We start from the raw sequence: 54,743 nt of genomic DNA on the forward strand, positions 1-54,743 counted from the left end.
GGGCGTGCCAGTTCGTGTGCTGCGCGACCAGGGCGGCGGCGGGCAGCGCGAGGCCGCCGCCCACGCCTATGGAGGAGCTCATCAGGGCCATGGCCGAGCCGAGCTTCTCGCGCGGCAGCATGTCCCGCATCAGGCCGATGCCGAGCGGGATCGCGCCCATGGCGAAGCCCTGGAGGATACGGCCCACGATCATGGTGAGCAACGCGCTGGTGAGCGCGCTGACCAGGGCGCCGGCCACCATCACGGCGAGGCTGAGGATCAGCATGCGCCGCTTGCCGTAGAGGTCGCCGAGCCGGCCCATGATCGGGGTGGCCACGGCTCCGGACAGGAGGGTCGAGGTGAGGACCCAGGTGGCATTGCTGGGGGCGGTGTCCAGTAGCTGAGGCAGGTCCTTGATGACCGGCACGAGCAGCGTCTGCATCACCGCGACGACGATGCCCGCGAAGGCGAGCACCGGGACCACTGCCGCGCCGGCCCTCCGGTCGGGCTGGTCGGTCGTCGTGTGGGTCATGGGGCAAAGGCCTTCCGCGCGAGATGAGTGCTGTCTCAACCTCGTATGCACAGGCAACTATTCCGTTGCTTCGGGCCTCTAATGAATTCTTGACCGGCCCATGGGTTTCTGAGCCACCGTCAGGGTCTGGTGTATTGATGGAACACGTTCTAATCTGCGCGCCATGAAGGCCTATGTCGCCGGGGTCGGGATGACCCGCTTCGAGAAGCCCGAGACCCGGGAATGGCATTACTGGGACATGGTGCGGGAGGCGGGTGGAGCGGCGCTCGCGGACGCCGGTCTCGCGTACACCGATGTGGAACAAGTTCCAGTCGGCTACTGCTTCCAGCCCTCGACCGCCGGCCAGCGAGCCGCCTACGAACTCGGCCTGACGGGCGTCCCCGTCTACAACGTCAACAACAACTGCGCGACCGGCGCGACCGCCCTGATGCTGGCCCGCCAGCTGGTCGAGGGCGGCGCCTGCGACTGCGTGCTGGCGCTCGGCTTCGAGAAGATGAAGAAGGGCGCGCTCGGCCCGGGCGCGGACGGGGGCGCCCGCGGCGGAGCCGCTGATGACTGGAGCTCGACCTCTCCGGTGGCGCGGCACTACGGGGTCATGGCCGCCCGGCACGGCTTCGAGATGACCCCGCCGACCGCGCAGATCTTCGGCGACGCGGCCCGCGAGCACATGGAGAGGTACGGCACCACCGAGGCCCAGCTCGCCGCCGTCGCCGCCAAGAACCACCGCCACTCGGCGCACAACCCCTACGCCCAGTTCCGGGACGTGTACGAGGTGGCCGACATCCTCGCCGCACGCACGGTGCACAGGCCGCTGACCAAGCTCCAGTGCTCGCCGACCTCGGACGGCGCCGCCGCGGCCGTGGTGGTCTCGCAGCGGTTCGCCGAGGAGCGCTCCCTGACCGGACTGGTCGAGATCGCCGGGCAGGCCATGACCACGGACACCGAGGAGTCCTTCGCGTCCGGCTCCTGCATCGACGTCGTCGGGCAGCCGATGTCCCGCGAGGCGGCCGGGCAGGCGTACGAGAGGTCCGGGCTCGGCATCGAGGACGTGGACGTCGTGGAGCTGCACGACTGCTTCTCCGTCAACGAACTGCTGACCTACGAGGCGCTCGGCATGTGCCCGGCCGGGGAGTCCGGCAAGCTCGTGGAGTCCGGGGCGACGACGTACGGCGGCCGCTGGGTGGTGAACCCGTCCGGCGGGCTGATCTCCAAGGGCCACCCGCTGGGTGCGACGGGCCTCGCCCAGGCCGCCGAACTGGTCTGGCAGCTGCGCGGCGAGGCGGGGGAGCGGCAGGTGGCCGGGGCCCGGGTGGGTCTCGCCCACAACATCGGTCTGGGCGGGGCCGCGGTGGTGACCCTGCTGAGGGCGGTGTAGTCCGGCCGTGGCGCTCGGTGCGGTCCAGGCGTAGCACGCGGTGCGGTCCAGGCGTAGCACGCGGTGCGGTCCAGGCGTAGCCCTCGGTGCCGTCCAGGCGTAGGACGTACGACCCAGGACCCGGTGGTCCGAAATGCCGATGCAAGGACCGTAACCGGGTTGAGAGCATGACACTCATGCTGGAAGCCGCCGACACCTCGCCCCTCATATCCCGCCGCGTCACCTCGCCCACCTGGCTCGTGGTGGCGCTGGCCTGCGCCGGACAGTTCCTGGTCGTGCTCGACGTGTCGGTGGTGAACGTCGCCCTGCCCTCGATGCGCACGGACCTCGGGCTGAGCGCATCGGGCCTGCAGTGGGTGGTGAACGCGTACGCCATCGCGTTCGCCGGGTTCATGCTGCTCGGCGGGCGGGCCGGGGACCTGTACGGGCGCAAGCGGATGTTCCTGGTCGGGCTCGGCCTGTTCACGCTGGCCTCGCTGGGCGGCGGGCTCGCCCAGGAGGGCTGGCAGCTGCTGCTCGCGCGGGCCGTTCAGGGGCTGGGCGCGGCGGTGCTGGCGCCCTCGACGCTGACGCTGCTGACGGCGGCTGTGCCCGAGGGCCCGGCCCGGGCGCGGGCGATCGCCACCTGGACGGCGGTGGGCGCGGGCGGCGGAGCCGCGGGCGGACTGGTCGGCGGGGCGCTGGTGGACACGCTGTCCTGGCGCTGGGTGCTGCTGATCAACGTGCCCGTGGGCGCGGTGGTGCTGGCCGGCTCGCTGAAGTGGCTGACGGAGAGCCGCGCGGGGGACGGGCGGCGGCTCGACCTGCCGGGCGCGCTGCTGGTGACGGCGGGTCTGGCGACGCTGGCCTACGGCATCTCGCAGACCGAGGCCGAGGGCTGGACCGCGGCGGCCACGCTGGTGCCGCTGGCCGCCGGACTCGCCCTGGTCGGTGCGTTCCTCGCCGTCGAGGCCCGCACCGCGGCCCCGCTGATGCCGCTCGGACTCTTCCGGCTGCGCTCGGTGGCGTCGGCGAACACGGCGATGTTCCTGAGCGGTTCGGCGATGTTCTGCATGTGGTTCTTCATGACGCTGTACGCGCAGAACGTGCTCGGCTACTCGCCGCTGGGCGCCGGACTCGCCCTGGTGCCCAGCTCCCTGGCGGTGGTCCTCGGCTCCAAGCTGGCGCCCCGCTACCTGCCGACGCTGGGCGCACGGAACGTGGCCGTGCTGGGGGCACTGGTGGCGGCCGCCGGGTTCGCGTGGCAGTCGACGATGAGCGCCCACGGCGCCTACCTGACCTCCATCATGGTCCCCGGGATCCTCATGATGCTGGGCGCCGGGCTCTCGGCGACGCCGCTGGCCGCGCTCGCCACCTCGGGGGCAACGCCCTCGGACGCCGGGCTGGTGTCCGGTCTGGTCAACACCTCGCGCACGATGGGCGGTTCGATCGGGCTCGCGGTCATGTCGACGATCGCCGCCGCGCGCACCGCCCGCACCGGCGACGGCGTCGGGGCCGAGGCCCTGACCGAGGGGTACGCGCTGGCGTTCCGGGCCGGGACCGGGGTGCTGCTGGGCGGGGCGGTGCTCATGCTGCTGTGGCTGCCGCGGAAGATTTCTCCGAGTTCCGCGCACTGAGGCAACGGTCCGGGCGGCCCGTGGACTCCTTTTGACATCAAGGAGGTGCCCATGGGGGATCGGAAGCAGGCTCGGGACGGGGAGTTCCAGAGCTTCATGATCGGCCGCTGGCCGCGGCTGATGCGCACGGCGTTTCTCCTCACGGGGGAGCAGCACGCCGCGGAGGACCTGGTCCAGTCGACGCTCGAACAGGTCTATGTGCACTGGCGCAAGGTCGGCTCCGCCGACGACCCGGAGGCGTACGTACGGCGCGTGATGATCAACGCGCATGCCCGCAGGCACAGAAGACGGCTCAAGGAGTTCCTGGCGCCGAAGGACGACTCGGGCCTGGTGCACGAGGTGCCCGAGACGGGCGACCGGATCGCGCAGGCCGACGACCGCAGCGCACTGCTCAAGGCGCTCGCCCAGCTGCCCGGGCGGCAGCGGGAGGCGGTGGTCCTGCGCTACTGGGAGGACCTGACGGAGACCCAGACCGCGGAGGCGATGGGCTGCTCGGTCGGCACGGTCAAGAGCAACGCGGCCAAGGGCATCGCGAAACTCCGTGCCCTGCCGGGGCTGGTGGAGATGGTGACGCAGGGAGGGCGGAAGTGATGGGCGCGGACCGGGAGATGCACGACATGACGCAGACGGACATCGCCTTCCTCCTCGCGGACGCCGCGGACGAGGTCGAGATCGGTACGGCCCCGGTGCAGGCGGTGCTGCGCGGCGGCCGGCGGCGCAGGGCCCGGCGGTGGGCGGTGGCGTCGGCCACGGCGCTGGTGGTGGCCGGGACGACGGGCGCCCTGGCGGTGACGGGGCTGCCGGGCGGCGGCCATGCGGACCGGCAGGCGAACGTGGCGAAGCCGCCCGCCTCGGCCGAGGAGCGGCATGTGTACGAGCCGCAGCGGACCGAGATTGCGAGGGGGACCTACCGGGGCAAAGGGTGGAACGTCACCGTCCAGGTGTGGGGAGCGCCGCGCAACAAGGCCGAGGCGGACCGGCAGTTCGACGCCATGGCCGAGCTGGGCATCAAGCCGGCGGAAGGCGACGAGCCCGCCGACCTGATCGGCATGACCTCCTTCTTCGCGGTCCGGGGCTGGGGCGAGATCGACCGGCCGCAGCAGGTGATGTTCAACTCGGTCGAGAAGTTCGAGCGGTTCTCCGGTACGGACATGGAGGCCGCCGCGACCCGGCTGGGAACCGGCGGTGAGAGCTCCGGCCGGCTGGTGATCGGCATCGTCGCCAAGACCGCCCGGCAGGTCACCTGCCGCTGGAAGGACGGCACGACGTCCGTGGCCGAGCCGGCCGAGGGCTTCTCCGCCCACGACACGGGATCGGCGATCCGCTCGGTGGACGGCTTCCGGGGGGCCAATTGGTTCACGTGCGTGGCACCGGAAGGGACGTCCTACGCGTCGGCGGAGGTGACGAAGTAGCACCTCGGGGAGGTGGCGAGGCAGCCCCCCGGGGAGGTGGCGAGGCAGCCCCCGGGGAGGTGGCGGGACAACTCCTCCGAGAGGTGACGAGGCAACCCTTCCGGGAGGTCACAGCCACCCCTGCTGCCGGGCCTCCCGCACTGCCTCCGCCCGGTTGCGCGTACCCGTCTTGCCGATGGCGGAGGACAGGTAGTTGCGGACCGTCGACTCGGACAGATGGAGCCGGGCGGCGACGTCCGCGACGGTCGCGCCGTCCGCCGACGCCTTCAGTACCTCGCACTCCCGGGCGGTCAGCGGATTCGGACCGGCGCTGAGCGCGGCCGCGGCCAGCGCCGGATCGACCACCGTCTCCCCGGTGAGCACCCGCCGGATCGCCGCGGCCAGCTCCTCCACCGGCCCGTCCTTGACGAGGAACCCGGCCGCTCCGGCCTCCATGGCCCGGCGCAGATAGCCGGGCCGCCCGAAGGTGGTCAGGATCAGCACCCGGCAGCCGGGCGCCTGTTCACGCAGTTCGGCCGCCGCGTCCAGGCCGCTGATGCCCGGGAGTTCGATGTCCAGCAGCGCCACGTCCGGCCGGTGCAGCAGCGCGGCCTGCAGGATCGCGTCGCCGGTCGAGACCTGGGCGACCACCTCGATGTCGTCCTCCATACCGAGCAGCAGGGCGAGGGCGCCGCGCATCATGCCCTGGTCCTCGGCGAGCAGGACTCGGATGTTCTTCACGGCCCAAGCGTAGCCAAGGACGGGCCCATTAAAGAGTCTTCATTGTTCGGGTCCGCGGGGTTGACGGCCGTCGGCGGTCCGCAAACAATCGCCTCTGAATTTCCCGTAATTGTTCGGTATTTCGACGTCGATTAGGTTCGGCATTTCGATCGAACGACGTTCGGTATATCGACCAATCCGGCCGACCCCCACACCCCCCTACGAGGAACCGAAGAGGTGCACGTGTCCCCCAGACTCCTGCGCTCCTGCCCGCGGCGGCTCAAGGACGCCGCCCTGTCCGTGCTCGCGGCCCTCGCCACCGTCGCCGCGCTCGTCGTCGGCGTCGGCGCCCCGCAGGCCGCCGCCGCGAGTTCGCTGCCCTGTGACGTCTACGCGGCCGCGGGCACGCCCTGCGTCGCCGCACACAGCCTCGTCCGGGCGCTCCACTCGTCGTACGGAGGCCCGCTCTACCGGGTGCAGCGGGCCTCCGACGGCGCCGCCGCGAACATAGGCCTGCAGGCACCCGGCGGATACGCGAACGCGGCCGCCCAGGACTCCTTCTGCTCCGGCACGACCTGCATCATCACCGAGATCTACGACCAGTCCCCGCGCCACAACGACCTCACCGTCGAGGGCGCGGGCGGGGCCGGCGCGGCCGACGTGGGAGCGCCCGCGGACGCCCTGCCGGTGACCGTCGGCGGGCACCAGGTCTACGGCCTGGAGATCTCCGCCGGCATGGGCTACCGGGACAACTCGACCTCGGGCGTGGCCGTGAACGGCCAGGCCGAGGGGATGTACATGGTGACTTCCGGCACCCACGTCAACAACCGCTGCTGCTTCGACTACGGCAACGCCGAGACCAACAACAAGGACACCGGCAACGGCCACATGGACGCCATCAACTTCGGCACCGAGTGCTGGTTCTCCCCGTGCTACGGGCAGGGTCCCTGGGTGCAGGCCGACCTCGAGAACGGGCTGTTCCAGTCGGACGCCGGGAACAGCAGGAACACGTCCGGCACCGGCACCGGACCGCTGCCGTTCGTGACCGCGCTGCTGAAGAACAACGGGCAGAATCATTTCGCGCTGAAATACGGAAATGCGCAATCCGGCGGACTGACGACGACCTATTCCGGCGGCGAGCCGACCGCCGGTGGCTACGCGCCGATGCACCAGGAGGGCGCGATCGTCCTCGGCACCGGCGGCGACAACAGCAACGGCTCCATCGGGTCCTTCTTCGAGGGCGTGATGACCTCCGGCATCCCGACGGACGCCGCCGACGACGCCGTGCAGAGCAACATCGTCTCCGTCGGCTACGGCGGCCCCACCGGCAGCACCGGCACGCTCGGCCCCGGCTCGGAGATCTCGCTGCGCGCGACGACGCCCTGCTGCACCACCGACTACCTCCGCCACCAGGACGGCGCGGGCGTCCTCTCCCCGGTGACGTCCGGCAGCTCCTCCCTCGACAGGAACGACGCGACCTGGATCGTGCGCCGGGGGCTCGCGGACAGCTCCTGTGTCTCCTTCGAGTCGAGGAACCATCCCGGTGACTTCCTGCGCCACTACGACTTCCGGATCCACAAACAACCCATGGACGGCACCGGCCAGTTCCGGGCCGACGCCACCTTCTGCCCGCAGACCGGCAGGAGTGGCACCGGTACCTCGTTCGCCTCGTACAACTACCCGTCGAAGTACCTGCGCCACTACGACTACGACGTCTACGTGGCGAGCAACGGCGGATCCAACGCGTGGGACAGCAGCACCTCGTGGAGCGACGACGTGAGCTGGGCGGTCAGCCCGCCCTGGGCGCCGTAGCCGCCACGGCCGCAGCCGGCTGCGTCGGCTCCACCGGGAGCCCGGCGGTGACCGCGAAGCCGCCGCGCGGCGACGGGCCGGCCGTGAGGGAGCCGCCCGCCGCCGCGAGGCGCTCGGTCAGCCCCTTCAGGCCGGTGCCGCCGATGCCCTCGCGCGGCCGGCTGACCGCCTTGCCGGTGCCGTTGTCCGTGACGGTGAGCCGTACCTGTTCGGTGGTGCTCTCGACGGTGATCTCGCAGCGGGTGGCGTCGCTGTGCCGGACGACGTTGGTGACCGCCTCGCGCACCACCCAGCCGAGCAGCGCCTCGGTCTGCGGGGCCAGCGGCGTCCCGGACTGGCGCACCACCGGCTCCACGCTCGCCGCGGACAGCGCCGAGCGGGCCCGGGTCAGCTCGGTGGCCATGCTGCCCTCGCGGTAGCCGGTCACCGCCTCGCGGATCTCGGTGAGGGCCTGCCGGCCCACCGACTCGATGTCGCCGATCTGCGCCAGCGCCGCGTCCATGTCGCGCGGCGCCAGCCGCCGGGCCGCCTCCGACTTCACCACGATCACCGACAGGGTGTGCCCGAGGAGGTCGTGCAGATCGCGGGAGAAACGCAGCCGCTCCTTCTCCACCGCCCGCCGGGCCAGCTCCTCCCGGGCGGCACGCAGCTCGCGCACGGCCTCGGACAGACCGAGGATCGCGGCGGTCACCATGCTCGACAGGAAGGTTGCGTAGCCGATGTTCGACGCGTCTCCCCATCCGTCACGGACCCCGGAGACGGCCCCCGCGTACGCCGCGAGCAGCACGCCGGTACGGCCCAGCCAGGGGCCGCGCAGGGTGGCGCCGGTCGCGAGGCCGAGCAGCGGGAAGTACATCAGCCAGTTGCCGCCGTACCCGACGGCCAGGCCCGTGGTCAGCAGGGCCATCAGCAGCAGCGCCACCCGGGTGGAGACCGCCTCGCGCTTCGCGCGGTCGAAGGCGCGGAAGGTGACGTAGACGTACAGGGAGTTGAAGGCCAGCAGGCCCAGGGCGCCGATCCACGGGTTGGGGGTCCTGCCCTGGAGCAGGTTGGAGAAGGCCCCCATGCCCATCAGCAGCCAGGGCAGCAGGGCGAAGCCGGTGGGCGGCGGGCCCGGGTGGTCGACGGTCGGAGCCTTCCCGCTCTTCCTGGCGGCCCGCTGCGCGACTTTGAAGGCCTCCATGTCCGCCTGCCAGCGGGCCCGCGCCTCGCGCATGCACTGGATGCGGCGTCTCGTCTCCGTCCACCACGACATGTTCCTGTTCCCCCGATCAGATGGTGCCCGCCCCGGGGCGGTGCGACAGCACAGCGTACGAACCGCACGCCGGCAGCCGGATGGTCGGCATGATGATCGCACCGGGGCGGGGCCGGCGCCCCTCGGCGACCGGGGTACCGGTCCGGGCCCGGCCTCGACCGCCCCCGTACGGGACACGGCGCGCTGCGTCTGTGCCATGCCTACGACGGTAGGAGCCCGGGCGCCGCCCCGGCAGATGCGGATGTCCGCACTCGGGCAGTACAAATGTCACAGCCCCACCATCTGACGCGACGTCAGGAGCCTTCACAACTGTGGAGTGCTGGGCTATACAGGGGGCGCCGGACTGGAACGCGTTCTAGATCCGCCCCGTGGACGACCTCGGTGCGGCCGACGGTGCGGACGTCCGCACCGAGGTCTTGAGACCCGTCAGGAGCCCCATGCCCATCGACGCAGCCAAGGCTCTCGCCGCCGAGCCCCGGACCGGCGAGATCACCTGGAGCACCAAGGACGTCCAGCTCTACCACCTCGGCATCGGCGCCGGAGCCAACCCGGACAAGGAAAGCCCCGCCACCGATCCCGACGAGCTGCGCTACACCCTGGAGTCCCGGCTGCAGGTCCTGCCGAGCTTCGCCACCGTCGCGGGCTCCGGCTCGCCGGGCGTGATCAGCGGGCTGTCCATGCCCGGTGTGGAGGTCGAACTCGCCAAGGTCCTGCACGGCGGGCAGACGGTGGAGATCCACCGCCCCATCCCGGCCGAGGGCACGGCGACCGCGACCCGTGGGCTCGCCGCCGTCTACGACAAGGGCAAGGCCGCCATCCTGGTCCTGCGCACCGAGGTCGCCGACGCCGACGGCCCGCTGTGGACCGACGACTCCCAGATCTTCGTACGCGGCGAGGGCGGCTGGGGCGGCGACCGCGGCCCGTCCAACCGCCTCGATCCGCCCACCGGCGAACCCGACCGGACCGTCGAACGCCCCGTGCGCGCGGACCAGGCCCTGCTCTACCGCCTCTCCGGCGACTGGAACCCGCTGCACGCCGACCCCGAGTTCGCCGGACGTGCCGGGTTCGACAAGCCCATCCTGCACGGGCTGTGCACCTACGGCATCACGCTGAAGGCGGTCGTGGACACGCTGCTCGGGGGCGATGTGACCCGGGTCCGCTCGTACACGACGCGCTTCGCCGGGGTGATGTTCCCGGGCGAGACCCTGCGTATCCGCATGTGGCGGCAGGAGGGGAGCGTCAGGGTGGCCGTGAGCGCCGTGGAGCGGGACGACGCGCCGGTCCTCGCCGACACCATCGTCCGACACTCCTGAGCCAACCCACCGTCGAGGGGAGAGCCGCACCATGCGCGCAGCCGTACTGCACGAGATCGGCCAGGACAAGCTGGAGGTCCTCGAGGACATCGAGGCGGTGGGCTTCGGGCCCGGCAAGGTCAGGGTCCGGGTGCGGGCCACCGGGCTGTGCCACTCGGACCTGTCCGCGATGAGCGGGGTGCTGCCGCAGCCGGCCCCCTTCGTGCCGGGCCACGAGGGTGCGGGCGAGATCCTCGAAGTCGGCGAGAACGTGAACCACCTGAAGCCGGGCGACCGGGTCGTCCTGTGCTGGCTGCCCGCCTGCGGCGCCTGTGCCGCCTGCAAGCGGGGCCAGACCCAGCTGTGCCTGGCCGGGTTCATGAACGCGGGCACCCCCAACTTCAAGCGCCCCGGCGGTGACGTCTTCGGCTTCGCCGGCACCGGCACCTTCGCCGAGGAGGTCGTCGTGGACGCCGGCTGTGCGGTGCCGATCCCCGCGGACGTGCCCTTCGACATCGCCGCCCTCATCGGCTGCGGGGTGACGACGGGCCTCGGTGCCGCCCTCAACACCGCGGACGTCCGGGCCGGTTCCTCGGTCGCCGTCATCGGTTGCGGGGGCGTCGGCATCTCGGCCGTGCAGGGAGCCCGGCTGAAGGGCGCCGCCGAGATCGTCGCCGTCGACCCGGTCGCCTCCCGGCGCGAGTCCGCGCTCAGGTTCGGCGCGACGAAGGCCGTCTCGCCGGAGGAGCTGGCCGACGCCAAGCAGCAGGTCACCGGCGGCGAGGGCTTCGACTACGTCTTCGAGGTCGTCGGCAGGTCCGCCACCGCCCGCACCGCGTACGAGAACACCCGGCGCGGCGGCACCCTGGTCGTGGTCGGCGCGGGCGCCCTGGACGACTTCCTGCAGCTCAACATGTTCGAGCTGTTCTTCGACGAGAAGCGGATCCTGCCGTCCATGTACGGCGGCGGGGACGTCCTCAGCTCCTACGAGCGCACCATCGCCCTGTGGCGGGCGGGCCGCGTCGACCTGGAGGGCCTGATCACCCACCGGGTGCCGCTGGCGGAGATCAACGAGGCACTGGACCAGATGCGTACCGGGACCGCCCTGCGTACGTGCATCGAGATCTGAGGACTCCACCGATGTCACTGCCACTTGAAGGGCTGTCCGCCGTCGTCACCGGCGCCGGGCGCGGCCTCGGCCGGGCCGAAGCCCTCGAACTCGCCCGGCTCGGCGCGGCCGTCGTCGTCAACGACTACGGACAGCCCGGCCGCGACGGCTCCGGCGGGGCCTGCGCAGGCCCCGCCGAGGAGGCCGCCGCCGAGATCCGCGCGAGCGGCGGCCGGGCGGTCGCGCACACCGGCGACGTCGCCGACCTCCGGCAGGCCCGCGACCTGGTCGACCTGGCGATCGCCGAGTTCGGCAAGCTGGACGTCCTCGTCAACAACGCGGGCATCCTGCGCGACCGCATGGTCTTCTCCATGACCGAGGACGAGTGGGACTCGGTGATCCGCGTCCACCTCAAGGGACACTTCAACACCACCCACTTCGCGGCCGCACACTGGCGCGAGCGGTCCAAGGCGGCCGGGGGGCCGGTGTACGGGAGGATCGTCAACACCTCCTCGGAGGCGTTCCTCGCCGGTTCCGCGGGACAGCCCAACTACGCGGCGGCCAAGGGCGGAATCGTCGGACTGACCACCTCCACGGCGCTCGCCCTCGCCAAGTACGGCGTCACGGCCAACGCGATCTGCCCGCGGGCCCGGACCCGGATGACGGAGGACGTCTTCGCGGGCCTGGCCCGGCCCGAGGACGGCCTCGACCCGCTTGCCCCCGAGCATGTCGCCCCGCTCGTCGGCTATCTGGCCTCGCCCGCCGCCGCCCGGATCAACGGCCAGCTGCTCGTCGTGCACGGCGGCATGGTCGCGGTCATGGAACGGCCTCGGGTGCAGGCGAAGTTCGACAGCAAGCAGGAGACGTTCACCTACGACGAACTCGACACGCTGCTCACCCCGCACTATGCGGACCGGCAGCCGGGGGAGACGTTCGCCGCGGCGGAGGTACTGGGCCTCAAGCGCGGGTGAAGGGAATCCTCAGGCGCGGGTGAGAAGAACCCTCGAGCGCCGACGCGAAGGAAGAGGGGCTCTCCGTCGTGCGACGGAGAGCCCCTCTTCCTTCTTCCCTACTTACGGTCAGGCAGCCGCCTCGGCGCTCTCCTCGACCGGCTTGCGGTGCCGGCCGTGCGGAGTCGCCTCACCCTCCTGGGCCGCGATCGGGCCCCGGTGCCGGCCATGGCCGACAGCCTCCTGAGAGTCGGCAGACAGCTGCTCCGTCGTGCTGGTGTCGCTCATCGGAAGTATTCACCCCGTCAACATGATCTCTTACAGCCGGGCGAGTGTAACCGGCACACCTCGGGCCGAATCCAGGCGGGCACGCCGACCGGTGCTACTTCGTTACAAGTCCGCCGAGCGGTGCCTGTTGCAGCGGTACCGGCCGGGCCGCCACCGGCTCCGGAGGTTCCGGTTCCGCCGCCGGCCGTGACACCCCGGGCGCCCCGGCAGCCGTACCGCCGCACACCGGGTCCGTCAGGCCCGCGCCTCCCGGTCCCGGCATCTGCGGCCCGGGCGCCGTCAGTTCCGCCACGCCGCACGGGACCTCCCCCGTGGCGTACGGCAGTCGCAGCGCCCCGTCCCGCGTCCACAGCCCGGACCCGGTCAACCACCCCTCGGGCGCGGCCAGATGACATACCTTCCGCTCGTTGGGCCGCCAGATCCCGACCCAGCTGCCGACCGGCCCGTCGATGCGCAGCGCCACCGCACAGTTCTCCGGCGTCAGCACCTGCCCCGGCTGGATCGCGAACGGCGTCAGCGCACAGTCCGGGATGCGCAGGCACTCCGGGAAGCGCACGGGCAGCGTGCTGCCCATGACCCCCCAGCCCAATCGTTCCTGCCCCGGGGAGGGCGCGTTCGAGGAGATCAGCAGCAGCCCGCTGTCCGGATCGGCGAGCAGCAGCCGGTCGTCGCTGCCGTCCGCGATCTGCAGCAGGGGCGAGGTCTCACCACCGCGGTCGAGGTCCACCACGACCGTCTTGGTGCGCCCGCCCAGCTCCCGGTCCAGCGCCAGCATCCGCCCGGTGCGGTCCAGCCAGACCCCGCCCGAGCACCGCCCCGGAACCTCGGCCAGCTGCTCGGGCCCGAAGGCGCCGCCCGTCACCAGCCACACCGACGTGGAGCGCGGACCGACGCCGAGGGCGTAGGCGCGCGCACCGCCCGGCGCCGGCGGCAGCAGCCGGAGCCGGGTGCCGGGCTCCGCGCACTCCACCGCGCCGAGCGGCAGCTCGCCGGTGCCGGGACCGGTCGGGTAGAGCAGAAAGAAGGCGTGCCGCCGTTCGACGAGCCGGTGGATCAGCACCCGCCCGTCCGCCATCGGCTGCACCTGGGTGCCGGGCTCCTCCGGCTGGTTGCCGGGCAGCGGGACCGCGTACGGCTCCGGGCCGTCCAGGGTCCAGCGCTCCGGGAACCAGGAGTCGCCGCCTCGCGCGAGGCGGGCCGCGTACGCGCCGTCCGCCGTGATGGCGCATCCCGCCCGGGGCACACCGTCGTCCGCACCGGACGCCCCGGTGGAAGGGGGTTCGATCGCACAGGCCGTCATCGTTCGGTCACCTCCGGCGACGAAGCTAGTTTTCGCACGCACAGACGTGGGACCGGCTGACCAGGGCTTCACACATACGGGTGTCGCAGAACCGATTCGCCTGAGGGAAGGGAGACGCATGTGCTGAGCCGGGCCGCGCGAGAGCGGAGCGGTACAGCCCCGCAGAACGGACAGGTAGCCTTTTCCCCGTGCCCCGTCTGTCTGAAGTCATCGCCGCGCTGGAGAACCTCTGGCCCGCCCAGCGGGCCGAGTCCTGGGACGCGGTCGGCACGGTCGTGGGCGACCCCGACCAGGAGGTCACCCGGGTCCTGTTCGCCGTGGACCCCCTCCAGGAGATCGTCGACGAGGCGGTGAAGCTCGGCGCCGACCTGCTGGTCACCCACCACCCGCTCTACCTGCGCGGTACGACCACGGTCGCGGCCACGCACTTCAAGGGCCGGGTCGTGCACACGCTCATCAAGAACGACATCGCGCTGCACGTCGCCCACACCAACGCCGACACGGCCGACCCGGGCGTCTCCGACGCACTCGCCGGAGCCCTGGACCTGCGGGTCGTACGCCCCCTGGTGCCGGACCCGTCCGACCCCGAGGGCCGCCGCGGCCAGGGCCGCATCTGCGAGCTGGACCATCCGCTGAGCCTGGCCGAGCTGGCCGCCCGGGCCGCCGAGCGGCTGCCCGCCACCGCGCAGGGCATCCGGGTGGCCGGCGACCCCGAGACCGTCATCCGGACGATCGCCGTCAGCGGCGGTTCCGGCGACAGCCTCTTCGACCAGGTCCGCGCGGCAGGCGTCGACGCCTTCCTCACCGCGGACCTGCGCCACCACCCGGCCTCCGAGGCCGTCGCGCACAGTCCCCTCGCGCTGCTCGACGCGGCGCACTGGGCCACCGAGTGGCCCTGGTGCGAGCTGGCCGCAGCCCAGCTCGACGAGATCTCCGACCGCCACGGCTGGGACCTCAGGGTCCATGTCTCCAAGACGGTCACCGACCCCTGGACCGCCCACGCGGCGTCCTCCGTCCCCGCCCACCCGTCGCCCACCACCGCCCTTCCCACGAGCGCTTCGCGCGCCCCTTCCGATGCAACGGGAGCCCCCAACTGAACGCCGCGCCCGCCGACCAGATCCGACTCCTCGACGTCCAGGCCCTCGACGTCCGCCTGCAGCAGCTGGCGTACAAGCGGAAGTCGCTGCCCGAGCACGCCGAGATCGAGTCGCTGACCAAGGACCTGACCCAGCTGCGCGACCTGCTGGTCGCCGCGCAGACCGAGGAGAGCGACTGCGCCCGCGAGCAGACCAAGGCCGAGCAGGACGTGGACCAGGTGCGCCAGCGCGCCGCCCGCGACCAGCAGCGCCTGGACTCCGGAGCCGTCACCTCGCCGAAGGACCTGTCCAACCTCCAGCACGAGATCGCCTCCCTCGCCAAGCGGCAGGGTGACCTGGAGGACGTCGTCCTGGAGGTCATGGAGCGCCGCGAGGGCGCCCAGGAGCGCGTCGGCGAGCTGACCGAGCGGGTCGCCTCCGTCCAGGCGAAGATCGACGACGCGGGCGGCCGCCGGGACGCCGCGTTCGAGGAGATCGACGGCGAGGTCGCCACGGTGACCAAGGAGCGCGAGGTCATCGCCGGTTCCGTCCCCGCGGACCTGCTCAAGCTGTACGACAAGCTGCGCGAGCAGCAGGGCGGCATCGGCGCGGCCAAGCTGTACGCCCGCACCTGCCAGGGCTGCCGCCAGGAGCTGGCGATCACCGAGCTGAACGAGATCCGCACGGCGGCGCCGGACACGGTGATCCGCTGCGAGAACTGCCGCCGCATCCTGGTGCGTACGGCCGAGTCGGGTCTGTAAGGAGCCTGCGCGGTGCGGGAGTTCATCGTCGAGGCCGACGGCGGGTCACGGGGCAACCCGGGGCCCGCGGGCTACGGGGCCGTGGTCGGCGACGCGGTCACGGGGGAGGTCCTGGCCGAGGCCGCCGAGTACATCGGCATCGCCACGAACAACGTGGCCGAGTACCGGGGCCTGCTGGCCGGCCTGCGCGCGGCGCACGCCCTCGACCCCACCGCCCGGGTCGCCGTCCGGATGGACTCCAAGCTCGCCGTCGAGCAGATGTCGGGCCGCTGGAAGATCAAGCACCCCGACCTGAAGCCGCTCGCGGCCGAGGCGAGCCGGGTCTTCCCGCCGGACCGTGTCACCTACGAGTGGATCCCCCGCGAACGCAACAAACACGCCGACCGCCTGGCCAACGAGGCGATGGACGCGGGAGCGAAGGGCGAACAGTGGTCTCCGTCCGAGTCCCGCGCCGCCCTGGACACTCCGCGCACCGTCCCGGAGCCGTCGGGCCCGCCCGGCGACGCGACGGCAGGCGCGGCAAAGGCCCGAGCAGCCCTGAGAACCCCCGCTGCGGCCGCAGCAGCCGACTCGCCCGAGGCGGCCGACGCAGCCACCGCAGCTCCGGGCAGTCGTGCCGCCGGGTCGATGGCGGTCCCCCCGCTCGAGCGAAGCCGAGAGCGGGGGCGGGCGGGCGCAGCGGCACCTTCCAGCGAGCAGCGCCCCACCACCCCCACCGAGCCGCACCCGACCACCACCCCCGACGAGCAACCCGGCACCAGCACCCCCGGCTGGAGCGCCACCCCCGACCTCGGCACCCCCGCCACCTTCGTCCTCCTCCGCCACGGCGAAACCCCCCTCACCCCCCAGAAGCGCTTCTCCGGCAGCGGCGGCACCAACCCCTCCCTCTCCGACGCCGGCCGCGAGCAGGCCCGGCGCGTCGCCGAGGCGCTCGCCAGGCGCGGCACGATCCAGGCGATCGTCGCCTCCCCGCTCGCCCGCACCCGGGAGACCGCCGGTGTCGTGGCCGCCCGCCTGGGCCTGGACGTGGCCATCGAAGACGGCCTGCGCGAAACGGATTTCGGCGCCTGGGAGGGCCTCACCTTCGGCGAGGTCCGCGACCGCTACCCGGACGACCTGAACACCTGGCTCGCCGACCCTGAGGCGCACCCCACCGGCGGCGGCGAGAGCTTTGCGGAGACGGGCACCCGGATGGAGGCCACCCGCCGGAAGCTGGTCGCGGCCCACGCCGGCCGCACGGTCCTGCTGGTCACGCACGTCACCCCGATCAAGACCCTGGTCCGGCTCGCCCTCGGCGCTCCGCCCGAGTCGATGTTCCGCATGGAACTCTCCGCCGCCTCCCTGTCGGCGGTGGCGTACTACGCGGACGGCAACGCGAGCGTGCGGCTGTTCAACGACACGTCCCACCTGCGTCCCTGAGCCCCGCGGCGCTCCGCGCCAGCGCCTCGATGCGGGCCCAGTCCCGGGCGGCCACCGCGTCCGCCGGGACCATCCAACTGCCGCCCACGCAGCCGACGTTGGGCAGGCGGAGATACTCCGGTGCGGTCGTCGGCCCGATGCCGCCGGTCGGGCAGAAGCGGGCCTGCGGCAGCGGGCCGGCCAGGGACTTCAGATAGGCCGTGCCGCCCGCCGCCTGCGCCGGGAAGAACTTCATCTCCCGCACCCCGCGCTCCAGCAGCGCGACGACCTCCGAGGTGGTCGACACCCCCGGCAGGAACGGCACCCCGGACCCGCGCATCGCGCCCAGCAGGGCGTCCGTCCACCCCGGACTGACCAGGAACCGTGCCCCGGCCGCCACGCACCGCGTCACCTGGTCCGAGGTGATGACCGTGCCCGCCCCTACCACGGCGTCCGGCACCTCCTCGGCGATCGCCCCGATCGCGTCCAGAGCGGCCGGGGTCCTGAGGGTCACCTCGATCGCGGGCAGCCCGCCGGCCACCAGCGCCCGCGCCAGCGGTACGGCGACGGCGGCGTCCGGCACGACCAGCACGGGGACGACGGGCGCGAGATCCAGCACGGAGGCAGCCGAAGAGGAGGGCAGCGGCGAGGTCACGCCCTTATCGTGCCCATGAACAGCAGCATGCGCAAAGATCGTTGCACATGCTGCAATGAGCGTGGGATCGCCTCGCCGCCCGGAGCCGGTCGCCCTCAGAAGGCCTTTCGGCGGGCTTCTAGTGGATCTCCTCCACCAGCACGTCCAGCGCCCACGGCTTCCCCGCCTTCCCCGGCACCTGCGTCTCCACCTCGTACCCGAGGTCCCGCAGTGCCTCCACCAGCGCGGCGGGGTCCTTCGGCGCGGCCCCGGCCGACAGCAGGCTCCGTACGATCCGGCCCTTCGTCGCCTTGTTGAAGTGGCTGACGACCTTCCGCGTCGGCGCGTGCAGCACCCGCACGGTCGCGGTCCGCCCGGCGACCTCGCCCTTCGGCTTCCAGGCCGCCGCATAGGCCGCCGAGCGCAGGTCCAGCACCAGTCCGTCGCCTGCCGCCTCGGGCAGCACCTCGGCCATCGGCGCACGCCAGTGCCCGGCCAGCGCGCCGAGCCCCGGCAGCTTCACCCCCATCGAGCAGCGGTAGGAGGGAATCCGGTCCGTCACCCGCACCGCACCCCACAGCCCGGAGAAGACGAGCAGCGAGCGCGTCGCCCGCTTCTTCGCGGCCGAGTCCAGCGAGGCCAGGCCCAGCGCGTCGTACAGGACACCGGTGTAGATCTCCCCGGCGGGGCGGGCCCCGGCCGTGCGCAGCCCGGCGTTCTTCGCGACCTCGCCGCGCAGCCCCTCGCTCAGACCGAGCACCTCGCGCGCCTTCTCGTTCTGCTCGGGGTCCCCGGCGCACAGCTCGACCAGCTCCCCGAGGACGGCCTCCCGCGCGCCGGTCAGCCCCGGCAGGGACAGCGACTCCAGCTTCAGCGGGGCGCCACGGCCCGAGGACGCCTTGCCTTCCGAGGGCGGCAGCAGGACAAGCACGGGTACTCCTTACGTAGACCTCCGCGCAAGGGTACGGCGTTGGCCGTGGCCGCCCGGGGGCGCCGTCCCGGACCCCCGTTCGGCCGGAACGGCCGCGTCCTCGAAGGCCGCACGGGCTGCTTTGTGCCTACGCTCGGTGGTATGCCCCGCCGTCCCATCCGCGTGACCGGCGCCCCCGAGGCTCCTCTCCGGGCCGCCCTCGCCGCGCTCCGCGCCGACCTCGGCATCCCGGAGAGCTTCCCGGCCGAGGCCCAGGAGGAGGCGGAGCGCGCGGCGAAGGCGCCCGCCCTGCCGTCGTACGACGTCACCGACCTCCCCTTCTTCACCGTCGACCCTCCCGCCTCCACCGACCTCGACCAGGCGATGCACCTGTCCCGGCGGGGCACCGGCTACCGGGTCCGGTACGCCATCGCCGACGTCGCCGCCTTCGTCGCTCCCGGCGGCCCCCTGGACGCGGAGACGCACCGGCGGGTGAACACGCTCTACTTCCCGGACCAGAAGGTCCCGCTGCACCCCGCCGTGCTCGGCGAGGGCGCCGCGAGCCTGCTGCCCGGACAGCCGCGGCCGTCCGTGCTGTGGATCCTCGACCTGGACGCGGAGGGCCGTACCGTCGCCGTCGACGTGCGCCGGGCCCTGGTCCGCAGCCGGGCGAAGCTCGACTACGCGGGTGTGCAGCGGCAGATCGACGACGGGACGGCCGAGGAGCCGGTCGCGCTGCTCGGCGAGATCGGCCGCGCCCGCGAGGCTCTCGAGGTGGAGCGCGGCGGCATCTCCCTCAACGTCCCCGAGCAGGAGATCACCGAGCGGGACCACACCTACGAGCCGACCTATCGCGCCCCGCTGCCCGCCGAAGGCTGGAACGCCCAGATCTCCCTGCTCACCGGGATGGCCGCCGCCGACCTGATGCTGGCCACCGGCACCGGCGTCCTGCGCACCCTTCCGGCCGCCCCCGATGATGGGGGTCCCCCCGCTCGAGCGAATCCGAGAGTGGGGGAGGTGGCCCGACTGCGCCGTACCGCGACGGCCCTCCACATCGAGTGGCCGCACCATGTCTCGTACGCGGCGCTGATCCGCACCCTCGACCCGCACCGGCCCCGGCACGCGGCCTTCCTCCAGGAGTGCACGACCCTGCTGCGCGGCGCGGGCTACACGGTCTTCCGGGACGGGCGGCTGCCGGCGATCACCACGCACGCCGCCGTCGCCGCCCCCTACGCCCACTGCACCGCCCCGCTGCGCCGCCTGGCCGACCGCTACGCCTGCGAACTGTGCCTCGCGGCCGCGGCCGGCCACGCCCCGCCCGACCGGGTGCTCGCCGCGCTCGACGCCCTGCCCCGGCAGATGGCCGAGGGCAGCCACCGCGCGGCCACGGTCGAGCGGGAGTGCGTCGACCTGGTCGAGGCCGCCCTCCTCATGGACCGGGTCGGAGACCTCTTCGAGGCCTGTGTGGTGGAGCTCTCGGACCACCAACCGGCCTCCGGCACCGTGCAGTTGGCGTCACCGGCCGTCATCGGCCGGATCGAGGGCGAGCACCTGACGCTCGGGCAGCGGCTGCGGGTCCGGCTCACCCGGGCGGCTCCGGGGACGGCGAAGGTCCTGTTCGTGCCCGCGTGAGGGCTCCTGCCAGCGCCTGCGCGTCGTCGGCGGGCAGCCGGACGACGCCGACCTCACGGGGACGGCAGAGAAGCGGCATGCGGGCGACGGGCGCGGAGCGTCCGAGCGTGGCGGAGGCCCGTGCGCCGACCGCCGGATCCGGGGAGCCGGTGTCGGGCAGCCCGGCGAGCAGGCGGGCCGGCCCGGGGGAGAACGGTCCCCCGGCGGACGGCGGCCCGGCCCCGAGCAGTGCCCGCGGCCGCTGCCGGCGCTCCCGGATCTCCGCCTCCTGCCGGGCGAGGTCCTCGCCCGGCTCGCGTTGCGGCAGGGTCAAGCGGCCGGCCGGGCGGTGGCCGCGGGCGTGCCCAGCCAGTGCTCCAGGGCCTCGGGCAGGGCCGCGCCGTCGTCCCCGGTGTCCGCGGCCCAGGCCACGAACCCGTCCGGCCGTACGAACAGCGCGGCCAGGCCCGGCCGGGCGGGGCAGGCGGTGGTGGAGACGTCGAGCCGGTCGCCGTACCCCTCGGCGCGGGCGCGCAGCCCGGGGTCGTCCCCGAGGTCGAGGAGGAGGGCCCGGCCGGTGTGCAGACGGTCGCCGAGCCGGGTGCCGTCGGCCAGCTCCAGGTCGGGGGCGCTGTGCCCGGTCAGCGGGTGGTCGCCGGGCAGGTCGTAGGTCTGCCAGACGCCGGAGATCCTGGTGACCAGGTAGGTGGTGCCGGTGGTGGTCAGCGCCATGTCCGTCACCACGCGGCGCAGGGCGCGGGCGTGCCGGTCGGGGCGCATCAGCGCGATCTGCGCGCGGGTCCAGTCGAGCACCCAGGCGCCGATCGGATGCCGTTCGGCGGTGTAGCTGTCGAGCAGGGACTCCGGTGCCCGGCCGGACACCACGGCGGCGAGCTTCCAGCCCAGGTTCATCGCGTCACCGATGCCGAGGTTGAGCCCCTGCCCGCCGAAGGGCGAGTGCACGTGCGCCGCGTCGCCCGCGAGCAGGACACGGCCCTTGCGGTAGTCGGTGGCCTGGCGGGCGTTGTCGGTGAACCGGGTCGCCGAGACCACCTTCGTGACGGTCACCTCCGGCACCTGCGACACCCGGCGCAGGCTCGCCTGGAGCTCCTCGGCGGTGATGGGCGCCGATCGGTCGGCGGGGGGCCCGTCGAACTCCACGCTGAGCATGCGGCCCGGGAAGGGCCCGTGGACGTATGTCCCGACCTCGGTGGTGTTCCAGCCCTCGCCCAGCCGCTCGGCGCCGGTCAGCTCCACGACGGCCTGGTAGCCCGTGATCTCCGGGGCCGTACCGGGGAAGTCGAACCCGGCGAGCTTGCGGACGGTACTGCGGCCACCGTCGCAGCCGACCAGCCAGCCGGCCCTGATCTCCTCGGCACCGCCGTCGCCGTCGAGGTGCACGGTCACCCCGTCCTCGTCCGCCGTGAAACCGGTCAGCTCCACGCCCCGGCGCAGCTCGACGCCCAGCTCCCGCGCCCGTTCGGCCAGGATCCGCTCCAGCTCGGCCTGCGGCACACCGAGTCCGGCCTCGGCGGCCGGGCCGACGTCCTGCCAGGCGGGGCCGGAGCCGTCGAACAGGTCGGGGTCCATCATGATCCCGGCGAAGTGCCCGGCGAACTTCGGCGGGATCCGGTGGCCCTTCCCGGCGGCGCGCATGCGCTCCCGGGCGGCGTCCCACACGGCCGCCATCGCGGGCAGCAGCCCCCGCCGGTAGAAGGCGACCGCGCTCGGGATGTTGACCGCGCCCGCCTTGATCGTGCGGTCGATCTCGGTCAGCCGTTCCACGACCAGCACCCGGGCCCCGCCGAGCCGCAGCTCGCAGCCGAGGAAGAGCCCCACCGGCCCCGCGCCGGCCACCACCACGTCATAATCCGTCGTCGTCATGAGACTTCACTATAGTCACTAAAATTTTCGAGCCGCTATAGTTTTCTTATGACGGACGACGGCATGACGCGCGGTGCGGGGGCGGAACTCCCTTTGAGGGAGCGCAAGAAGCGGCAGACGCGACAGCGGATCTCCGACGTGGCGACGGTGCTGTTCGTGGAGCGCGGCTTCGACAAGGTGACCGTCGCGGAGGTCGCCCGGGCGGCCGGCGTCTCCACCATGACGGTCTTCAACTACTTCCCCCGCAAGGAGGACCTGTTCCTCGACCGCATCCCGGAGGCCGTGGAGACCTTCGCCGGGGCGGTGCGCCGACGCGGCCCCGGCGAGACCCCGCTCGCCGCGCTGCGCCGCCTCGCGCTCGAACTCCTCGAGGAACGGCACCCGTTGAGCGGGGTCGCCGACCGCTTCCCGCCCTTCTGGCAGATCGTCCTCGACTCGCCGGGCCTGCGCGCCCGCGCCCGGGAAGGGGTCGAGGAGGTGGAGGCGGCGCTCGCCGGAGCCTTCGCGGAGGCGGGGGTCACGGAGCCGGGCCTCCTCGCGGCTCTCGCGGTCGCCGCCTATCGCTCGGTGTACGTCGCCACCGCGCGCCGCCTGCTCGCGGGGGAGCGGGCCGAGGGGATCGCCGAGGATCACCGGGCCCGTATCGAGGCGGCCTTCGGCGCGCTGGAGCGGGCGCTGCCGTAGGGGGTGGGGAGGGGGCCCTTGACGGCTAACGTCGTTAGCCGTACGGTCGTGGCTAACGGTGTTAGCCACCTTGGTTCGGCAACCGGTCCCCGCCGGCTCCCGCGCCGCACGACCCCATCCCCCTCGGAGGCAGTCATGACCAGCGCGACCACCGTCATCCCGTCCCGCCCCACCGGCTCCGCCCGCACCGTCGTCCGCCGCACGGCATGGCTGGCGAGCGCCCTGTTCTGGTCGGCCTTCGCGGTCCTCGAGGGCGTCAACCACGGCTGGCTCGCGGGCGGGGCGGCCCTCCTCTTCCTCGTCCTGCCGGACCTCACCTTCCTGGTCGCCCTGGACGAGGCGCCCCGCATGACCAAGGGGCAGCTGCCGCCGCGTGCGGTGCCGTACTACAACGCCATGCACCGCGCCCTGATCCCGCTCGCGCTTCTGCTCGTCTGCACGGCGGCCCCCTTCACCTGGGCCCCCGCCTTCGCGGCCCTGTGCGGCTGGCTCGCCCACATCTCGTACGATCGCGCCTTCGGATACGGACTGCGGACGAAGGAGGGCTTCCAGCGTGGCTGAGCGTCTGACACCGAGGGCACGGGAGATCGCCGCTGCCGCCCGCGCCCTCCTGGAGGAGTCCGGGGCCGCAGCCCTCACCATGCGCACCCTCGCCGACCGCCTCGGCATCAAGGCCCCCTCCCTCTACAAGCACTTCCCCGACAAGCACGCCGTCGAGGTCGAACTGACCGCACAGCTGCTCACCGAGACGGCCGAGACCCTGGAGGCCGCCGCGGCTCGCGCCCCCGGCTCCCTGGAGGCGCTCGCCCAGGCCTATCGCGCCTACGCCCTCGCCCACCCGCACCTGTACTGCCTGGTCACCGAACGCCCCCTGCCGCGCACCGAACTCCCCGCCGGCCTGGAGGACCGGGCCGCCCTGCCGCTGTTGCGGACGTCCGCCGGCGACCAGGACCTCGCCCGCGCCGTCTGGGCCTTCGCCCACGGCATGGTGATCCTGGAGATCCACGGCCGGTTTCCCGCAGACGCCGACCTGGACGCGGCATGGAAGCGGGGCCTGACGGCGTTGCACCGGTAGCGGACAGCACGGCAAGGGGGTGCCCGATGGCGGAAGAGGCGCTGTGGACGCGGGCCCGGCTCGGCCGCTGCGGCCCTCCGCTCGACCTGCTGACCGCGAGCTTCCGCAGGCACGTCTACGCCCCGCACGCGCACGAGGAGTACACCGTGGGCGTGTGCGTCGGCGGCTGTGAGGTCATCGACTACCGGGGCGGCCACATCCGCACCGGCCCCGGCACGATCGTCGTCCTCGAACCCGGCGAGATGCACACCGGCGGACCCGGCACCACCACCGACGGCTACGCCTACCGCGCCCTGTACGCCGAGCCGACCCTGCTGGCCGACGGCACCCTCGGCGGCCTCCCGCACTTCCGCGAACCCCTCCTGGACGACCCGGAACTGGCCACCGCCCTCCGCCTGACCCACGCCGAACTCAGCGCCTGCCCCGATCCGCTGGAGGCCGAATCCCGCCTCCCCTGGCTGCTGACCGCGCTGGCCCGCCGCCACTCCACGGCGCGACCGGTGTCCGACCATGTCCCGGGCGCGGCCGCGGTGGCCCTGACCGTCCGCGACCGCCTGGCCGACGAACTCACCGCCCCGCCCTCCCTCGCCCTGCTCGCTGCCGACCTGGGCCTGTCCCGCTACCAGCTGCTGCGGGCCTTCCGTACGACGATGGGGATCCCGCCGTACGCCTGGCTCGCCCAGTACCGGGTGACCCGGGCCCGCGGCCTCCTGGAAGCGGGCCTGCGCCCGGCCGAGGTGGCGGGCCTGGTGGGCTTCGCCGACCAGGCGCACCTGACCCGCTGGTTCCGGCGGGTGCTCGGGGTGACCCCGGCGGCCTATCGCAACAGCGTTCAAGACAGCTGAGCAGGCGAGGGCCGAAACTCGCCGTATGACTGCACGCGGCTGGTTCCTGTTCTCCCTGATGGGAGTGGTCTGGGGCATCCCTTATCTGATGATCAAGGTGGCGGTGGACGCGGTGTCCCCGCCGGTGGTGGTGTTCACGCGCTGCGCGCTCGGCGCGGCCCTGCTGCTCCCCTTCGCCCTGCGCCAGGGCGGTCTCGCCGGGACCGTCCGGACCCACTGGCGCCCCATGCTGGCCTTCGCGGTCCTGGAGATCATGGGTCCCTGGTTCACCCTCACCGACGCCGAACGGCACCTGTCCAGCTCGACGGCGGGCCTGCTGATAGCGGGCGTACCGATCGTCGGGGTCGTCGTCTCCCGCTTCTTCGTCTCGCCGGACGCCGAACACCTGGGACCCCGCCGCATCACGGGCCTGATGCTGGGCCTGGCGGGCGTGACGGTCCTGACCCTCCCGCACCTGACCGGCGGCGACACCCGCTCCCTGGGCGAGGTCCTGCTGACGGTCGTGGGCTATGCGACGGCGCCCCTGATAGCCGCACGCAGCCTGAAGAACGTCCCGTCCCTGCACCTCACGGCGGCGTGCCTGACCCTGGCGGCCCTCGTCTACGCCCCCGCGGCGGCCCTGACCCGCCCGTCCTCCCTTCCGTCCCCCGCGGTCCTGGCAGCCCTGGCGGGACTGGGAGTGATCTGCACGGCGGTCGCCTTCGTGGCGTTCCTGGAACTGATCAAGGAGGCGGGCCCGACACGGGCGACGGTGATCACATACGTCAACCCGGCCGTGGCGGTGGCGGCGGGCGCCCTGTTGCTCGACGAACCGCCGACCATCACGGTGCTGGCCGCTTTCGCCCTCATCCTGACGGGCTCGGTCCTGGCGACGGCCGCCTCCGGTCCGCGCCGGTCCACCCGCCCGGTACCATGGTCGACACGGCAGACGAGCCGGGCGGACGGCCGCGTGGAGTCCCCCTAGGGGGCTTCCCGAGGAACGTCCGGGCTCCACAGGGCAGGGTGGTGGCTAACGGCCACCCGGGGTGACCCGCGGGACAGTGCCACAGAAAGCAGACCGCCGGGGACCTCGGTCCTCGGTAAGGGTGAAACGGTGGTGTAAGAGACCACCAGTGCCCAGGGTGACCTGGGCAGCTAGGTAAACCCCACCCGGAGCAAGGTCAAGAGGAGCGCCGTCAAAAGCGCTCTGCGCGGACGTTCGAGGGCTGCCCGCCCGAGTCCGCGGGTAGACCGCACGAGGCCGGTGGCAACGCCGGCCCTAGATGGATGGCCGTCGCCGAGGGGCCCGCGAGGACCCCTCGGAACAGAACCCGGCGTACAGCCCGACTCGTCTGCCGCCCTACTCGCCCTCTCCGCGACGCGGGCTCGGCCCGCCCTGACGCGTGGAGTCGCTCATGGTGCCGGAGTCGCCGGGCAGGTGCCGTCGGCGGCCGGGAGCCGGCCGGTGAGCAGATAGCGGCTGCCGTGCCCGTCCATGCAGCTGTTGCCGTCGAAGAGGTACTGGCCGTGGTTGCCGCCGCCCGCGACGACGAGGCGGGAGCCGGCAAGCACCTGGTGCATGCGTCGCGCGCCCACGACCGGGGTCGCCGCGTCGTCCTTCGCCTGGAGCAGCAGGATCGGCGGCACCTTCGCCGAGCCGATCTTCACGGGCCGGGCCGTCGGAGCCTTCCAGAACGCACACGGGGCGCTGTACCAGGTGTTCAGCCAGGCGAACAGCGGGGACTTGGGCGCGGCCGCCGCTGTCTCCTTGTGCCACGTCGCCCAGTCGCGGGGCCACGCGTCGTCCACGCAGTTGTAGGCGAGCTGAGCCGGGTCCACGCCCCCGAAGGCGAGCTGGTCGGTCGCGCCGAGCAGGTCGCCGGCGTCCCCGCGCCGGTAGTTCGAGACGGCCTGGGCCACGTCGCCCCACTGAATATCGAGGTACATGACGGAGGCGAGCAGATCATCGAGTTCGGCGCTGCCCGCCCTGCCCCCGGCGGGGTGGGCGTCCAGCTGCTTGCGGACGGCGTTCCACGTGGCCGACACCTTCGCCGCACTGGCGCCCAGGTGGTAGGTGCCGTCCTTCTTGGCCGCCCACGCGAAGAACTGGCCGGCCCGGTGCTGGAGCGCCGGATCCTGCTCGTACTGCGAGGCGTAGGTGGTGACGGTCGGATCCACGACGCTGTCCAGGATCATGCGGCCGGTGTGGGACGGGAACAGCGTCGCGTAGGTGGCGCCGAGCTTCGTTCCGTACGAGTACCCGAGGTAGTCCAGCTTGTCCTGGTGGAACGCGGTACGGATCCGGTCCATGTCGCGGGCCGCGTTCTCGGTGGTGATGTACGGCAGCAGGTCCTTGGCGTTCGCCTGGCACTGCTCGGCGACCTTGCGGGCCACGGTCAGCCGCGCCTGCTCCTGCGCAGCGGTCCCGGGCGTGTACGGCACGGCCGGGTGCTTGATCAGCTTCCTGGTGTCCCCGCAGGAGACCGGGGTGCTGGCACCGACGCCGCGCGGGTCGAAGCTGACCACGTTGTACTGCTCGCTGACGTCCTGGGGCAGCGAGCTCCAGACCAACTTGGCCGTGCCGATGCCTGATTCGCCCGGACCACCCGGGTTGACCACGAGGGTGCGCGGGGCGTTCAGAGCGCCGGCTATCGACAGGGTGAGCTTGATCTGCCGGCCGTTCGGCCTGGCGTAGTCGAGGGGCGCCTCGATGGTGGAGCAGTACGTACCGCGAGGTGCGTCGGTGCCCGCGGGGCAGGTGGACCAGTGGAGGGCCGCAGGCCCGGTGACCGTGGCGGCCGGCGCCGCGTCGGCCGCCTGCGGCCCGGCGAGGGCGGCGAGCCCGAAGGCGGCGGCGACGGCCGCACTGCGTCGTACGAAGGGAGAGGTCACTGTGGGCAAGTGTTCCTGCTTTCGGGGCAGTTCGGCTGCTGACGGAAGGCAAGATGAGGCGGAGGACCGAAGGGTTGTGTCGTCGGTGAGGGCCGTTCTCCGGAGGTCGGCCGAGGTGCTCGGTTCCGCCCGGGCAACGGCGATCCCTTTCGGCCAACCGCAGCCGGGTCCGGGCAATCGCCCCCTCGTCGGACGGTGTGTGAAGGCACGTCGGGGAGCGCCTTTTCGGTCATCCGGGGCTCGTACTGTTGTGCGGGGATCTTCGAGGGTGCGACTCTCTTGATCGAAGAAAAACGGGTGGGGAGTGCGCGGGGATCCGGCACTCCGGTTCTGAACGGGGATGCGGGGGACCAGGGGCATCGGGCCTGTCTCCCGGGCAGCGGCGTTGCGGTTACGCATGCGCTGTGAAGCAGCTTCTTGCCGATTTCCGGCTTCGGCTTTCCATGTGTTCTTTCCTGCCCGCAGCTTTCTTCCTGCCAGCAGCCCATCGGGACCGTGTGGAAGGAGAACCATGGAGATCCAGGAGCAGTACCGCGAGGAGCCGGCCGTTCAGCAGGGTTATGAGCCGCCCGCCCTGACGGCCGTCGGGGAGTTCTCGGAGGACACCCTCGGCTTCGGCCACAACCACAGCGATTTCCTCGCCAGGCAGGGCTTCTGAGGAAGCGGCCGGCTCGGACGGAGTGACATGAGCACCGGGTTCGTCGTCCTGCCCGACGGCTGCACCACCGACCCCACGTGGCTCTTCGAGTCACCGCAGGTCATCGCCCACCCGTCGGGCAGGCCCTGGCTGGTGGGCCGGTGGGATGCGGACGAAGCCGTCGTGGCCCGGGCCGGCTCGGTGCACGTGGTGGTGATCGGGCACTGCCCGGTCACCACCGCGTGGCTCACCCGGCTGGCCGGACGCGTGCGTTCGCTGTCCGACGCGGACGCCCTCACCCGGCAACTTCCCGGCAGTTGTCATGTGATCGTCGCCGCCCCGGAGGGCGTCGGCATGCGCGGCACCGTCACCGGCCTGCGCCAGGTCTTCCACACCCGGGTCGACGGGCAGCCGGTCGCCTCGGACCGCCCCGACCTCCTGGCACGGCTGACCGGGGCGGGCGTGGACGAAGGCCTGCTGGCCGCGCGGCTCGCGACCGTCGGCCTGCTGCCCGCGCCGCTCGGAACCGCCGCCGTGTGGTCCGGGGTCTCCACGGTCCCCGACGGCCACCGTCTGGTGATGACCGGCAGTCGTGCACAGGTACTGCCCTGGTGGTCGCCCCCTGAGCCGGAACTCCCCCTCGAGCAGGGCGCGTTGGCGGTGCGTGACGCACTGGAGGAGGCCGTACGGTCCCGGGCGTCGGACGAGCTGCCGCTGAGTGCCGACCTGTCCGGCGGCATGGACTCCACCGCCCTGTGCTTCCTCGGCGCCCGCAGCAGACCCGGGCTGCTCACCTTCCGCTGGGCCGAGGCGGACCCGGGCAACGACGACGCGGCCTTCGCCGCGCACTCGGCGGACCTGCTGGCGCACGCCTCGCACATGGTCGTGCGGCAGGAGGAACTCCCCGCCCTGTTCGCGCACCCCGCGGACCTGGCCGACACCGAACAGCCCTACCTCTTCACCCGGACGCTGGCCCGCATGAGACACACGGCCGGACTCCTGGCCGGGCACGGCTCGCGGGCGCACCTGGCCGGGCACGGCGCGGACGAGCTGTTCGGCAGGCTCCCCGGCTATCTGCACCGGCTGCTGCGCCGCCGTCCCTCGCTCGCGGTACGTCATCTGCGCGGCTACCAGGCCCTGCACCGCTGGCCCCGGCGCGCAGCCCTCGCGGAGCTCGCGCGCACGGATTCCGTGGGGGACTGGTGGCGCGAGCAGGCCGACTCCCTGACGGGCCCCGCCCCGGCCCGCCGGCACCCGCCCCTCGGCTGGGGTCTGCCGGCGCTGCGCGCCCCCGTCTGGGCGACGGACGTCGCGGTCGACGCGGCCAGGACGGAGCTGCGGCAGGCCGCCGGCCTCGCCCGCCCCTTCGCCGCCGATCGCGGCCAGCACCAGTTCCTGGTGGCCCTGCGGGCGACGGCACCGGCGTACCGGCAGGCCGCCCGGCTCTTCGGCCGGTCGGGGATCCGGCTGCACCTGCCCTACCTCGACGACCGGGTCGTGGAGGCCGCCCTGGCCGTGCGCCTGCACGAACGGTGCACACCCTGGGCGTACAAGCCCCTGCTGGCCGAGGCGATGCGGGACGTCCTGCCCGAACGCGTCCGCACCCGAACCACCAAGGGCGCCTTCGACGAGGACCTCCGCACGGGGCTCGGCCGCAGCCGGGACGCGCTCCTCGAACTCTTCGCGGACTCGGAACTCGCCCGGGCGGGCCTGATCTCCGCGGAGGCGGTCCGTACGCAGCTGCTCACCCCGCAGGCCGACCTGAGCCGGAACTTCGCGGTCGAGCACCTCCTGGGCTGCGAAACCTGGTTCCGCGCCGCTCGGGAGGTCACCCGCTCCCGATCCTGTTAGGGGGCAGCACCGCACAGGAAGCGCGGTCGACTCTCATCGAAAGGGCGATGCAGTCGGGCAGGCCCGGGTCGCCCGGCTCAGGCCGAGGGCCGCAGCGGACGGTCGCGCACCCTCTTCAGGTGCCGCTCGAACACCTCCCGTGCCTGAGGTGTCAGCGTGCGCAGTGCCACCAGGGCCGTGATCACGACGTCGCACAGTTCGGACTCGACGTCCTCCCACGTGTGGGTGACCCCCTTGCGCGGGTTCTGGCCCGTCGCGCCGATCACCGCCTCGGCCACCTCGCCGACCTCCTCCGAGAGTTTGAGGATGCGCAGCAGTACGCCCTCCTGCCCGGCGTGTCTGCGCGTCTCCTCCAGGCGGCTCCAGAGTGCGTCGATCGTCGGCCAGAGGGCGGGGTCGGGGGCGGCGGAGGTGTCCTGAGCGGTCATGCTCCGCAGCCTGCCACGCCCCGGACGGGCTAGTCCTCGAACAGCACCTCCTGCTGCCCTTCCGTCTTCTCCCGCACCCGCGCGTTCCGTGCGCCCACCACGGCCGCCGTCGCCACCGCCGTCACCCCCAGCGCCACCGGAACCATCCAGCCGCGATCGAATACATGCCCGAGCGCGTGGTCGAGGGAGAGGCGGCCCGGGCCCGCGACGGCGAGGCCGGCCGCGGCCAGGCCCAGGGTTGCCGCGTACTCGTAGCCACCCTCCTGGGCGAAGAAGCCGGCGGGCTTGTGGACCGCCGAGGCCCCGACCATCGCGCCGGCCGCCGCCGCGCCCGCCGCCGGGGTCGCGAGGCCGAGCGCCAGCAGCGTGCCGCCGCCCGCCTCCGCGAGGCCCGCCGCCGTCGCACTGGCCTTGCCGGGGATGTAGCCGACGGATTCCATGAACTGGCCGGTTCCCTCCAGGCCGTGCCCGCCGAACCAGCCGAACAGCTTCTGCGCCCCGTGCGCCGCCAGCACCCCGCCGGTCCCCAGCCGGAGCAGCAGCAGGCCCAGATCACGTCGGTCGTAACAGGTCACGGTCGCTCCCCATCAGCAGGTCATCGGCACCGGGTACCACCGTCGCACCACGCCCGCGCGCGGGCCCGTCCTGGATGCCGTTCGGGTGGCGGGGCCCAGTGAGCGGTGTGAGTCTGGCTGGCATGGCGATTCAGACCTCCAAGCTCAGGGACCCGGCCGTCCGTGCCTTCGTCACCGCCGTGAACGCGCACGACCGCGACGGCTTCCTCCACCTGCTGACGCCCGACGCGACCATGTCGGACGACGGCGCGGACCGTGACCTCACCGAGTGGATCGACAACGAGATCTTCACCTCCAACGGTCACATGGACGTCGACGCCGAGTCCGACGGCGGCCGTGCGCTCATCGCCCAGTACCGCAACGACACCTGGGGCGAGATGCGCACCGCCTGGCGCTTCACCATCACCCCGGACGGCCACATCTCCCGCTTCGAGACCGGGCAGGCGTAAGCCCGCAAGAACGCGGTGCCCGAGGGCTTGTCCTCGCGTGCGCTCCAACTCCTAGCGTCCACAGGCATGGACAAAGCCATGGACACAGGCATGGACACGAGCATGGGGACCGGCACGAGGACACTGGGGCGGTGGGGGTCCCCCCGCTCGAGCGGAGCCGAGAGCGGGGGAGGTGTCGAAGTGAGTGCCCTCGGGTTCGGATGCTGGGCCATCGGCGGCGAGTGGCAGTCCGCGGACGGGCAGCCCCTCGGCTGGGGGAAGGTCGACGACGAGGAGTCCGTACGGGCCGTGCGCCGCGCCCTCGATCTCGGCATCACTTTCTTCGACACCGCCGACACCTACGGCGCCGGACACAGCGAGCGTGTCCTGGGCCGGGCCCTCGGCAAGCGCCGCGGCGACGTCGTCGTCGCCACCAAGTGGGGCAACGTCTTCGACGAGCCGACCCGCACCCTCACCGGCGCCGACGACTCCCCGGCCTACGCCCGCCGCGCCCTGACCGCGTCCCTGCGCCGCCTCGGCACCGACTACGTCGACCTCTACCAGCTGCACCTCTCCGACGCGGAGCCGGAAAAGGCGGCTCAACTGCGGGACGTGTGCGAGGAGTTCGTCACGGAAGGGCTCGTCCGCGCCTATGCCTGGAGCACCGACGACCCCGATCGCGCCGCCGTCTTCGCCGAGGGGGAGCACTGCGCGGCCGTACAGCACACGCTCAATGTGCTGCAGGACGCGCCCGGCATGCTGGCGCTGTGCGAGGAGGCGGGGCTCGCCAGCATCAACCGCAGTCCGCTCGCCATGGGGCTGCTGACCGGGAAGCGGCGCGGGTCGACGGAGGCCGGGGACATCCGGAGCAGGCCGCCCGCGTGGTTGCAGGGATTCGGGGCCGGGGCCGGGGCCGATCCGCAGTGGCTCGCCCGGGTCGACGCGCTGCGGGAGGTGCTGACCAGCGACGGCCGTACGCTCGCGCAAGGAGCGCTGGCCTGGCTGTGGGCGCGCAGTCCGCGCACGATCCCGATCCCCGGGTTCCGCTCGGTCGCCCAGGCCGAGCAGAACGCGGGCGCCCTCGCCAAGGGGCCGCTCACCGCGGCGCAGTCGGCCGAGATCGACCGCCTGCTCGGGCGATGAGCAGCCCCGGCCACTCCGTACGACGACGTCAGGAGCCGTAACCGCAGCCTTGCCGCTGCAGCGTCTACTGCCCGCCCCCGTAGGCGTGTTGGCGCCGCGCCGCGCCCTGCTCGGTCAGCGTGATCCGTCCGGCCTCGATCGTGGCCAGCCGCGGGGCGCGGCGGGCGATGGAGGAGTCGTGGGTGACCAGGACGAAGGTCAGCCCGTGCTCGCGCCACAGGCCCTCCAGCAGGGCCATGATGTCGTCACGGGTGCCCTCGTCGAGGTTGCCGGTGGGTTCGTCGGCGAGCAGCACCCTGGGGTTCTTCACCAGCGCGCGGGCGATGGCCACGCGCTGCTGCTGGCCGCCGGACATCTCCGACGGGACATGCCCCAGGCGCTCGCCGAGGCCCACCGACCGCAGGGCCTCGGCAGCCCGTTCGCGGCGCTCGCCCGGCTGCACGCCGAGCGGGACCAGGGCCGTCTCCACGTTCTCCTGGGCGGTGAGCGTCGGGATGAGGTTGAACGCCTGGAAGATGATGCCGATCTTCTCGGCGCGCAGCCGGGTCAGCCGTGCCTCGCCGATGGTGGCGAGGTCGACGCCGTCCAGCTCGACGCTGCCGGCAAAGGGACGGTCGAGACCGCCGATCATCTGCAGAAGGGTGGACTTGCCGCCGCCCGTCGGGCCCTGGATGACGAGCTGGTCGCCGTCGGCGATGGTGAGGTCGACGTCGCGCAGCGCCTCCACCGTCTCCTTGCCCCGCGTGTAGCGCTTGGTGACGCCGGTGAGTCTGTACATGGGATCTCCGTGACGAAACAGAAGAGACAAGGAGCTACGAGACGCTGCGCAGCGCGTCCGCCGGGCGCATCCGGGAGGCGCGCCAGCCGCCCATCGCGCCGGCGATCAGACCGCCGGTGACCGCGAGACCGACCGCGAGGGCGATGGTGGTCAGGGAGACGGGCGCGGACAGCGCGATCTCCAGGGTCTTCTGCGCCGCCTGCCCGCCGGGGCCGCCGCCGGGCCCCGCGCCGCCCGGGCCGCCGCCCGTGCCGCCACCGCTGCCGGCGCCGAGCTGCGCGGTCAGCTTCGGGCTGATCGCGGTGACACAGCGGGCCGCCGCGAGCCCCAGGGCGATGCCGAGGGCTCCGCCGATCAGGCCGTTGACCATGGACTCGCCGACGACCTGCCGGGTCACCCTGCTGCTCGGCCAGCCGAGCGCCTTCAGGGTGCCGAACTCGCGCACCCGACGGGACACGGCCGAGGAGGTGAGCAGCGCGGCCACCAGGAAGGCGGCGGCGAGCACGGCGACGGACAGCCACTTGCCCACGCCGGCGGCCAGGCCGGAGGCCGTGGACAGCGAGCCGGAGACGGTGGAGGCCAGGTCCGAGGAGGTGGTGACCGTCGTGCCGGAGATGTTGTGCTGGATCGTCTTCTTGACGGCGGAGATCTGCTTCGAGTCGGTCGCCTTGACGTAGATCGTGCTGACCTTGTCCTTCGCGTCGCCGAGCGACTGGGCCTGCTGCAGCGGCAGATAGACGTCGGTGGTGGACTCGCTGCTGTCGGGGGTGGCGATGCCGATGACCGTGTACCTGGTGCCGGAGATCTTGAAGGCCGAGCCGGTCCTGTACTTCTTCTGCTTGGCGTAGGACGCGCTGACCACCGCCACCTTCGCGTCGGTCTGCGCCGAGGCGAAGGTCTTGCCGGAGGTGATCTTCATGGTGGCCAGCGGGCCGAGGGTCTGGTCGGTGACGTCGACGCCGGCCACGGAGTAGCTGTTGACGTCGAAGTCCGCGCCGCCGCCCTGCACCTGCGGCCGGCCGCTGCCGCCCGGGCCGCCCTGCCGGCCGCTGCCGCTGGAGGACCGGGCCTTGCCCCGGGTGAAGGAGCCGTCGACCCTGGTGACGTTCAGGGAGAGGGCGCCGACCGCGTCCGCCACGCCCTTCTGCGCCCCGACCTGCCCGACCAGCGAGGACTTCAGGACCTGACCGCCCTGTGTCATCACCCGGTCCGAGCTCTGCGAGGTCTTGCTGCTCGCCTTGGCGTCGAACCTGAAACCGGGGCCCTGCGAGCCGCCGGCCGCCGGGGCCGAGCGGGCCTTGGTGACGGTCATGTCGGTGCCGAGGCCGTAGAGCGACTTGAGGACCTTGTCCTGCGCCTGCGTCATACCGGCCGACACCGAGCTGACGGTGATGACCAGCGCGATACCGAGCGCCAGACCCGTCGCGATGACCAGGGCAGCCTTCCTGCGCCGGCTCAGCTCGCGCTTGAGATAGATGCCAAACATCCCGTTCCTCGAAGGTTCTCGGCGCCCGCTGTGGGCGCGGCCACAAGCTAGGGAGGAACCTTTGAGACGCACTGGGTAGAGGATGTGTCAGAGCTGAGAAAGCGGGGTACGTGAACAGATTTTCATAAGACAGCAAATTCCTGGGCCGCGGAGGGGCCCCTTCCGGGGAACTGCTGCTGGGTGCGTGTACGGTCCCAGGGATGCGCGATTGTTCCCGGCTCAGCCGACGTGCCGTCCTCGGGTTGACGGCCGCCGCCCTCCCTCTGTCCCCGGCAACTCCCGCCTTTGCGGCCGAAGCCCCCGGCATCGGTGGTGAGCGGCTGGCCCGCGACGGTGTCCAGGTGCAGGGCGCCACCGGACTGCCCGAGAAACTCACCGCCCGCTCATGGCTCGTCGCCGACTGGGAGACCGGCGAGGTGCTCGCCTCGTTCAACGCACACCAGCGCCTCGCGCCCGCGTCCACGCTGAAGATGCTGTTCGCGGACACCGTGCTGAGGAAGTTCGACCGCACCGCTCGCTACAAGGTCACCGACGCCGACCTCGCGGACATCCCGTCCGGGTCCAGCCTCGTCGGCATCAAGCCCGGCCTCACCTACACCGTCGAGCAGCTGTGGCAGGGGGTGTTCCTGCGCTCCGGCAACGACGCGGTGCATGTGCTCGCGCACATGAACGGCGGCGTCGCGAAGACGGTCGCCGAGATGCAGGCGAAGGCCGAGGATCTGCAGGCCCTGGACACCCATGTGGTCAGCCCCGACGGCTTCGACCACAAGGGGCAGATCTCCTCGGCGTACGACCTCACGCTGTTCGCCCGGCACGGTCTCAAGGACGCCGACTTCCGCGGGTACTGCGGCACGCGGACCGCCGACTTCCCGGCGGGCGGCAAGAAGACCTTCCAGATCCAGAACACCGACCGTCTGCTGACCGGGGCGTGGGGCCTGACGGCGTACCAGGGGCTCATCGGTGTGAAGAACGGTTACACCAGCCATGCCGGCAACACCTTCACCGGCGCGGCCACCCGGGGCGGGCGGACTCTGCTGGTCACCGTGATGCATCCGGCCACCGGCAGCAACGCCGTCTACGAGCACACCGCCGCGCTGTTCGACTGGGGCTTCGGGCACGGGCGTTCCGCGCAGCCGGTGGGCACGCTGGTCGAGCCGATCAGCGAGGGCGGGGCGCGCGCGACCCCCGCGCCCGCGGGGAAGTCGGCCCGGGCCGCGGCAGGGGCCCCCGGCTCGGCGTCCCGGAGCCCCTCGACGTCGCGGCTGCTGGAGGGCGCCGCGGGAACGGCGGCCCTGCTGGGAGTGGGCGCATGGGCGCTGCGCCGCAAGGTCAGGGCGGGGCGCGCGGCGGGGGAGGCGGAGCCGGCCCCGGACCCGGAGGCCGAGGCGCAGCCGAAGGCGGAGTCCGGCGGGCGCCACCGGCGCTGAGCCGTCGATCGGCAACCGGCGCGGAGCCGTCGGGGCGCCACCGGATCTGGGCCGTCGATCGGCACCGGGGCCCGCACCGGCAGGCCTCCGCAGGCGTCCCGGCAGGCCGTTGGAGACGTACGCGGCAGCCGTTCCACCCACCGGTGCGTACCTCGCGGTCCGACGCGAGGTCCACCCCCAAACCCGGTGCGGTGGAACGGCTGCCGACCCCCCTCGGTGTGGCTGCGGAACCCCCGTGCTCCAAGTGTGAAGCTCTGGTGGAGGAAAGTTGAGCATATGCCCTCGACCGGCTGCAATACCGCGGATGTTCAAATTCCGTTTGTGTAAGTCGGGGAGTGGGTCCCGTTCTGTCCCGGGCCCGGTCCTCAGCCCCGCCCGATGTACGGCATCGCCGTCGCCAGTACCGTCGCGAACTGCACGTTCGCCTCCAGCGGCAGCTCTGCCATGTGCCGCACGGTGCGCGCCACGTCGGCCACGTCCATCACCGGTTCCGGGGTCACCTCTCCGTTGGCCTGGAGCGCGCCGGTCTGCATCCGGGCCGTCATGTCGGTGGCCGCGTTGCCGATGTCGATCTGCCCGACCGCGATGCGGTACGGCCGCCCGTCCAGTGACAGCGACTTGGTCAGGCCGGTCAGCGCGTGCTTGGTCGCGGTGTAGGCGACCGAGAGGGGCCTGGGTGTGTGCGCCGAGATGGAGCCGTTGTTGATGATCCGGCCGCCCTGCGGGTCCTGCACCTTCATCTGCCGGTACGCCGCCTGCGCGCACAGGAACGCCCCGTTGAGATTGGTGTCCACCACGTGCCGCCAGGCGTCGTAGGGCAGGTCCTCCACGGGCACCCCGCCGGGGCCGAACGTCCCCGCGTTGTTGAACAGCAGGTCGATGCGCCCGAACAGCTGGGCGGCCGCCGCGAACAGTGCCTCCACGTCCTCGGGCCGGGACACGTCGGTGCGCAGGGCGAGGGAGGGCGCCCCGGGCACCAGTGCCGCCGTCTCCTCCAGTGTCTCGAGGTGCCGGCCGGCCAGCGCCACCGACCAGCCGGCGTTCAGCAGCTCCACGGCGACGGCCCGCCCGATGCCGGAGCCGGCGCCGGTCACCACCGCGATCTTCGATTGCCTGTCAGTCATGGCTCCGCAGCGTAGGCGGGAAGTCCGCCATGCGGAATCAGGTGTCCGCCATACGGCTAACCAGTCGCGGCGGCGGCTTCCCGGTCCGCAGCCTTCCCGTCCGCCGCGAACGACGCGGCGATCCCGCCGGTCGACAGGATCCCCCACCGCACGCTCTGCTCCGCGATGCCGGCCGCCCCACCCTCGCTCGCGTGTACCTCGGCACTGTGTACGAACTGAGAACATGGGTGCCGGTTGTCTCACAGAGGGAGGGGCGCATGACCGAGCATGCGGCGGCACCGACACCGGAGACGGAGCACCCGTCCACCACCGCGTCGCCCGCGTCCACGGCCACCCGTCGCACCGGTCTGCTCGTCGTCCTCGCCCTCGGCGGCCTCACCGCCACGCCCCCGCTCGCGATGGACATGTACCTCCCCTCGCTGCCGGAGGTCACCCGTTCCCTGCACGCCCCCGCCGCCACCGTCCAGCTCACCCTCACCGCGTGCCTGGCCGGCATGGCGCTCGGCCAGCTGGCCGTCGGCCCGATGAGCGACCGCTGGGGCCGCCGCCGCCCGCTGCTGACCGGCCTCGCCGTCTACCTCCTCGCCACCGCCCTGTGCGCGGTGGCGCCGAACGTCGAGACGCTGGTCGCCTTCCGGCTGGCGCAGGGCCTCGCGGGCGCGGCCGGCATCGTCATCGCACGGGCCGTCGTACGCGACCTCTACGACGGCGACGCCATGGCCCGCTTCTTCTCCACCCTGATGCTGATATCCGGGCTCGCGCCGATCGTGGCGCCGCTGATCGGCGGGCAGATCCTCAGGGTGACGGACTGGCGGGGCGTGTTCGTCGTCCTCACCGCGGTCGGGGCCGCGCTCGCCGCGCTCGTGTGGCTGCGGCTGCCCGAGACGCTGCCGCCCGCCGAACGCAGCGGCGGGGGAGCGGGCCAGGCCCTGCGCGCGATGCGCGGCCTGCTCGCCGACCTGCCTTTCACCGGCTACATGCTGGCCGGCGGATTCGCCTTCTCCGCGCTGTTCGCCTACATCAGCGCCTCGCCGTTCGTCGTCCAGGAGATCTACGGCGCCTCCCCGCAGACCTTCAGCCTGCTCTTCGGCCTCAACTCCGTCGGGCTGATGATCGCCGGACAGGTCAACGGCAAGGTGCTGGTGGGCCGGGTCAGCCTGGACAAGGTGCTCGCCACCGGCCTTGCGGTGATCGTTCTCGCCGCGACCGCCCTGCTGCTGATGACCACGGGTGTCTTCGGCGAGGTGGGCCTGGCTCCGGTCGCCGCCGCCCTGTTCGTCCTCATGTCCGCGATGGGCCTCACCCTGCCCAACGCCCAGACCCTCGCACTGATGCGCACCCGGCACGCCGTCGGCTCCGCCTCCGCGCTGCTCGGCACCTCCTCCTTCCTCGTCGGAGCGGTCGCCTCCCCGCTCGTCGGGGTCGCCGGAGAGCACACCGCCGTGCCCATGGCACTCGTCCAACTGGTGGGTGCGCTGGTCGCGGCGGCCTGTTTCGTGGGAATGTGCCGTCCCTGGAACGCACGTGCGGGGTCGGAGGGAGACCAGAACTGAGCGCACCGAGACTGCGCGCCGGCACACCCGAACGAGCCGGGCTCGACCCCACCGAACTCGGGCACCTGGCCGGCGAGGTGCACGCCCTGACCACCGGCGCCCGCCCCTGGGCGGCCGGTGCCGTGGTGCTGGCCGGCCGCGGTCCCGTGATCGCCGTCGCCGAGGCCGCGGGCTGGGCGGTGCGCTACGCCTCCTACGACCCCGAGACCGACACCGGCGTCGAACTGCCCCCCGCCGACCGGGTGCCGGCCACCGTCGACACCCCCTTCGACCTGGCCTCCCTCACCAAACTGTTCACGTCCGTCGCGGCCGTGCAGCAGATCGAGCGCGGCACCCTCGGCATGGACGCCAGGGTCGGCGCCTACCTGCCCGAGTTCGCCGCGGCCGCCGCCCACGACATCACCGTGCGGCAGCTGCTCACCCACACCTCCGGGCTGCGCCCCGAACTCCCCTTGTACGAATGCGCCGACGACCGGGCCCGCCTCGCCCTGCTGCGCGCCGAGGCGCCCAGGTCCGAGCCCGGCACGTACCTCTACTCGGACCTGAACATGCTCCTGCTCCAGTTCGTCCTGGAGCGGATCACCGGCCGCGGCCTCGACATCCTGATCGAGGACGGCATCACCCGCCCGCTCGGGATGACGTCGACCTCCTTCGGGCCCTGCCCCGGCGCGGCCGCCACCGAGGACCAGCGGCGTCCCTGGGCCAAGGCGGACCGTGGGATGCTGCGGGGCGTCGTCCACGACGAGAACGCCTGGGCACTGGGCGGGGTGGCGGGCCACGCGGGCCTGTTCTCCACCGCCCACGACCTCGCGGTCTTCTGCCGGGCCCTGCTCGCGGGCGGCGCCTACGGCCCCGCGCGCATCCTCGGCCCCGACTTCGTGGAACTGCTGCTGACCCCGCCGGGACTGGGATTCGCCGTGGACCAGCCCTGGTTCATGGGCGAGCTGGCGGGCCGGGGAGCGGCCGGCCACACCGGCTTCACCGGAACCTCCCTGGTCCTGGACCCGGCGACGGACACCTTCCTCGTCCTGCTGGCCAACACCGTGCACCCGCGCAGACGGCCGCCGGACAGCAGGCCGAGGGCGGCCGCGGCCACGCGTCTGGCCCGGGCTGTGCGCGGCGCCTGAGCCGCCACGGGGTGGCCCCGGCCCCGGCGGTCACCTGAGAGAATCACCAGGTGACCGCTTCTGCCGACCCCGCCGACACCCTGCGCGCATCTTTGGCCGCGCTGCTGGACGGACTTCCGCCGAAGTCCGCAGCCGGCGCCGTGGAACGGCTGATCGCCAACTACCGCGGGGCCACCCCGACCGACGCCCCGATCCTGCGCGACCGCGCCGACGTGGCCGCCTACGCCGCCTACCGGATGCCGGCCACCTTCGAGGCGGTGCGCTCGGCGCTGGAGGCGCTCGCGGACGCCGTGCCCGGGTGGACACCCGGCAGCCATGTGGACGTCGGCGGCGGCACCGGCGCGGCCACCTGGGCGGTCACCGCCACCTGGGACGGCACCCGGCCGGTGACCGTGCTGGACTGGGCCGAGCCCGCGCTCGCCCTCGGCCGGGAGATCGCCGCCGCCAACCCCGCGCTGCGCGACGCCCGCTGGCAGCGCGCCCGCATCGGATCCGCGCTCACCCTGGAGAGCGCCGACCTCGTCACGGTGTCCTACGTCCTGAACGAACTCGACGTGGCCGGCCGCACCGCCCTCGTCGACGCCGCCGCGGCCGCCGCGCAGACCGTGGTGATCGTGGAGGCCGGCACGCCCGCCGGCTACGACCGTGTCATCGAGGCCCGCGACCGCCTGATCCGCGCCGGATTCAGGGTGGCCGCCCCCTGCCCGCACAGCGCCGCCTGCCCCATCGTCCCCGGCACGGACTGGTGCCACTTCTCCGCCCGGGTCAGCCGCTCCTCCCTGCACCGCCAGGTCAAGGGCGGGTCCCTGGCCTACGAGGACGAGAAGTTCAGCTACGTCGCCGCGACCCGGCTGCCCGCCCGGCCGGCCTCCGCGCGGGTGGTGCGGCGGCCGCAGATCCGCAAGGGCCAGGTGCTGCTCGACCTGTGCGAGACGGACGAGCAGCTGCGCCGCACGACGGTCACCAAGCGCCACGGAGACCTGTACAAGGCGGCCCGGGACGCCGACTGGGGCGACGCCTGGCCGCCGGCGACGGACGGGGCCTAGCTCGCGGCGGGGGCGGACGGGGCATAGCTCGAGTCGGGGGCGGACGCGGCGAGGCGCGCACTAGGCCCCGTCGGCGTCTCCCTCCTGCCCTTCCTGTCCCTCCTGTCCCTCCTGCCGTTTCTCCTGCAAGGTGCGCAGCAGCTGCCGCTTCTGCGCCAGCGCGTCCGGGCCGCCTCCGATCCGGCCGTCGGCGCGGCCGCCGCGCAGCGCCTTGCGGCCGAGGTTCCGGCGCGTGCCGCCGACTCCGAGCATGTTTCCGCTGCCGCCACGGCTCATGGTGGGCTCCTTCCGTCGGGGGCGTATCACCCACGTCATAGACGAGACGGTTCGTCTCGCACCTGTTGTGCTCCAGGGTTCGCGAGACGCTGCGTCTTGTCAACCTGATAAATTCGAGCCATGGCCGCCACGAAACCCGCCCAGGAGTCCCAGCCCTCCCGCCCGTCGCGCAAGTCCGTCCCCGACTCCGCCCGCCGCAGCGAGAAGTCCCGCCGTGCGATCTACGCCGCCGCCCTGGGACTCGTCGGCGAGGTCGGCTACGCCAAGACCACCATCGAGGGCATCGCGGCCCGGGCCGGCGTCGGAAAGCAGACGATCTACCGCTGGTGGTCGTCGAAGGCCGACGTCCTGATGGAGGCCTTCCTCGACCTCGGCGACCAGGCCTCCGAGCAGGCGGGCGCCGTCGGCGGCGAGTACGTCATCCCGGACACGGGGGACCTCGCCGCCGACCTCAAGCTCGTCCTGCGCCTGACCGTCGACCAATTGCTAGACCCCCGCTTCGAGGTCCCCTCCCGTGCGCTGGCCGCCGAGGGCGTGGTCAACGAGCCGCTGGGCCGCGAGTTCGTGGCCAAGCTCCTCGAACCCTCGCTCCAGCTCTACGTCCAGCGACTGCGCAGCGCACAGGACGCCGGTGACGTGCGCAAGGACATCGATCCCCGCATCGCGCTGGAACTCTTCGTCTCCCCCCTCGCCCAGCGCTGGCTCCAGCGCACGGCCCCGATCTCGCACGCCTACACGGACACCCTGGTCGACTACGCCCTGCACGGCCTGACCCCTCGCTGACTCGACCCCCTCCGCATGTGAGCCGCGTCTCGTCCCCTTCCTCCGGATCCGCCCCGCGGAACCCCGAAGCGCATGAAGACGGGACGATGAGGCATGCTGTCCGCACACCAGCGAGGCGAGGGGACAGATGAGCGCGATGTTCGGCGGTCGGTCGGGCCGGCAGGGCAAACTCTCCCAGTGGCTGCGCGGACGCCGCCCGAAGGAGGCCGCCGACGACGGAGGCCGTGAGGCTCTGCTGCTCGCTGCCGCGGCAGCGGGACTGCCGCTGGCCCCCGCCGCGCACCCCGCCCGCGACTACCGCTGTTCCTGCGACCGCGTGGGCTGTCCCACCCCGGCCCGGCACCCGGTGTCCTTCGCCTGGCAGACGCAGTCCACGACCGACCGCGGGCAGATCGAGCGCTGGGCCCGGCACCAGCCGGAGGCGAACTTCATCACGGCGACCGGCATGGTGCACGACGTCCTGGACGTGCCCCTCCAGGCCGGCCGGGAGGCGCTGGAGCGGCTGCTCGGCGCCGGTGTCGAGGTCGGACCGGTCGCCGAGAGCGACGACGGCCGCATGCTGTTCTTCACCCTCACCCGGGGCACCCCCGAGGACGAGGACGAGTGGTGGCCCTGCGAGCTGGACTGCCGCCCCGAGACCATGGACGAGCACCCGGGGCTGCGCTGGCACTGCCGCGGCTCCTACGTCCTCGTGCCGCCCGCCCGGCTGCCCGGCGACGACGGCCGGCAGGTGCGCTGGGCGCGCGGCCCCGAGCATGCGCTGCCCGACCCGCTGAGCCTGCTGGAGGTGCTCACGGACGCCTGCGCCCGCCATGTGGGCAACGAGGCCGAGCGCGCGGGCGCCGTCTGGCCCCCGCAGCACTGAGACCGCCCGGCGGCCCTACTCGCCCTGAGCGGCCGTCAGGCCCTGCACCCGCCCCAGCACCGACACCGGGCCGCTCCCGGCCGGGTCCAGGGCGACCTCGTTGGAGATGTACTCCAGCGTCAGCGACTGCTTGACCTCGCCCTTGGTCAGGGCCTGCACGTCCTTGTTCGGGATCTGCACCGTGGTGCCCGCGGCCCCGGTCCGCTTCTCGTAGTGGTGCGTCGTGAAGAAGACCAGCGCCCCGCCGTCCGCGGTGCGCAGCGCGAGCGGCGCGTAGTCGCCGCGGGTCAGCGGCAGATCGATGTACTGCCGCACCAGGCCCGGCTTCCTGGCCTGCGCCTGGCGGTCCGCGCGCCAGCCGCTGGTGTTGCGGCCGTCCGCGAAGGTCTTCCCGCCCTTCTTCAGATAGGCGGCGTAGTCCTTGCTCAGGGCGCCCGGCGGGACGGCCAGTTGTGCGGAGCCGGCGGGCACGGCCTCGGCGAATCCGTCCGCGTCCTTCTTGAACTCCGGTACGTCACCGGGCAGGACCAGCGTCAGGTACGCCACCTGCCACGGATCGCCCAGACCGCTTCGCGTGAAGACCAGCAGCCAGCGGTAGTTGCCGCCCTTGTTGCCCTTGGCGTCGGCGACGAACCAGCGGGGCCAGCCGGCCTTCTTGGGGATCGTGAACTTCGCGTCCGTCAGCTTCAGCGCGGTGTGGCTCGTGTTGCCGCCGGGGTTGTTGGCGTGCCCCGCCTTCAGCCGGGCGGAGTCGATGTCGGCGAGGGCGCCGGTGACGTAGTCCTCGTCCAGGGAACTGTCGTAGGCCTTGTCGGCCTTGTTGTAGGCGTCCGTGAACCGGGTGAGGGCCTTGGCGGCCTCGGCGCGGGTGGTGGCGGGGAGTATCTCGCGCTCCCCGTGCACCACCACACAACCGCTCGCCGTCAACGACAAAGCGGTCAGCGAGGCCGCTATGAGCGCGTTCCGGTCACGCCTGCGGAGCCTTCGACGGCTGCGTTCCCTGGTCATGAGGTGCCTTCACCTTCCCCTTCCCGGAGGCGAACCCTACCGGGGCGAGGAAGATCGCGAGTGTCGGGACCAGGTACAGCAGCCACACCGTGACCTGGACCACGGTCGGGTCGGGCTGGAAGTTGAACACGCCCTTCAGCAGCGTGCCGTACCAGCTGTCCGGCTCGATCGTGTTGCTGATGTCGAAGGCCAGGTCGGAGATGCCCGGGATCCAGTTGGCCTCCTGCAGGTCGTGGAAGCCGTACGCCAGCACGCCCGCCGCGACCACGACCAGCATGCCGCCGGTCCAGGTGAAGAACTTGGCCAGGTTGATCTTCAGGGCGCCGCGGTAGAACAGCCAGCCGAGGAGGACGGCCGTGGCGAGACCGAGGGCCACGCCGACCAGCGGGCGCGGGGTGCCGTCGCTGGCCGCGTGCACCGAGGCCCACACGAACAGGGCGGTCTCCAGGCCCTCCCGGCCGACGGCCAGGAAGGCGGTGGCGACCAGCGCGCCCGTGCCCATGGCGAGGGCCGCGTCCAGCTTGCCGTGCAGTTCGGACTTCAGGTGCCGGGCGGTGCGCCGCATCCAGAACACCATCCAGGTCACCAGGCCGACCGCGACGATCGAGAGCGAGCCGCCGAGCGCCTCCTGTGCCTCGAACGTCATTTCCTGCGAGCCGAATTCGAGGGCGCAGCCGAAGCCCATGGCGATGGCGACCGCGATGCCGACACCGATCCAGATCGGCTTCAGGGCGTCCCTGCGGTCGGTCTTGACCAGATAGGCGATCAGGATGCAGACGACGAGCGATGCCTCCAGACCCTCACGCAGGCCGATCAGGTAGTTGGAGAACACGGGCTACGCCTCCTTCGAGAACAGCGTGCGGCCCCACCAGTCGTCCTTGTCGCGGACGCCGGGCGGCACCGCGAAGACCGCCGAACCCACGTGCTGGATGTACTCGTTGAGCGCGTCCTGCGCCGACAGCCTGCGCTGCAGCGGGATGAACCCCTTGCGCACATCGCGCTGGTAGGCCAGGAAGAACAGGCCCGCGTCGAGCCGGCCGAGGCCGTCGCTGCCGTCGGTGAAGGAGTAGCCCCGGCGCAGGATCGTGATCCCGCCGTTGGAGTCGGGGTGGGCGAGCCGGACGTGCGCGTCGGGCTTCATCGCCTTCAGGAACGGCTTGTCGCGCTCCTTGGCCTTGCCGACCGGAGCGCCCTCGCCCTTGTCCCGGCCGAAGACGTCCTCCTGCTCCTGGAGCGAGGTCCGGTCCCAGGTCTCGATGTTCATCCGGATGCGCCGGGCGACCAGATACGACCCGCCGGCCATCCAGCCGGGACCGTCGCCGTCGCCGGCCCACACGAACTTCTTCAGCCGGTCCGTCTCGGTGCCCGCGATGTTGCGGGTGCCGTCCTTGAACCCCATGAGGTTGCGGGGCGTCTGGGCGTCCGGGGTCGTGGAGGAGGTCTTGCCGAAGCCGAGCTGGGACCAGCGGATGGCGACCTTGCCGAAGCCGATGCGGGCCAGGTTGCGGATCGCGTGCACGGCCACCTGCGGGTCGTCCGCGCAGGCCTGGATGCACAGGTCGCCGCCGGTACGCGTCCGGTCCAGGTTGTCGCCCGGGAACTTGGGCAGGTCGACCAGCGCCTCGGGCCGCTGGTCGGCGAGGCCGAACTTCTCGAAGAGGGACGGGCCGAAGCCGATCGTCAGCGTCAGCCGCGACGGCTTGAGCCCGAGGGCCTCACCGGTGTCGTCCGGCGGCGCCTCGGCCAGCCCGCCGTACGCGCCCTCGCCGACCGCCTTCCCGGCGGTCATCCGGCGCGCGGCCTCGGTCCAGTCCTTCAGCATCTGCACGAACTCGGCGCGGTCGCCGGTCTTCACGTCGAACGCGGCGAAGTGCAGCCGGTCCTGCACGGGGGTGGCGATGCCTGCCTGGTGGGCGCCGTGGAACTCCACCGCGCCGCCCGCCTCGGCGGCCGTCGGTTCCACGTCGTTGCCCGCCTTGGCCGCCGCCACCGCACCGCCGGCCGCGGCGGCACCGAGCGCGAGCCCGGCACCGCCCCAGCCGATCAGCGCACGACGGGAGGGGGAGGAGCTGCCCTGTGTCTCGGTCATTCCCGTCTGCTCCTTCTTACTTCACGACCGCGGCGGCGAGCTTGGACAGCGGCTCCGCGAGGGCGTTGACCGCGTCCGACAGCTCCTTGCGCTGGTCCTTGGTGACCTTGTCGTACGAGATGAAGTCGTACGTGTTCTTGTCGGAGCGGTACTTGTCGAGCAGCGTGTTCAGCGCGGCGAACTGCTTGTCCAGCTCGGTGGTCAGCGCCTTGTCGTTCTGCTGGGCGACCGGCTTCAGCAGTTCGTACGCCTTCTGCGCGCCCTCGACGTTGGCCTTGAAGTCGACCAGGTCGGTGTGCGCGTAGCGGTCCTCCTCGCCGGTGACCTTGCCGGTGGCGACCTCGTCCAGCAGCTCCTTGGCGCCGTTGGCCATGGAGGTCGGGGTGATCTCGGCCTTGCCGACCCGCTCCTGCCAGTCCTTCAGGTCGGTCACCAGCTGGTCGGCGAGGGTCTTCTCCTCGGCGCCGATCTTCTTGTCCTGCCAGAGGGCCTTCTCCAGGCGGTGCCAGCCGGTCCACTTCTGGCCGGCCTCCAGGCCGTCGGCGCGCGTGTCGGTCTTGGGGTCGATGTCACCGAAGGACTCGGCGATCGGCTCGGTGCGCTCCCAGCCGAGGCGCGAGGGGGCGTACGCCTTCTTGGCGGCGTCCAGGTCACCGGCCTTGATCGCCTTCGCGAAGGTCCCGGCGAGCGGCACGGTGGCGTCGGCCTGCTCCTGGGCGTACTCGCGGTAGTCGGCGACGGCCTTGTCCAGCTTCGGGTTGCGCTGGGCGGTCTTGCCGGAGCCGGTGACGGTGAGCTTCTGCCGGACGCCGTGGCCCTTCATGCCGGGACGGCAGGCGATCTCGTAGGAGCCGGCCTTCACCTCGGCGGTCAGCGTGTACTTGGTGCCCGGGCCGATGTTCTCCTTCTCGGAGACGATCCGGTCGTCCGGGAACAGGATCTCGACCTCGGTGGCCTTGGAGCCCTTGTTCTCGATCTTCAGCGTGACCTGGCCGGCCGGAACCGACCTGGCGGAGGTCTTGCACTTGGAGTCGGCGGCGGTCACCTGGATCGCGTCGCCGTCCTTGGCGCCGCTCTTCGCCGTGCAGGCCGTGATGGCGGTCAGAGCGGCCACGGTGGCGGCTGCGGTGACGGTGAGTCGGACGGCTCGCATGCAGGCTCCAAGCGGGGATGGTGTGGTGAGGCTGGCCTAACTTACATGAGGCTTACCTCACCTCTACCCGTCCGGGTCATGATTCAGCTCTCACGGAAATCTCACAGGCACGGCTTGATCTCGACGGCTCAAAACGCACCCCAAGAGAAGGCAAAGGGAAGGTAAAGGCGTAGGAGTGTGGGGTCACCAGGGCCGCCCCCCTGCGGGGGTGAGGGAGCACCTCGACCGGCTGGTCGTAGACGTCCGGGAGCAGGTGCCCGTTGAAAACCCCGGCAGGTGGACCGTCGGCCGCGACACGACCGGCGCACAGGATCGCCACCCGGTGCGCGTAGGCCGCCGCCGGCGCCGGATCGTGCAACACCGTGACCACCGCGTCACCGGTGTGCGCCCTTTCCCGGCACGGCCGCAGCACCGACTCCTGGTGCTTCGGGTCGAGTGCGGCGGTCGGCTCGTCCAGCAGGAGCAGGGGCGCACGTCGGCCGACGGCCCGGGCAGGCGCGAGGAGTCCACCGGTGCGGACGGAGGGGGCGACGCCGTCGAGCACGGTGCGGTCGCCGAGGCGGACGTGGAGGCCCAGGGCGGTGGCGGCCGGTGCCGACGTGGTGTTCGCGGTGCGCGGGCCGCACACGGGGGCGGAATCCGGTTGCCGGGCGGGGGTACGGCCCCCGGACAATGTCCCGCATGACCGGCGCACCCAGAGAACTGCTCGGCCCGCACCGCCTGGTCCTGGACGTCCGGGACCGCCCCGGCCCGGCCCCACTGCGCTTCGAGAGCGCCGAGGAAGGGCGCCTGAGGGTGCTGAGGCAGGCTGGGCGGCCCGTGCTGCTGGGCGGGCTCACCGGCGCGGGCTGCTGCCACGACCTGCATCTGCACCGCCTCGACGGCTACCGCTCGCCGCTTGCGCCCATCGGCTCGGCGGACATGCGAAAGGGCGGCAACTGGGCGCACCGGTACGCCCGTTGGCTGGAGGAGGCCGAGGAGTCCCCCCTCTACGACGGCCGCTGGGAGATCTCGGTGCGCACCGCTTTCGCCCTGCCGATCTGGACCGTCGACTTCGTCCGCGACTGGCCCGTCGGCACCCTGGAGCTGTACTGCGGCGGCGGCTGGCACGGCATCCTGCCCCTGCGTGAGCTGTCGGCGCCCGACGCCGGCCGCGTGAAGGCGTACCGCAAGCACGTCCGGGACGGCTCCCTCGCGCCCGTCCTGCTGTGGTGGGTGCCCTCCCTCGACGGCTGGGTCGTCCTCGACGGTCACGACCGCGCGGTGGCCGCCCTCGCGGAAGGACGCACCCCGGAGTGCGTCGTCCTGACCCGGCTGCGCGACGAGGACCTCTGGCGCCGCGACGCCGAAGCCGTCGCCGAAAGCCACCGGCAGGCCATGGAACGGCTGACGGCACGCCCGGCCGCACCCGCCACCGAACGGCAGCGGGCGGTCATGGAGCAGAACCACGGCGACGTCATGGCCTGCCTCCCGTACGACCCGTCGGGTCTGCGCTCCTGGCCGCTCCCCGGCGGCGCCCCCGCCTGGCAGGCGCTCGCCACCGCCGCGATGTTTCAATTCCCAAGTGACTGACTACGACGTACTCCGCGTCTTCTGCGGACCGAACGGCGGCTACGGCAACGAACTCGGTGTCGTCCGCGACGGTTCGGTCCTGCCGGAGCGGAGCGACCGGCAGGCCCTGGCGGCCAAGCTCGGCTTCAGCGAGACCGTGTTCGTGGACGACCCCGAGCGCGGTGTGATCGACATCTACACCCCCACCCTGCGCCTGCCCTTCGCCGGTCACCCTTGCGTCGGCACGGCCTGGCTGCTGGACGTGCCCGAACTGGTCACCCCCGCCGGGGTCGTCGGAGCCCGCCTGGACGGCGAGTTCAGCTGGATCGAGGCCCGCGCGGAGTGGGTCCCGCCGCGCACCCTGCGCCAGTACCCCACCGCTGCCGAGGTCGACGCCCTCGACGTGCCGCCGCCCGGCGAGCGAAGCGAGATGGGGGTCCCCCCGGACGAAGTCCGGGGGAGGGTCTACGCCTGGGCGTGGGAGGACGAGGCGGCCGGGCGGATCCGTGCCCGCGCCTTCCCCGGCCGCGACGACGGCATCGAGGAGGACGAGGCGACGGGCGCGGCGGCGCTGCTCCTCACCGACCGGCTGGGCCGCGCCCTGAACATCACGCAGGGCAAGGGGTCCCAGATCCTGACCGCGCCACAGCCGCACGGCTGGGTGGAGGTCGGCGGCCGGGTGTTCCTGGAGCGCTGACCGCGCCGCCGGGTGGTGACGGGCGCGGCGGTCACCACCTCCGGGTGACCCGCGCCCGGCCCGGCGGGGGTCAGGCGGACAGCGGGAACTCCTCGCCCAGGGCACGGAAGACCGCGGTGTTCAAGGCGAACGCCTTCTTGCACTCCGTCACGATCCGCTGCTTCTCCAGCTCGTCGGCGGCGACCCCGTCCAGCCGTTCCCGGTAGTCCCGCTTGAACGCGGCCGGGTTGGGGATCTCCTCGAACACGTAGAAGCGGACGCCGTCGCCCTTCCTGGCGAAGCCCCAGGTCTTCTCCGCCCTGTCCCGGATGATCTGCCCGCCGGAGAGATCGCCGAGGTAGCGGGTGTAGTGATGGGCGACGTACCCGCCGGGCCAGCGCTCGGCGCACTCCCGGATCCGGTCCGCGTACGCCCGGGTCGCGGGCAGGGCGGACAGGCCCGACCGCCAGCCGGTGCCCCGCAGATGAGCCAGGTCCCGCTCCAGCGCAGGCAGGCGCAGCAGCTCCGGCCGGACGAACGGCCCGGCCAGCGTGTCCGCGGTCAGGCGCTCGGCCGCGCTCTCCAGTGCCTCGTAGACGAACCACAGTTGCTCGGTGTAGCGGGCGTACGCGGCCACGCCCAGCCGGCCGCCCAGCAGGTCGCTCATGAACGTCGAGGTCTCCGCCTCCACGTGCTGCTCGTGCGACGCGGTGCGGATGAGAGCCGAGAAGGAGTCCATGAACCAGATCCTCTAAGGTAAGGCTTACCTAAGTCAATGCCTTGGTGACACCCTGTCGGGAAAGTTGCCGACATCTTGTCGGTAAAAGCGTACAAGAGAAAGCCCGCCCCCGTCAGGGGCGGGCTCGGCGGCGGTCTCGGGAGAGTGATCGGGAGAGGGGGATCGCAGTGGTGATCAGGGGAGGGTCAGGATCTCCGCGCCCGTCTCCGTCACGACCAGCGTGTGCTCGAACTGGGCGGTCCGCTTGCGGTCCTTGGTCACGACGGTCCAGCCGTCGTCCCACATGTCGTACTCGTGCGTGCCCAGCGTCAGCATCGGCTCGATCGTGAAGGTCATGCCCGGACGCATGACGGTCGTCGCGTGCGGGCTGTCGTAGTGCGGGATGATCAGGCCGGAGTGGAACGACGTGTTGATACCGTGCCCGGTGAAGTCGCGCACGACCCCATAGCCGAAGCGCTTGGCGTACGACTCGATGACCCGGCCGATGATGTTGATCTGCCGGCCCGGCTTGACCGCCTTGATCGCCCGCTCGAGGGACTCGCGGGTCCGCTCCACCAGCAGCCGCGACTCCTCGTCCACGTCCCCGACCAGGTAGGTGGCGTTGTTGTCGCCGTGCACCCCGCCGATGTACGCCGTCACGTCCAGGTTGACGATGTCGCCGTCACCGAGGACCGTCGAGTCCGGGATGCCGTGGCAGATGACCTCGTTGACCGAGGTGCACAGCGACTTCGGGAAACTGCGGTAGCCGAGCGTGGACGGGTAGGCGCCGTGGTCGCACATGTACTCGTGGGCGACCTTGTCCAGCTGGTCGGTGGTCACGCCCGGGGCGATGATCCTCGCGGCCTCCTCCATCGCCTGCGCGGCGATCCGGCCGGCGACGCGCATCGCCTCGACGGTCTCCGGGGTCTGCACCTCCGGGCCGGTGTACGGCGTCGGCGCGGGCTTGCCGACGTACTCGGGGCGGCGGATGTTCCCGGGTACCGAACGGGTGGGAGAGAGCTCCCCTGGTACGAGCAGCGACTGGCCAGACATGCCAGCGAGTCTAACCAGCGGGCATGGGGGAACATGTCCCTGGCGAGAGGAGCTGTTCATGGCCCTGTTCAAGAAGCGCACCGTCGGCAAGCCGGGCGAGTGGTACTACTGCCTGGAGCACAAGAAGGTCGAGGAAGGTCCGGAGTGCCCGGGCAAGGACCGCTTCGGGCCGTACACCAGCCGCGAGGAGGCCCAGCACGCGATGGAGACCGCGGCCGAGCGCAACCTCCAGTGGGAGACCGACCCGCGCTGGCACGACGCCTCCGCGCGCGGTGACGGGGACGCCGACGAGGACTGATCACACCTGCGTGGGTGCGGCGGCGGTGCACTGCTCGCGCAGCCGCACCGCATGCTCGTCGGCCCGTGCGTCGTAGACCGTCAGCCCCGGCAGGCACAGGGCCGGCAGCCCCGTCGTGCCCGCGCACAGCAGCCCGCCCGACCACACGGACGTCCGTACTCCCGCCCACGCGGCGACCCCGCTCGAGCAGCCGGAAGCGGCAACACCGGCCACACGCTGCCGGCGAGCCCGGCGGCCACGACCGCCAGACCCCACAGCGCGGCCGGCAGCACCACCATCCGGCCGCGCCGGTGGATCCGTCCGGGCGGGTGGGCGAGTCACCAAGGGGCAGCCGGCGGTGCCGTCAGGATCTCGGCCAGCCTCGTCAGGCGGTCGCGGAAACCCCGCCGCCCCCTCGAAGAACCCCCGTTCTCCCCAGCCGCCGCGCTCACCAGGTGCTGCACGCTGTCCAGGTCGAGCTCCGCCCCGTCCGGCACGGCCAGCGCGTCATGGGCCATCGCGGACAGCTCACCCCCGCCTGCCCCGAGCGCCAGCACCGTCACCCCGGCCCGGCGCGCCGCATGCACCCTCTCCAGCAACTGCGCAGGTTCCTCGGGTGCGACGACCAGCAGGGTCTCACCCCGGCGCGCCTCCTCGATCCGGCCCGGCCCGACGGCCAGGTGCGCGGGATCGGAGGGGCGCGCGTGATGCCGTACGAGCGTGGGGGCCAGCTCGGGCGTGCCCGACCATGCCGCCTCGTCCACCAGGTGCGCGGCCAGGTGCCAGGGCTCGTACTCGGGCGTGCCCACCAGGAGCAGCCCGCCCCCGTGCCCCACCACCGAACCGCGCAGCACCGCCGCGAACCGCCGTGTGGCCCCCAACCACTCGGTCCCGGCCAGCACTTCGCGCAACAACGCGACCCGTACGGCGTCCATGCGACCGCATCCTGCCGCAACCGGTCGTTTTTGACGCGGAGTTCACCCCGGATTCGCCCGACCTGGGGATGGCGTCGAGCCGTCCTCGTCCCCGTCAATGGTCCGTGGGCACTGTCCAGCGTCCGGTGTCCCGTGTGTCGCATCCCGCATCCCGCATCCCGCATCCCGCGTTCCGTGAGCCACGGCCCGTGTTCCGTGTTCCGTGTTCCGTGTGAGGAGTCTGTCGATGACCGATGTGTCCGTTCCCTTCCGCGCGGGTCACGAGGGGTACGCCAGCTTCCGTATCCCGGCCGTCGTGGCCACCCTCCCCAAGCCTCGGCTCCGCTCGACCGGGGGGAGCCCCGTGGGGACACTGCTCGCCTTCTGCGAGGGGCGGGTCGACTCGGCCGCCGACCACGGGCACATCGCGGTCGTGCTGAAGCGGTCCACGGACGGCGGCCGTACCTGGGGGCCGCTGCAGGTCGTCGCGAGCAACGGGAAGAACCTCGCCGGCAACCCCGCCCCGGTCGTCCTCGACACCGGCCGCATCCTGCTGGTGCACGTCCGTGCCGCGGCCACCGCCACCGAGGACGCCATCCTGCGCGGCCGGGTCAAGGACGCCGACGGCCGGCGCGTGTGGGTGCAGTACAGCGACGACGACGGCGTGACCTGGTCGAAGCCGGGGGAGATCACCGCGCAGGTGAAGAAGCCCGGCTGGCGCTGGTACGCCACCACGCCCGGCCACGCCCTCCAGCTCGGCTCGGGGCGTGTGCTCGTCCCCGGCAACCACACCCTGCCGCCCACCGGCACCGACACCGGTGCGGAGGCCAAGTACAACGGCGGCCACTGCCTGCTCAGCGACGACCGCGGCGCGACCTGGTACCTCGGCTATCTCGACGACAACACCGACGGCTACGTCAACGCCAACGAGACCACCGCCGCCGAACTCCCCGACGGCCGCGTCTACTTCAACACCCGCAACGACTCGCCCTCACCCGGCAACCGTGCCGACGCCCACTCCAAGGACGGCGGGAAGACGCTGGTCAAACCCTTCCGCCCGCAGGCCGGGCTCACCGCCCCGGTCTGCGAGGCCTCGGTTCTCCAGCTGCGCGATCCCGACCTGCTTCTCTTCTCCGCCCCGGCCGATCCCGCCTTCCGCGCCCTGATGACCGTGCGCGCCTCCGGCGACGGCGGCACCACCTGGCGCACGGCCTTCACGGCCGACGGACTGCCCGCCGCCTACTCCGACCTGGTCCGCATCGACCACGACACCGTCGGACTCCTCTACGAGACAGGGGACTTCAGCGCCTACGAGACGATCACCTTCCGCCGGGTGCCCGTGATGCGGCTCACCTGAACCGGGTGCCGCCCGCGCCACGGACGTAGAGTCGGCCCATGACCTCTACCGACAGCGCACAGACTCCCGCGAAGGCCCCCGCCAAGGACCCCTGGGACCTGCCCGACGTCTCCGGGCTGGTCGTCGGCGTGCTCGGCGGCACCGGCCCGCAGGGCAAGGGCCTCGCCTACCGGCTCGCCCGGGCCGGCCAGAAGGTGATCATCGGCTCGCGGGCCGCCGAGCGCGCACAGGCCGCCGCCGAGGAGCTGGGGTACGGCGTGGAGGGTGCCGACAACGCCGAGACCGCGCGCCGCAGCGACATCGTGATCGTCGCCGTACCGTGGGAGGGCCACGGAAAGACGCTGGAATCCCTGAGCGCGGAGCTGGCCGGCAAGCTCGTCGTCGACTGCGTGAACCCGCTCGGCTTCGACAAGCAGGGCGCCTACGCGCTCAAGCCGGAGGAGGGCAGCGCCGCCCAGCAGGCCGCCGCCCTGCTGCCGGACTCCCGGGTCACCGCCGCCTTCCACCACCTGTCGGCCGTCCTGCTCCAGGACCCGGAGATCGAGCAGATCGACACCGATGTGATGGTGCTGGGCGAGGTGCGCGCCGACGTGGAGATCGTGCAGGCGCTGGCCGGGCGCATCCCCGGCATGCGCGGCGTCTTCGCCGGCCGGCTGCGCAACGCCCACCAGGTCGAGTCCCTGGTCGCGAACCTGATCTCCGTCAACCGCCGCTACAAGGCACACGCCGGGCTCCGCGTCACCGACGTGTGAGCCGACGTGAGAGGTGAAGGGACCGATGGGGGACACTGGTCGTCGTAGCAGTGTCCCCCGCAAGGAGCCGACCCCCATGCACCTCTCGCCCCCGCCCACCCGGACCCGGCGACTCGCTCTGTACACGCTCGTCGTCTGCGTCCTCGCCGTCGCCGCGGCGGTCGTCTCGTTCGTCCAGGGCAGCTGGCTGGGGATCGTCTGGGTGCTGCTGGCGGGCCTGTCGTCCAACATGACCTGGTACTACATCAAGCGCGGACGGTCCGCCGAGGGACCGGGCAAGTCCGTCACGGGCTGATCGTGC

56 protein-coding genes, 1 other RNA gene and 3 pseudogenes (2 of these 60 cut by a window edge) are annotated in these 54,743 nt (G+C 72.4%); 34 read left to right on the forward strand and 26 right to left on the reverse strand.

Annotated elements, in window-relative coordinates; genetic code table 11:
* On the reverse strand, positions 1-511 hold the start of the coding sequence (locus AB0H32_RS01495; protein ID WP_361112415.1) for an MFS transporter. 1,241 nt of this gene lie to the left of the window's left edge; 511 of the gene's 1,752 nt are visible here — the first part of the coding sequence; the start codon lies at positions 509-511; the stop codon falls past the left edge of the window.
* A gap of 163 nt (positions 512-674) precedes the next feature.
* On the opposite strand from AB0H32_RS01495, the gene AB0H32_RS01500 reads away from it, so the two are divergent.
* The 4 genes from AB0H32_RS01500 to AB0H32_RS01515 all read left to right on the forward strand — a co-directional run bounded on the left by AB0H32_RS01500 (position 675) and on the right by AB0H32_RS01515 (position 4,914).
* Entirely contained in the window at positions 675-1,886 is a 1,212-nt protein-coding gene (locus AB0H32_RS01500; RefSeq protein ID WP_361112418.1) for a beta-ketoacyl synthase N-terminal-like domain-containing protein, read from the forward strand.
* Positions 1,887-2,053: 167 nt separating this feature from the next.
* Entirely contained in the window at positions 2,054-3,502 is a 1,449-nt protein-coding gene (locus tag AB0H32_RS01505; protein ID WP_361112421.1) for an MFS transporter, read from the forward strand.
* Positions 3,503-3,553: 51 nt separating this feature from the next.
* Complete coding sequence (locus AB0H32_RS01510) at positions 3,554-4,093, forward strand: SigE family RNA polymerase sigma factor (protein WP_361112424.1); 540 nt, start codon at positions 3,554-3,556, stop codon at positions 4,091-4,093.
* Positions 4,094-4,119: 26 nt separating this feature from the next.
* On the forward strand, positions 4,120-4,914 hold the full coding sequence (locus AB0H32_RS01515) for a hypothetical protein (RefSeq protein ID WP_361112427.1): 795 nt from the start codon (positions 4,120-4,122) through the stop codon (positions 4,912-4,914).
* Positions 4,915-5,022: 108 nt separating this feature from the next.
* On the opposite strand, the gene AB0H32_RS01520 is transcribed toward AB0H32_RS01515, so the two are convergent.
* Entirely contained in the window at positions 5,023-5,634 is a 612-nt protein-coding gene (locus tag AB0H32_RS01520) for a response regulator transcription factor (RefSeq protein WP_361112430.1), read from the reverse strand.
* Between the two features lie 222 nt (positions 5,635-5,856).
* Here AB0H32_RS01520 and AB0H32_RS01525 point away from each other — a divergent pair, with 222 nt between their 5' ends.
* The gene (locus tag AB0H32_RS01525; RefSeq protein WP_361112433.1) at positions 5,857-7,425 is read left to right on the forward strand and encodes an alpha-L-arabinofuranosidase B; all 1,569 of its coding nucleotides are present in this window, start codon (positions 5,857-5,859) and stop codon (positions 7,423-7,425) included.
* On the opposite strand, the gene AB0H32_RS01530 is transcribed toward AB0H32_RS01525, so the two are convergent.
* Positions 7,403-8,680, reverse strand: a complete 1,278-nt coding sequence (locus AB0H32_RS01530; RefSeq protein ID WP_361112436.1) for a sensor histidine kinase — start codon at positions 8,678-8,680, stop codon at positions 7,403-7,405. The genes AB0H32_RS01525 and AB0H32_RS01530 overlap by 23 nt on opposite strands.
* Positions 8,681-9,117: 437 nt before the next feature.
* Here AB0H32_RS01530 and AB0H32_RS01535 point away from each other — a divergent pair, with 437 nt between their 5' ends.
* From AB0H32_RS01535 to AB0H32_RS01545, 3 genes are read left to right on the forward strand one after another with little or no spacing between them, the layout of a single operon-like run.
* Positions 9,118-9,993, forward strand: coding sequence for a MaoC/PaaZ C-terminal domain-containing protein (locus tag AB0H32_RS01535; protein ID WP_361112439.1), 876 nt, complete (start codon positions 9,118-9,120; stop codon positions 9,991-9,993).
* A gap of 31 nt (positions 9,994-10,024) precedes the next feature.
* Positions 10,025-11,101 carry a Zn-dependent alcohol dehydrogenase gene (locus AB0H32_RS01540; protein ID WP_361112442.1) on the forward strand — a complete coding sequence of 359 codons (1,077 nt, stop codon included), beginning with the start codon at positions 10,025-10,027 and terminating at the stop codon, positions 11,099-11,101.
* A gap of 11 nt (positions 11,102-11,112) precedes the next feature.
* Positions 11,113-12,051 (forward strand): 3-oxoacyl-ACP reductase, encoded by a 939-nt coding sequence (locus tag AB0H32_RS01545; RefSeq protein WP_361112445.1) that lies wholly within the window; start codon positions 11,113-11,115, stop codon positions 12,049-12,051.
* Between the two features lie 108 nt (positions 12,052-12,159).
* Here the strand turns inward: AB0H32_RS01545 and AB0H32_RS01550 are convergent, their stop codons facing one another.
* Both AB0H32_RS01550 and AB0H32_RS01555 read right to left on the reverse strand, forming a co-directional pair.
* Complete coding sequence (locus AB0H32_RS01550) at positions 12,160-12,318, reverse strand: hypothetical protein (RefSeq protein ID WP_361112448.1); 159 nt, start codon at positions 12,316-12,318, stop codon at positions 12,160-12,162.
* 94 nt (positions 12,319-12,412) lie between these two features.
* On the reverse strand, positions 12,413-13,618 hold the full coding sequence (locus tag AB0H32_RS01555; protein WP_361112451.1) for a hypothetical protein: 1,206 nt from the start codon (positions 13,616-13,618) through the stop codon (positions 12,413-12,415).
* A 188-nt stretch (positions 13,619-13,806) separates the two neighbouring features.
* On the opposite strand from AB0H32_RS01555, the gene AB0H32_RS01560 reads away from it, so the two are divergent.
* Genes AB0H32_RS01560 through AB0H32_RS01570 form a run of 3 tightly spaced genes read left to right on the forward strand, consistent with a single transcriptional unit; the run spans position 13,807 to position 16,874 of the window.
* Positions 13,807-14,715, forward strand: a complete 909-nt coding sequence (locus AB0H32_RS01560) for a Nif3-like dinuclear metal center hexameric protein (RefSeq protein ID WP_361112454.1) — start codon at positions 13,807-13,809, stop codon at positions 14,713-14,715.
* Positions 14,712-15,455 (forward strand): C4-type zinc ribbon domain-containing protein, encoded by a 744-nt coding sequence (locus tag AB0H32_RS01565; RefSeq protein WP_361112724.1) that lies wholly within the window; start codon positions 14,712-14,714, stop codon positions 15,453-15,455. Before AB0H32_RS01560 ends, AB0H32_RS01565 begins: the two co-directional genes overlap by 4 nt.
* Before the next feature lie 12 nt (positions 15,456-15,467).
* On the forward strand, positions 15,468-16,874 hold the full coding sequence (locus AB0H32_RS01570) for a bifunctional RNase H/acid phosphatase (protein WP_361112457.1): 1,407 nt from the start codon (positions 15,468-15,470) through the stop codon (positions 16,872-16,874).
* Here the strand turns inward: AB0H32_RS01570 and eda are convergent.
* Both eda and yaaA read right to left on the reverse strand, forming a co-directional pair.
* Positions 16,846-17,508 carry a bifunctional 4-hydroxy-2-oxoglutarate aldolase/2-dehydro-3-deoxy-phosphogluconate aldolase gene (eda, locus tag AB0H32_RS01575; RefSeq protein ID WP_361112460.1) on the reverse strand — a complete coding sequence of 221 codons (663 nt, stop codon included), beginning with the start codon at positions 17,506-17,508 and terminating at the stop codon, positions 16,846-16,848. The two genes, AB0H32_RS01570 and eda, sit on opposite strands and share 29 nt — an antisense overlap.
* A gap of 118 nt (positions 17,509-17,626) precedes the next feature.
* A complete protein-coding gene (gene yaaA / locus AB0H32_RS01580; protein ID WP_361112463.1) occupies positions 17,627-18,418 on the reverse strand; it encodes a peroxide stress protein YaaA in 792 nt (263 codons plus the stop codon).
* A gap of 141 nt (positions 18,419-18,559) precedes the next feature.
* On the opposite strand from yaaA, the gene AB0H32_RS01585 reads away from it, so the two are divergent.
* Positions 18,560-20,029 (forward strand): RNB domain-containing ribonuclease, encoded by a 1,470-nt coding sequence (locus AB0H32_RS01585; protein ID WP_361112466.1) that lies wholly within the window; start codon positions 18,560-18,562, stop codon positions 20,027-20,029.
* On the opposite strand, the gene AB0H32_RS01590 is transcribed toward AB0H32_RS01585, so the two are convergent.
* Together AB0H32_RS01590 and AB0H32_RS01595 are read right to left on the reverse strand one after the other, a co-directional pair.
* Positions 19,980-20,342 carry a hypothetical protein gene (locus AB0H32_RS01590; RefSeq protein ID WP_361112469.1) on the reverse strand — a complete coding sequence of 121 codons (363 nt, stop codon included), beginning with the start codon at positions 20,340-20,342 and terminating at the stop codon, positions 19,980-19,982. The two genes, AB0H32_RS01585 and AB0H32_RS01590, sit on opposite strands and share 50 nt — an antisense overlap.
* Positions 20,339-21,892, reverse strand: coding sequence for an FAD-dependent monooxygenase (locus tag AB0H32_RS01595; RefSeq protein WP_361112472.1), 1,554 nt, complete (start codon positions 21,890-21,892; stop codon positions 20,339-20,341). The genes AB0H32_RS01590 and AB0H32_RS01595 overlap by 4 nt, the downstream gene beginning before the upstream one ends.
* 48 nt (positions 21,893-21,940) lie before the next feature.
* On the opposite strand from AB0H32_RS01595, the gene AB0H32_RS01600 reads away from it, so the two are divergent.
* From AB0H32_RS01600 to rnpB, 6 genes and pseudogenes are all read left to right on the forward strand, one after another.
* Positions 21,941-22,576 carry a TetR/AcrR family transcriptional regulator gene (locus tag AB0H32_RS01600; protein WP_361112476.1) on the forward strand — a complete coding sequence of 212 codons (636 nt, stop codon included), beginning with the start codon at positions 21,941-21,943 and terminating at the stop codon, positions 22,574-22,576.
* A 135-nt stretch (positions 22,577-22,711) separates the two neighbouring features.
* Positions 22,712-23,137, forward strand: coding sequence for a DUF4260 family protein (locus AB0H32_RS01605; RefSeq protein ID WP_361112480.1), 426 nt, complete (start codon positions 22,712-22,714; stop codon positions 23,135-23,137).
* A gap of 4 nt (positions 23,138-23,141) precedes the next feature.
* Positions 23,142-23,651 (forward strand): WHG domain-containing protein, encoded by a 510-nt coding sequence (locus AB0H32_RS01610; RefSeq protein WP_361112727.1) that lies wholly within the window; start codon positions 23,142-23,144, stop codon positions 23,649-23,651.
* Positions 23,652-23,677: 26 nt separating this feature from the next.
* The gene (locus AB0H32_RS01615; RefSeq protein WP_361112483.1) at positions 23,678-24,496 is read left to right on the forward strand and encodes an AraC family transcriptional regulator; all 819 of its coding nucleotides are present in this window, start codon (positions 23,678-23,680) and stop codon (positions 24,494-24,496) included.
* 88 nt (positions 24,497-24,584) lie between these two features.
* Positions 24,585-25,307: pseudogene (locus AB0H32_RS01620) on the forward strand (DMT family transporter); the annotation flags it as partial.
* 118 nt (positions 25,308-25,425) lie between these two features.
* Positions 25,426-25,830: RNase P RNA component class A (gene rnpB, locus AB0H32_RS01625), an RNA gene on the forward strand.
* Between the two features lie 58 nt (positions 25,831-25,888).
* On the opposite strand, the gene AB0H32_RS01630 is transcribed toward rnpB, so the two are convergent.
* Positions 25,889-27,367 (reverse strand): alpha/beta hydrolase, encoded by a 1,479-nt coding sequence (locus tag AB0H32_RS01630; protein ID WP_361112486.1) that lies wholly within the window; start codon positions 27,365-27,367, stop codon positions 25,889-25,891.
* A 511-nt stretch (positions 27,368-27,878) separates the two neighbouring features.
* On the opposite strand from AB0H32_RS01630, the gene AB0H32_RS01635 reads away from it, so the two are divergent.
* Both AB0H32_RS01635 and AB0H32_RS01640 read left to right on the forward strand, forming a co-directional pair.
* A complete protein-coding gene (locus tag AB0H32_RS01635; RefSeq protein WP_361112489.1) occupies positions 27,879-28,025 on the forward strand; it encodes a lasso RiPP family leader peptide-containing protein in 147 nt (48 codons plus the stop codon).
* A gap of 27 nt (positions 28,026-28,052) precedes the next feature.
* On the forward strand, positions 28,053-29,855 hold the full coding sequence (locus tag AB0H32_RS01640) for an asparagine synthase-related protein (RefSeq protein ID WP_361112492.1): 1,803 nt from the start codon (positions 28,053-28,055) through the stop codon (positions 29,853-29,855).
* Positions 29,856-29,932: 77 nt separating this feature from the next.
* On the opposite strand, the gene AB0H32_RS01645 is transcribed toward AB0H32_RS01640, so the two are convergent.
* Entirely contained in the window at positions 29,933-30,283 is a 351-nt protein-coding gene (locus tag AB0H32_RS01645) for a MazG-like family protein (RefSeq protein ID WP_361112495.1), read from the reverse strand.
* Positions 30,284-30,312: 29 nt separating this feature from the next.
* Positions 30,313-30,858, reverse strand: a complete 546-nt coding sequence (locus AB0H32_RS01650; RefSeq protein ID WP_361112498.1) for a DoxX family membrane protein — start codon at positions 30,856-30,858, stop codon at positions 30,313-30,315.
* Between the two features lie 122 nt (positions 30,859-30,980).
* Between AB0H32_RS01650 and AB0H32_RS01655 the strand changes: the two genes are divergently transcribed.
* Positions 30,981-31,307, forward strand: a complete 327-nt coding sequence (locus AB0H32_RS01655; RefSeq protein ID WP_361112501.1) for a nuclear transport factor 2 family protein — start codon at positions 30,981-30,983, stop codon at positions 31,305-31,307.
* Between the two features lie 90 nt (positions 31,308-31,397).
* Positions 31,398-32,429 carry an aldo/keto reductase gene (locus AB0H32_RS01660; RefSeq protein WP_361112504.1) on the forward strand — a complete coding sequence of 344 codons (1,032 nt, stop codon included), beginning with the start codon at positions 31,398-31,400 and terminating at the stop codon, positions 32,427-32,429.
* Between the two features lie 64 nt (positions 32,430-32,493).
* Here the strand turns inward: AB0H32_RS01660 and AB0H32_RS01665 are convergent, their stop codons facing one another.
* Entirely contained in the window at positions 32,494-33,207 is a 714-nt protein-coding gene (locus AB0H32_RS01665) for an ABC transporter ATP-binding protein (RefSeq protein WP_361112508.1), read from the reverse strand.
* A gap of 34 nt (positions 33,208-33,241) precedes the next feature.
* A complete protein-coding gene (locus AB0H32_RS01670; protein WP_361112511.1) occupies positions 33,242-34,693 on the reverse strand; it encodes an ABC transporter permease in 1,452 nt (483 codons plus the stop codon).
* Positions 34,694-34,893: 200 nt separating this feature from the next.
* Between AB0H32_RS01670 and AB0H32_RS01675 the strand changes: the two genes are divergently transcribed.
* Complete coding sequence (locus tag AB0H32_RS01675; protein ID WP_361112514.1) at positions 34,894-36,120, forward strand: serine hydrolase; 1,227 nt, start codon at positions 34,894-34,896, stop codon at positions 36,118-36,120.
* 365 nt (positions 36,121-36,485) lie between these two features.
* Here AB0H32_RS01675 and AB0H32_RS01680 read toward each other — a convergent pair whose 3' ends face one another.
* On the reverse strand, positions 36,486-37,244 hold the full coding sequence (locus tag AB0H32_RS01680) for an SDR family oxidoreductase (RefSeq protein ID WP_361112517.1): 759 nt from the start codon (positions 37,242-37,244) through the stop codon (positions 36,486-36,488).
* Positions 37,245-37,501: 257 nt separating this feature from the next.
* Here AB0H32_RS01680 and AB0H32_RS01685 point away from each other — a divergent pair, with 257 nt between their 5' ends.
* Genes AB0H32_RS01685 through AB0H32_RS01695 form a run of 3 tightly spaced genes read left to right on the forward strand, consistent with a single transcriptional unit; the run spans position 37,502 to position 40,970 of the window.
* Complete coding sequence (locus tag AB0H32_RS01685) at positions 37,502-38,797, forward strand: multidrug effflux MFS transporter (RefSeq protein WP_361112520.1); 1,296 nt, start codon at positions 37,502-37,504, stop codon at positions 38,795-38,797.
* Entirely contained in the window at positions 38,749-39,924 is a 1,176-nt protein-coding gene (locus AB0H32_RS01690; protein WP_361112523.1) for a serine hydrolase domain-containing protein, read from the forward strand. The genes AB0H32_RS01685 and AB0H32_RS01690 overlap by 49 nt, the downstream gene beginning before the upstream one ends.
* Positions 39,925-39,974: 50 nt before the next feature.
* On the forward strand, positions 39,975-40,970 hold the full coding sequence (locus tag AB0H32_RS01695; RefSeq protein ID WP_361112526.1) for a small ribosomal subunit Rsm22 family protein: 996 nt from the start codon (positions 39,975-39,977) through the stop codon (positions 40,968-40,970).
* Between the two features lie 60 nt (positions 40,971-41,030).
* On the opposite strand, the gene AB0H32_RS01700 is transcribed toward AB0H32_RS01695, so the two are convergent.
* Positions 41,031-41,246: a DUF6243 family protein gene (locus AB0H32_RS01700; RefSeq protein ID WP_361112529.1), complete on the reverse strand. Its 216-nt coding sequence runs from the start codon at positions 41,244-41,246 to the stop codon at positions 41,031-41,033.
* 120 nt (positions 41,247-41,366) lie between these two features.
* Here AB0H32_RS01700 and AB0H32_RS01705 point away from each other — a divergent pair, with 120 nt between their 5' ends.
* Together AB0H32_RS01705 and AB0H32_RS01710 are read left to right on the forward strand one after the other, a co-directional pair.
* On the forward strand, positions 41,367-42,029 hold the full coding sequence (locus AB0H32_RS01705) for a TetR/AcrR family transcriptional regulator (RefSeq protein WP_361112532.1): 663 nt from the start codon (positions 41,367-41,369) through the stop codon (positions 42,027-42,029).
* 127 nt (positions 42,030-42,156) lie between these two features.
* A complete protein-coding gene (locus tag AB0H32_RS01710) occupies positions 42,157-42,894 on the forward strand; it encodes a bifunctional DNA primase/polymerase (protein ID WP_361112535.1) in 738 nt (245 codons plus the stop codon).
* 15 nt (positions 42,895-42,909) lie between these two features.
* On the opposite strand, the gene AB0H32_RS01715 is transcribed toward AB0H32_RS01710, so the two are convergent.
* From AB0H32_RS01715 to AB0H32_RS01735, 5 genes and pseudogenes are all read right to left on the reverse strand, one after another.
* Positions 42,910-43,902, reverse strand: a complete 993-nt coding sequence (locus tag AB0H32_RS01715) for a hypothetical protein (protein WP_361112538.1) — start codon at positions 43,900-43,902, stop codon at positions 42,910-42,912.
* A complete protein-coding gene (efeU, locus tag AB0H32_RS01720) occupies positions 43,862-44,734 on the reverse strand; it encodes an iron uptake transporter permease EfeU (RefSeq protein ID WP_361112540.1) in 873 nt (290 codons plus the stop codon). Before efeU ends, AB0H32_RS01715 begins: the two co-directional genes overlap by 41 nt.
* Before the next feature lie 3 nt (positions 44,735-44,737).
* Positions 44,738-45,991, reverse strand: a complete 1,254-nt coding sequence (gene efeB / locus AB0H32_RS01725) for an iron uptake transporter deferrochelatase/peroxidase subunit (protein ID WP_361112543.1) — start codon at positions 45,989-45,991, stop codon at positions 44,738-44,740.
* A 16-nt stretch (positions 45,992-46,007) separates the two neighbouring features.
* Positions 46,008-47,144, reverse strand: a complete 1,137-nt coding sequence (gene efeO / locus AB0H32_RS01730; RefSeq protein ID WP_361112545.1) for an iron uptake system protein EfeO — start codon at positions 47,142-47,144, stop codon at positions 46,008-46,010.
* Positions 47,145-47,319: 175 nt separating this feature from the next.
* Positions 47,320-47,646, reverse strand: a pseudogene (locus AB0H32_RS01735) (hemin ABC transporter ATP-binding protein); the annotation flags it as partial.
* A gap of 179 nt (positions 47,647-47,825) precedes the next feature.
* On the opposite strand from AB0H32_RS01735, the gene AB0H32_RS01740 reads away from it, so the two are divergent.
* Both AB0H32_RS01740 and AB0H32_RS01745 read left to right on the forward strand, forming a co-directional pair.
* Complete coding sequence (locus tag AB0H32_RS01740; RefSeq protein WP_361112548.1) at positions 47,826-48,716, forward strand: hypothetical protein; 891 nt, start codon at positions 47,826-47,828, stop codon at positions 48,714-48,716.
* On the forward strand, positions 48,709-49,392 hold the full coding sequence (locus AB0H32_RS01745) for a PhzF family phenazine biosynthesis protein (RefSeq protein ID WP_361112551.1): 684 nt from the start codon (positions 48,709-48,711) through the stop codon (positions 49,390-49,392). Before AB0H32_RS01740 ends, AB0H32_RS01745 begins: the two co-directional genes overlap by 8 nt.
* 70 nt (positions 49,393-49,462) lie before the next feature.
* Here the strand turns inward: AB0H32_RS01745 and AB0H32_RS01750 are convergent, their stop codons facing one another.
* A complete protein-coding gene (locus tag AB0H32_RS01750; RefSeq protein WP_361112554.1) occupies positions 49,463-50,110 on the reverse strand; it encodes a biliverdin-producing heme oxygenase in 648 nt (215 codons plus the stop codon).
* A 174-nt stretch (positions 50,111-50,284) separates the two neighbouring features.
* The gene (map, locus tag AB0H32_RS01755; protein WP_361112557.1) at positions 50,285-51,142 is read right to left on the reverse strand and encodes a type I methionyl aminopeptidase; all 858 of its coding nucleotides are present in this window, start codon (positions 51,140-51,142) and stop codon (positions 50,285-50,287) included.
* Between the two features lie 58 nt (positions 51,143-51,200).
* On the opposite strand from map, the gene AB0H32_RS01760 reads away from it, so the two are divergent.
* Positions 51,201-51,440, forward strand: a complete 240-nt coding sequence (locus tag AB0H32_RS01760) for a hypothetical protein (protein WP_361112560.1) — start codon at positions 51,201-51,203, stop codon at positions 51,438-51,440.
* Here the strand turns inward: AB0H32_RS01760 and AB0H32_RS01765 are convergent.
* A pseudogene (locus AB0H32_RS01765) lies at positions 51,441-51,739 on the reverse strand (MFS transporter); the annotation flags it as partial.
* 18 nt (positions 51,740-51,757) lie between these two features.
* A complete protein-coding gene (locus AB0H32_RS01770) occupies positions 51,758-52,354 on the reverse strand; it encodes a hypothetical protein (RefSeq protein ID WP_361112564.1) in 597 nt (198 codons plus the stop codon).
* Between the two features lie 226 nt (positions 52,355-52,580).
* Here AB0H32_RS01770 and AB0H32_RS01775 point away from each other — a divergent pair, with 226 nt between their 5' ends.
* From AB0H32_RS01775 to AB0H32_RS01785, 3 genes are read left to right on the forward strand one after another with little or no spacing between them, the layout of a single operon-like run.
* Complete coding sequence (locus AB0H32_RS01775) at positions 52,581-53,690, forward strand: sialidase family protein (protein WP_361112567.1); 1,110 nt, start codon at positions 52,581-52,583, stop codon at positions 53,688-53,690.
* Between the two features lie 38 nt (positions 53,691-53,728).
* Complete coding sequence (gene npdG / locus AB0H32_RS01780; protein ID WP_361112570.1) at positions 53,729-54,442, forward strand: NADPH-dependent F420 reductase; 714 nt, start codon at positions 53,729-53,731, stop codon at positions 54,440-54,442.
* 25 nt (positions 54,443-54,467) lie between these two features.
* The gene (locus AB0H32_RS01785; protein WP_361112573.1) at positions 54,468-54,737 is read left to right on the forward strand and encodes a hypothetical protein; all 270 of its coding nucleotides are present in this window, start codon (positions 54,468-54,470) and stop codon (positions 54,735-54,737) included.
* Here the strand turns inward: AB0H32_RS01785 and AB0H32_RS01790 are convergent.
* On the reverse strand, positions 54,727-54,743 hold the 3' portion of the coding sequence (locus AB0H32_RS01790) for a site-2 protease family protein (RefSeq protein WP_361112576.1). It continues 784 nt past the right edge of the window; only the last 17 of its 801 coding nucleotides appear in the window; the start codon falls outside the window, past its right edge; it ends in the stop codon at positions 54,727-54,729. The two genes, AB0H32_RS01785 and AB0H32_RS01790, sit on opposite strands and share 11 nt — an antisense overlap.

It is taken from the genome of Streptomyces sp. NPDC020362 (assembly GCF_040642095.1).
GTDB lineage: Bacteria > Actinomycetota > Actinomycetes > Streptomycetales > Streptomycetaceae > Streptomyces.

Bases quoted from the DNA above. Each gene is read 5' to 3' on its own strand.
- AB0H32_RS01500 (WP_361112418.1), top strand. From the start codon at position 675: ATGAAGGCCTATGTCGCCGGGGTCGGGATGACCCGCTTCGAGAAGCCC.
- AB0H32_RS01505 (WP_361112421.1), top strand. From the start codon at position 2,054: ATGACACTCATGCTGGAAGCCGCCGACACCTCGCCCCTCATATCCCGC.
- AB0H32_RS01510 (WP_361112424.1), top strand. From the start codon at position 3,554: ATGGGGGATCGGAAGCAGGCTCGGGACGGGGAGTTCCAGAGCTTCATG.
- AB0H32_RS01515 (WP_361112427.1), top strand. From the start codon at position 4,120: ATGACGCAGACGGACATCGCCTTCCTCCTCGCGGACGCCGCGGACGAG.
- AB0H32_RS01530 (WP_361112436.1), bottom strand. From the start codon at position 8,680: ATGTCGTGGTGGACGGAGACGAGACGCCGCATCCAGTGCATGCGCGAG.
- AB0H32_RS01535 (WP_361112439.1), top strand. From the start codon at position 9,118: ATGCCCATCGACGCAGCCAAGGCTCTCGCCGCCGAGCCCCGGACCGGC.
- AB0H32_RS01540 (WP_361112442.1), top strand. From the start codon at position 10,025: ATGCGCGCAGCCGTACTGCACGAGATCGGCCAGGACAAGCTGGAGGTC.
- AB0H32_RS01545 (WP_361112445.1), top strand. From the start codon at position 11,113: ATGTCACTGCCACTTGAAGGGCTGTCCGCCGTCGTCACCGGCGCCGGG.
- AB0H32_RS01550 (WP_361112448.1), bottom strand. From the start codon at position 12,318: ATGAGCGACACCAGCACGACGGAGCAGCTGTCTGCCGACTCTCAGGAG.
- AB0H32_RS01555 (WP_361112451.1), bottom strand. From the start codon at position 13,618: ATGACGGCCTGTGCGATCGAACCCCCTTCCACCGGGGCGTCCGGTGCG.
- AB0H32_RS01585 (WP_361112466.1), top strand. From the start codon at position 18,560: ATGCCCCGCCGTCCCATCCGCGTGACCGGCGCCCCCGAGGCTCCTCTC.
- AB0H32_RS01595 (WP_361112472.1), bottom strand. From the start codon at position 21,892: ATGACGACGACGGATTATGACGTGGTGGTGGCCGGCGCGGGGCCGGTG.
- AB0H32_RS01600 (WP_361112476.1), top strand. From the start codon at position 21,941: ATGACGGACGACGGCATGACGCGCGGTGCGGGGGCGGAACTCCCTTTG.
- AB0H32_RS01605 (WP_361112480.1), top strand. From the start codon at position 22,712: ATGACCAGCGCGACCACCGTCATCCCGTCCCGCCCCACCGGCTCCGCC.
- AB0H32_RS01615 (WP_361112483.1), top strand. From the start codon at position 23,678: ATGGCGGAAGAGGCGCTGTGGACGCGGGCCCGGCTCGGCCGCTGCGGC.
- AB0H32_RS01635 (WP_361112489.1), top strand. From the start codon at position 27,879: ATGGAGATCCAGGAGCAGTACCGCGAGGAGCCGGCCGTTCAGCAGGGT.
- AB0H32_RS01640 (WP_361112492.1), top strand. From the start codon at position 28,053: ATGAGCACCGGGTTCGTCGTCCTGCCCGACGGCTGCACCACCGACCCC.
- AB0H32_RS01645 (WP_361112495.1), bottom strand. From the start codon at position 30,283: ATGACCGCTCAGGACACCTCCGCCGCCCCCGACCCCGCCCTCTGGCCG.
- AB0H32_RS01655 (WP_361112501.1), top strand. From the start codon at position 30,981: ATGGCGATTCAGACCTCCAAGCTCAGGGACCCGGCCGTCCGTGCCTTC.
- AB0H32_RS01660 (WP_361112504.1), top strand. From the start codon at position 31,398: ATGGACACGAGCATGGGGACCGGCACGAGGACACTGGGGCGGTGGGGG.
- AB0H32_RS01665 (WP_361112508.1), bottom strand. From the start codon at position 33,207: ATGTACAGACTCACCGGCGTCACCAAGCGCTACACGCGGGGCAAGGAG.
- AB0H32_RS01670 (WP_361112511.1), bottom strand. From the start codon at position 34,693: ATGTTTGGCATCTATCTCAAGCGCGAGCTGAGCCGGCGCAGGAAGGCT.
- AB0H32_RS01675 (WP_361112514.1), top strand. From the start codon at position 34,894: ATGCGCGATTGTTCCCGGCTCAGCCGACGTGCCGTCCTCGGGTTGACG.
- AB0H32_RS01680 (WP_361112517.1), bottom strand. From the start codon at position 37,244: ATGACTGACAGGCAATCGAAGATCGCGGTGGTGACCGGCGCCGGCTCC.
- AB0H32_RS01685 (WP_361112520.1), top strand. From the start codon at position 37,502: ATGACCGAGCATGCGGCGGCACCGACACCGGAGACGGAGCACCCGTCC.
- AB0H32_RS01700 (WP_361112529.1), bottom strand. From the start codon at position 41,246: ATGAGCCGTGGCGGCAGCGGAAACATGCTCGGAGTCGGCGGCACGCGC.
- AB0H32_RS01705 (WP_361112532.1), top strand. From the start codon at position 41,367: ATGGCCGCCACGAAACCCGCCCAGGAGTCCCAGCCCTCCCGCCCGTCG.
- AB0H32_RS01710 (WP_361112535.1), top strand. From the start codon at position 42,157: ATGAGCGCGATGTTCGGCGGTCGGTCGGGCCGGCAGGGCAAACTCTCC.
- AB0H32_RS01715 (WP_361112538.1), bottom strand. From the start codon at position 43,902: ATGACCAGGGAACGCAGCCGTCGAAGGCTCCGCAGGCGTGACCGGAAC.
- efeB (WP_361112543.1), bottom strand. From the start codon at position 45,991: ATGACCGAGACACAGGGCAGCTCCTCCCCCTCCCGTCGTGCGCTGATC.
- efeO (WP_361112545.1), bottom strand. From the start codon at position 47,144: ATGCGAGCCGTCCGACTCACCGTCACCGCAGCCGCCACCGTGGCCGCT.
- AB0H32_RS01740 (WP_361112548.1), top strand. From the start codon at position 47,826: ATGACCGGCGCACCCAGAGAACTGCTCGGCCCGCACCGCCTGGTCCTG.
- AB0H32_RS01750 (WP_361112554.1), bottom strand. From the start codon at position 50,110: ATGGACTCCTTCTCGGCTCTCATCCGCACCGCGTCGCACGAGCAGCAC.
- map (WP_361112557.1), bottom strand. From the start codon at position 51,142: ATGTCTGGCCAGTCGCTGCTCGTACCAGGGGAGCTCTCTCCCACCCGT.
- AB0H32_RS01760 (WP_361112560.1), top strand. From the start codon at position 51,201: ATGGCCCTGTTCAAGAAGCGCACCGTCGGCAAGCCGGGCGAGTGGTAC.
- AB0H32_RS01770 (WP_361112564.1), bottom strand. From the start codon at position 52,354: ATGGACGCCGTACGGGTCGCGTTGTTGCGCGAAGTGCTGGCCGGGACC.
- AB0H32_RS01775 (WP_361112567.1), top strand. From the start codon at position 52,581: ATGACCGATGTGTCCGTTCCCTTCCGCGCGGGTCACGAGGGGTACGCC.
- npdG (WP_361112570.1), top strand. From the start codon at position 53,729: ATGACCTCTACCGACAGCGCACAGACTCCCGCGAAGGCCCCCGCCAAG.
- AB0H32_RS01785 (WP_361112573.1), top strand. From the start codon at position 54,468: ATGGGGGACACTGGTCGTCGTAGCAGTGTCCCCCGCAAGGAGCCGACC.